The 57671-nt window shown below is 45.8% G+C and carries 33 protein-coding genes (2 of these 33 cut by a window edge); 16 read left to right on the forward strand and 17 right to left on the reverse strand.

Features of this window, described 5'->3' with window-relative positions:
- Both nadC and nadA read left to right on the forward strand, forming a co-directional pair.
- Positions 1-506 carry the 3' portion of a carboxylating nicotinate-nucleotide diphosphorylase gene (gene nadC, locus PQG45_RS08070; protein WP_316070663.1) on the forward strand. Its footprint begins 349 nt before the window's first position, so the window shows 506 of its 855 coding nt (coding positions 350-855); its start codon lies beyond the left edge, outside the window; its stop codon occupies positions 504-506.
- Positions 503-1489 carry a quinolinate synthase NadA gene (gene nadA, locus PQG45_RS08075; RefSeq protein ID WP_316070664.1) on the forward strand — a complete coding sequence of 329 codons (987 nt, stop codon included), beginning with the start codon at positions 503-505 and terminating at the stop codon, positions 1487-1489. Before nadC ends, nadA begins: the two co-directional genes overlap by 4 nt.
- 487 nt (positions 1490-1976) lie before the next feature.
- On the opposite strand, the gene PQG45_RS08080 is transcribed toward nadA, so the two are convergent.
- Together PQG45_RS08080 and PQG45_RS08085 are read right to left on the reverse strand one after the other, a co-directional pair.
- The gene (locus tag PQG45_RS08080; RefSeq protein ID WP_316070665.1) at positions 1977-2444 is read right to left on the reverse strand and encodes a RidA family protein; all 468 of its coding nucleotides are present in this window, start codon (positions 2442-2444) and stop codon (positions 1977-1979) included.
- Complete coding sequence (locus PQG45_RS08085) at positions 2444-5071, reverse strand: MGH1-like glycoside hydrolase domain-containing protein (protein ID WP_316070666.1); 2628 nt, start codon at positions 5069-5071, stop codon at positions 2444-2446. The genes PQG45_RS08080 and PQG45_RS08085 overlap by 1 nt, the downstream gene beginning before the upstream one ends.
- A gap of 149 nt (positions 5072-5220) precedes the next feature.
- Here PQG45_RS08085 and PQG45_RS08090 point away from each other — a divergent pair, with 149 nt between their 5' ends.
- The 6 genes from PQG45_RS08090 to PQG45_RS08115 all read left to right on the forward strand — a co-directional run bounded on the left by PQG45_RS08090 (position 5221) and on the right by PQG45_RS08115 (position 11627).
- Entirely contained in the window at positions 5221-6975 is a 1755-nt protein-coding gene (locus tag PQG45_RS08090) for a DUF885 domain-containing protein (protein WP_315577152.1), read from the forward strand.
- A gap of 108 nt (positions 6976-7083) precedes the next feature.
- The gene (locus PQG45_RS08095; protein ID WP_315577151.1) at positions 7084-8049 is read left to right on the forward strand and encodes a GSCFA domain-containing protein; all 966 of its coding nucleotides are present in this window, start codon (positions 7084-7086) and stop codon (positions 8047-8049) included.
- Between the two features lie 42 nt (positions 8050-8091).
- Entirely contained in the window at positions 8092-9162 is a 1071-nt protein-coding gene (locus tag PQG45_RS08100) for an Mrp/NBP35 family ATP-binding protein (protein ID WP_315577150.1), read from the forward strand.
- An 8-nt stretch (positions 9163-9170) separates the two neighbouring features.
- The gene (locus PQG45_RS08105) at positions 9171-9416 is read left to right on the forward strand and encodes a NifU family protein (protein WP_315577149.1); all 246 of its coding nucleotides are present in this window, start codon (positions 9171-9173) and stop codon (positions 9414-9416) included.
- Positions 9413-11104 (forward strand): D-alanine--D-alanine ligase family protein, encoded by a 1692-nt coding sequence (locus PQG45_RS08110; RefSeq protein ID WP_315577148.1) that lies wholly within the window; start codon positions 9413-9415, stop codon positions 11102-11104. The genes PQG45_RS08105 and PQG45_RS08110 overlap by 4 nt, the downstream gene beginning before the upstream one ends.
- 1 nt (position 11105) lies before the next feature.
- The gene (locus PQG45_RS08115) at positions 11106-11627 is read left to right on the forward strand and encodes a YfiT family bacillithiol transferase (protein ID WP_315577147.1); all 522 of its coding nucleotides are present in this window, start codon (positions 11106-11108) and stop codon (positions 11625-11627) included.
- Between the two features lie 668 nt (positions 11628-12295).
- Here the strand turns inward: PQG45_RS08115 and PQG45_RS08120 are convergent.
- From PQG45_RS08120 to PQG45_RS08130, 3 genes are read right to left on the reverse strand one after another with little or no spacing between them, the layout of a single operon-like run.
- A complete protein-coding gene (locus tag PQG45_RS08120) occupies positions 12296-12421 on the reverse strand; it encodes a hypothetical protein (protein WP_315577146.1) in 126 nt (41 codons plus the stop codon).
- Between the two features lies 1 nt (position 12422).
- The gene (locus PQG45_RS08125; protein ID WP_315577145.1) at positions 12423-12869 is read right to left on the reverse strand and encodes a SixA phosphatase family protein; all 447 of its coding nucleotides are present in this window, start codon (positions 12867-12869) and stop codon (positions 12423-12425) included.
- Positions 12866-13354, reverse strand: coding sequence for a gamma carbonic anhydrase family protein (locus PQG45_RS08130; protein WP_315577144.1), 489 nt, complete (start codon positions 13352-13354; stop codon positions 12866-12868). The genes PQG45_RS08125 and PQG45_RS08130 overlap by 4 nt, the downstream gene beginning before the upstream one ends.
- 46 nt (positions 13355-13400) lie before the next feature.
- Between PQG45_RS08130 and PQG45_RS08135 the strand changes: the two genes are divergently transcribed.
- Both PQG45_RS08135 and udk read left to right on the forward strand, forming a co-directional pair.
- Positions 13401-13928 (forward strand): class I SAM-dependent methyltransferase, encoded by a 528-nt coding sequence (locus PQG45_RS08135; protein WP_315577143.1) that lies wholly within the window; start codon positions 13401-13403, stop codon positions 13926-13928.
- 42 nt (positions 13929-13970) lie between these two features.
- Complete coding sequence (gene udk / locus PQG45_RS08140; RefSeq protein WP_315577142.1) at positions 13971-14594, forward strand: uridine kinase; 624 nt, start codon at positions 13971-13973, stop codon at positions 14592-14594.
- A 308-nt stretch (positions 14595-14902) separates the two neighbouring features.
- Here the strand turns inward: udk and PQG45_RS08145 are convergent, their stop codons facing one another.
- From PQG45_RS08145 to nadB, 4 genes are all read right to left on the reverse strand, one after another.
- Positions 14903-32509, reverse strand: coding sequence for a beta strand repeat-containing protein (locus PQG45_RS08145; protein WP_316070667.1), 17607 nt, complete (start codon positions 32507-32509; stop codon positions 14903-14905).
- A gap of 4 nt (positions 32510-32513) precedes the next feature.
- Positions 32514-35936, reverse strand: a complete 3423-nt coding sequence (locus PQG45_RS08150; protein WP_316070668.1) for a hypothetical protein — start codon at positions 35934-35936, stop codon at positions 32514-32516.
- 12 nt (positions 35937-35948) lie between these two features.
- Positions 35949-36668, reverse strand: a complete 720-nt coding sequence (locus PQG45_RS08155; protein ID WP_315577134.1) for a hypothetical protein — start codon at positions 36666-36668, stop codon at positions 35949-35951.
- 177 nt (positions 36669-36845) lie between these two features.
- The gene (gene nadB / locus PQG45_RS08160; RefSeq protein WP_316070669.1) at positions 36846-38423 is read right to left on the reverse strand and encodes an L-aspartate oxidase; all 1578 of its coding nucleotides are present in this window, start codon (positions 38421-38423) and stop codon (positions 36846-36848) included.
- A gap of 117 nt (positions 38424-38540) precedes the next feature.
- Between nadB and PQG45_RS08165 the strand changes: the two genes are divergently transcribed.
- The gene (locus PQG45_RS08165) at positions 38541-39482 is read left to right on the forward strand and encodes a hypothetical protein (protein ID WP_315577132.1); all 942 of its coding nucleotides are present in this window, start codon (positions 38541-38543) and stop codon (positions 39480-39482) included.
- Between the two features lie 388 nt (positions 39483-39870).
- Here the strand turns inward: PQG45_RS08165 and PQG45_RS08170 are convergent, their stop codons facing one another.
- Entirely contained in the window at positions 39871-44346 is a 4476-nt protein-coding gene (locus tag PQG45_RS08170; protein ID WP_316070670.1) for a translocation/assembly module TamB domain-containing protein, read from the reverse strand.
- Positions 44347-44377: 31 nt separating this feature from the next.
- Between PQG45_RS08170 and tsaD the strand changes: the two genes are divergently transcribed.
- On the forward strand, positions 44378-45376 hold the full coding sequence (gene tsaD, locus PQG45_RS08175) for a tRNA (adenosine(37)-N6)-threonylcarbamoyltransferase complex transferase subunit TsaD (protein WP_315577130.1): 999 nt from the start codon (positions 44378-44380) through the stop codon (positions 45374-45376).
- A gap of 131 nt (positions 45377-45507) precedes the next feature.
- Here the strand turns inward: tsaD and PQG45_RS08180 are convergent, their stop codons facing one another.
- The 6 genes from PQG45_RS08180 to PQG45_RS08205 are packed head-to-tail and all read right to left on the reverse strand — an operon-like array spanning position 45508 to position 51801.
- A complete protein-coding gene (locus PQG45_RS08180) occupies positions 45508-45984 on the reverse strand; it encodes a hypothetical protein (RefSeq protein ID WP_316070671.1) in 477 nt (158 codons plus the stop codon).
- Between the two features lies 1 nt (position 45985).
- On the reverse strand, positions 45986-47266 hold the full coding sequence (locus tag PQG45_RS08185; RefSeq protein ID WP_315577128.1) for an adenylosuccinate synthase: 1281 nt from the start codon (positions 47264-47266) through the stop codon (positions 45986-45988).
- A gap of 24 nt (positions 47267-47290) precedes the next feature.
- Positions 47291-47776, reverse strand: coding sequence for a Fur family transcriptional regulator (locus PQG45_RS08190; protein WP_315577127.1), 486 nt, complete (start codon positions 47774-47776; stop codon positions 47291-47293).
- Positions 47777-47826: 50 nt separating this feature from the next.
- Entirely contained in the window at positions 47827-50076 is a 2250-nt protein-coding gene (locus PQG45_RS08195; protein WP_315577126.1) for a RelA/SpoT family protein, read from the reverse strand.
- 4 nt (positions 50077-50080) lie between these two features.
- Positions 50081-50560: a 2-C-methyl-D-erythritol 2,4-cyclodiphosphate synthase gene (gene ispF / locus PQG45_RS08200; protein WP_315577125.1), complete on the reverse strand. Its 480-nt coding sequence runs from the start codon at positions 50558-50560 to the stop codon at positions 50081-50083.
- Between the two features lie 2 nt (positions 50561-50562).
- Complete coding sequence (locus PQG45_RS08205; RefSeq protein WP_316070672.1) at positions 50563-51801, reverse strand: M16 family metallopeptidase; 1239 nt, start codon at positions 51799-51801, stop codon at positions 50563-50565.
- 92 nt (positions 51802-51893) lie between these two features.
- On the opposite strand from PQG45_RS08205, the gene PQG45_RS08210 reads away from it, so the two are divergent.
- On the forward strand, positions 51894-53006 hold the full coding sequence (locus PQG45_RS08210) for a tetratricopeptide repeat protein (protein ID WP_316070673.1): 1113 nt from the start codon (positions 51894-51896) through the stop codon (positions 53004-53006).
- Here PQG45_RS08210 and PQG45_RS08215 read toward each other — a convergent pair.
- Entirely contained in the window at positions 52993-53934 is a 942-nt protein-coding gene (locus PQG45_RS08215) for an NAD-dependent epimerase/dehydratase family protein (RefSeq protein WP_316070674.1), read from the reverse strand. The genes PQG45_RS08210 and PQG45_RS08215 overlap by 14 nt on opposite strands.
- A gap of 55 nt (positions 53935-53989) precedes the next feature.
- On the opposite strand from PQG45_RS08215, the gene PQG45_RS08220 reads away from it, so the two are divergent.
- The 3 genes in view from PQG45_RS08220 to PQG45_RS08230 are tightly spaced (at most 30 nt apart) and all read left to right on the forward strand, a layout consistent with a single transcriptional unit that may run on beyond the window.
- Positions 53990-55087 carry a glycosyltransferase gene (locus PQG45_RS08220; protein ID WP_316070675.1) on the forward strand — a complete coding sequence of 366 codons (1098 nt, stop codon included), beginning with the start codon at positions 53990-53992 and terminating at the stop codon, positions 55085-55087.
- A 30-nt stretch (positions 55088-55117) separates the two neighbouring features.
- Positions 55118-56602 (forward strand): lipopolysaccharide biosynthesis protein, encoded by a 1485-nt coding sequence (locus tag PQG45_RS08225; protein WP_316070676.1) that lies wholly within the window; start codon positions 55118-55120, stop codon positions 56600-56602.
- Positions 56599-57671 carry the 5' portion of a glycosyltransferase family 4 protein gene (locus PQG45_RS08230; protein WP_316070677.1) on the forward strand. It continues 145 nt past the right edge of the window, so only the first 1073 of its 1218 coding nucleotides appear in the window; the start codon lies at positions 56599-56601; its stop codon lies beyond the right edge, outside the window. The genes PQG45_RS08225 and PQG45_RS08230 overlap by 4 nt, the downstream gene beginning before the upstream one ends.

A 57671-nucleotide genomic window follows, 5' to 3' on the forward strand; every position in this document is an offset into this window, starting at 1 on the left:
CCCGTTCTTTGGTCAATATATTAGAAGGTACGCGGGCCAAATTGTTGGATACGCGGAAGACGACGCCCAACTTCCGTTTGGCGGAAAAATGGGCCTGCAAGATTGGTGGCGCTGTGAATCACCGCTATGGTTTGTTCGACATGATCCTCATCAAAGACAATCACGTCGACTTTGCGGGTGGAATCCAAGCGGCTTTGGAAAAAGCATTTACTTACAATGCGTCTTTGCCTACGCCACTTTCCATTGAAATCGAGGTACGTAACGAAGATGAATTAGACCAAGTACTGGCCATCGGCGGCGTTCAGCGAATCATGTTGGACAATTTCAGCCCCGAACGCCTCCGCGCTGCCATCCGGAAAATAGACGGTCGGTTCGTAACCGAAGCCTCCGGTGGAATCAATGAAAAAACACTCCGCGCCTATGGCGAAACGGGAGTAGATTACATATCCGTAGGTGCCTTAACGCACCAAGTGAAAAGTTTAGACCTTAGCCTCAAAGCGAAATGAATTTAATCGACGAAGCCAAATCCGTAGGGTATATCGCCCGCTCGACTCCCAAAGGTGTTGAGTTAATTACCGAAATCCAGCGCCTGAAAAAGGAGAAAAACGCCGTGATTTTAGCCCATTATTATGTGGATGGTGAAATCCAGGAATTGGCCGACTACGTGGGTGATTCACTCGGATTGTCCCAAGCCGCTGAAAAAACGGAGGCCGATTTAATCGTCTTCTGTGGCGTACATTTCATGGGTGAAACGGCTAAAATCCTAAACCCTTCGAAAAAAGTGGTGGTTCCGGATTTCAATGCGGGATGCTCGTTGGCAGACTCCGTACCTGCATCCGAATTTGCGGCCTTAAAAGCAGCACATCCTGACGCAATTGTTGTTTCGTACATCAACTGCTCGGCCGAAATCAAGGCCATGACCGACATCATTTGCACCTCATCCAATGCCGTTCAAATCGTCGAGTCCATCCCAGCTGATCGTGAAATCATCTTTGCACCGGATGCGAATTTGGGTCGCTATGTGGCACACAAAACCGGTCGGGACCTGATTCTTTGGGAAGGCGCCTGCATGGTGCACATTGATATTTCGTTGGAGAAATTAGCGGCATTGAAAAAGGAATACCCAGACGCTTTGTTGATCGCCCACCCAGAATGCAAGGAAATCATCTTGAAAGAAGCGGATTTCGTAGGATCGACAACGGCGCTATTGAAATACGTGGAAACCTCACCAAACTACACGTTCATCGTGGCAACCGAGGCAGGCATCATGCACAAAATGAAGCAAGCTGTACCGCATAAGCATTTGATTCCGGCACCGGCCAACGAGCAAAACACCTGCGCTTGTTCTGAATGTCCCTACATGAAAATGAATACTCTGGAGAAGTTGTACAATGCCTTGTACTACGAATTACCTGAAATCAATTTGGAAGAATCCATCCGCGTGCCGGCGTATAAGGCGCTGAAAAGGATGTTGGAAATTAGTCAATAGAACTTGGACTTTAGACGTTAGACGTTGGAACCTTTGGCAATCCTTTTAGGTTTGCGAAGCCTCTTTGGCAATCCTTTCAGGTTTGCCAAAGGTTGAGGCGCGTTTTCGCGCCGAGTATCTCGATGGGTTAATTCGAAGCAGATAAGTAACCCAACTGAAAAATCGATGCTTCGCATCTCAAACTTTGGCAAACCTGAAAGGATTGCCAAAGAATCTGCTTCGCACTTTATAATCTGAATTTTATAAGCCCAGACTTCAGCCTGGGGAATCGGCGCAAAAGCGCCTCAAACTTTGGCAAACCTAAAAGGATTGCCAAAGAATCTGCTTTGCACTTTATAATCAGAATTTTATAAGCACAGACTTCAGTCTGGGGAATCGGCGCAAAAAGCGCCTCAAACTTTGGCAAACCTAAAAGGATTGCCAAAGAGAAAAAGACTAGCGACTAGTGACTAGCGACTGCTAGACAGTTAAACGTGATACATCACGTTTAACTGTCTAGCTCAAACATCGCCTCAATCTCCACCGGGATATTATCCGGCAAAGTCCCCATGCCCACTGCGGAACGAACACCGATGCCATTTTCCTCGCCCCAAACTTTGGCAAATAATTCCGAACAGCCATTAATCACATAGGGGTGACGCAAAAAATCCTCCGTCGCATTGACCATCCCCAAGACCTTGATAACGCGTTTCACGCGATTCAAGGAGCCTAATTGTGCTTTCAACGTCGCTAAAATCGTCAAGCCCACTTGTTGGGCAGCGAGTTTCCCCGCCTCGATGTCCATCTCCGCGCCGATCCGACCGATAATCAGCGATGCATCTGGCAGCACAGGACCATGGCCCGAAACATAATAGAATTCCCCTACCTGCAAACCGGGTTTGTAAACCCCTAAAGGTTTCGGTGCAGGTGGTAAAACAAGGCCCAAGGCCGCTAAACGTTCTTCGGGTGTTTGCATTATTTCTTATGTAATTGTAGGATAATTTCAGAGATTAATCCGGTCCAACCGGTTTGATGATTCGCCCCTAATCCTTTGCCGGTATCGCCGTCAAAGTATTCAAAGAACAAATGGGAATCGTCATGTAATTTTTCATGCCCATCGTACATCGGCACGACGCCTTTTTCGTTTGGCACAAACATGGCCAATAAACGACGCGAAACGCCCTCTGCAGCATCTTTGATGTTCATCATTTCGCCCGAATTCGTTGGGAATTCCACCTCGTAATCCGCTCCATAATAATCGGAGAACTTACTCAAGGAATCCAAAATCAAGTAATTCATCGGGAACCAAATCGGGCCACGCCAGTTGGAGTTCCCCCCAAACATACTGCCCGTCGACTCCGCCGGCGTATAATCGACTTGCAAGGTTCCTCCCTCATAGGCAAATTTATAGGGATGTTCCTTGTGGTATTTCGACAAAGAACGGATACCAAAATCCGACAAAAATTCCGTCTCATCAAACATCCGCTTCATAATCATCTTCATCCGGTGACCACGCAAGATCGAAAGCAATCGACTCTCCCCTTTGCCCGGCTCATACCAGCGCGAAATCAAACTCGCCAAATCCGGTCGGTTGTTCAACACCCATTCCACCCGACGTTTGAAGGCTGGTAATTTCTCCAACATATCCGAGGTCAATACCTCAACTGCAAATAGCGGAATCAAGCCCACCATCGAACGCACTTTTAATAATTCGGCAGACCCATCTTCCTTATGCAACATGTCATAATAGAACTGGTCATCTTCATCCCAAAGGTTCAATTTATCGCCACCGATCGACTGCATGGCACCCGCGATGTGCAAGAAGTGCTCAAAGAATTTGGAAGCCATATCCTGATAAACCGGGTTTTCCAAAGCAATCTCGCAGGCAATGCGCAACATATTCAAACTGTACATGGCCATCCAACCTGTACCATCCGCCTGCTCCAAATGTCCTCCGGTAGGCAATTGTGCCGAACGGTCAAACACCCCAATATTATCCATGCCCAAGAAACCACCTCCAAAGATGTTATTACCACCCTCATCCTTCAAATTCACCCACCAGGTGAAATTCAGCAATAATTTATGGAAGATACGCTCCAAGAAAACGACATCCCCTTTGCCCCCATTCATCTCCTTGTCGATTTCATAAACCTTCCAAGTCGCCCAAGCATGAACAGGAGGATTCACATCCGAGAATGACCATTCATAAGCTGGAATTTGCCCATTCGGGTGCATGTAATATTCACGCAGAATAACAGCTAATTGGCGTTTGGCAAAATCCGGATCCAGACGTGCCAAGGGCAAAGTATGAAAGGCCAAATCCCACGCCGCAAACCAAGGATATTCCCATTTATCCGGCATGGAAAGGATATTCGCGGCGTACATGTGCCGCCAGGTATTGTTCCGACCGAGTTTCCGTGAGGCATCCGGTTTTGGCATGGCCGGATCCCCTTTGATCCATTCGAAGACATTGTAATAGTACCATTGTTTGGTCCATAACATGCCCGCATAGGCCTGACGCTGCAAATTACGCAAGCTAGCGTCCGTAATATCTTTCTGTAAATCCGCGTAAAAATCATCCGCATCTTTCAAGCGCGCAGCATAGATCTCATCGAAATCCGCGAAGGGTTCACGCAAGGTCAGCGTAGTTAAACGCAAACGAAATACCTTCTTCCCACCTGCCGGAATCTTCGCCGAATAGCGAACAGACGCTTTGGTACCGATGTGATTCGGATTGACGGCGTGCTTATTTTTATTGACAACGTAATCGTTGATGCCATCCTTCGTGAAATGCGACAGATTTGCAGAACCATGCAAACGCTCAAAATTGGTCTCATTATCGCAGAATAAAAACTCATCCGCATCCTCCGCATATAATTTGAATCGGCCTACGACGCGGTGATCCACCTCGATGAAGGAATGTCCGACACCCGTCAACATCGGTTTATAATTATACTTCTCGTAACCCCAGCACCAGGTATTCCGGTACCAAATGGTAGGCAACACGGTAATCGGCGCCGCGACTTTCGAACGGTTTTCCACCGTTACTTGAATTAATATATCTTGTTCATCTCCTTTTGCATATTCCATGGAGATGTCGAAAAATTCGTTATTATCGAATATTCCCGTGTCCATCAACTCATATTCCGGCTCTAAACGCGAGCGTTTTTTGCTTTCATCGATGAGTTTTTGATAGGGGTAAGTTTGCTGTGGATACTTGTACAGCATTTTTTGGTAGGAGTGCGTTGGCGTGGAATCTTGGTAATAATACAATTCCTTCACGTCCTCCCCATGATTCGATTCATTGCCCGTTAGGCCAAAAAAACGTTCTTTTAAGATATGATCGCGGTGGTTCCAAAAGGCAAACGCGAAACAAACGTGCTGTTTATTGTCGGAAATCCCCCCGATCCCCTCTTCACCCCAACGATAGGCTTTCGAACGTGCCATGTCGTGTGAAATCGTATCCCAGGCATTTCCGCTAGCTGAATAATCTTCCCGAACCGTTCCCCACTGACGCTCTGTCAAGTAAGGACCCCACTTTTTCCACCCCTTATTGTCGTTACGAAGACTTAGTCGTTCGCGTTCAGCTCCCTTGTTTGACATAAATTGATAAATGCTTAGGTGTTGATATGTAAGTAAACAACAAATATAGAATTTTTGGCGAAATTACCTTTTGTAGAAAAAGGACAATCGATCGTGGCATGCAGCTGTTGTTCCGCTTTCTTTTTATATTCGAATTCTAAATCAACATAATGAAAAAACTGACTTACCTATTATGCTTGTTGGCCTTCGTTTCCTGTAAATCAGGCGATGCCAAAAAAGAACTTAGCACACTTGTGGATACTTACTACGAGGAGCAATTGAAACTCAACCCCGTTGCGGCGACGGCCAATGGCGACAATCGTTACAACGATCAATTGAATATTGATTTCACAGATGCGCATCGTGCCAAAATCAAGGCACTTTTGGAGAAAACGCAAACGAGTTTAGGCGAAATCGATCGGGAGAAATTAGATGCGAATGACCAAATCACCTTTGATATCTTGAAGCGTGACATCGAATTGGGCTTAGAGGGCTTGACATTCCAAGACAATTTAATGCCCTTAAACCAATTTTATGGCTTTCACTTGACCTTTGCGCAGTTGGGCAGCGGTTCCGTGATGCAACCCTTTGCCACGAAAAAGGATTATGAAAATTGGGAAAAACGCATGCACATCGGGGCCGCTTACATGGATTCGAGCATCGTTTATTTCAAAAAAGGCGTTGCAGCAAACATTGTTTTGCCAAAGGCTTTGGTTCAAAAAATCATTCCGCAATTGCAATCGTTCAACGTGTCTGACATCAAGCAAAGCACATTTTACGGTCCATTGAATAATTTTCCAAAGGATTTCACGGCGGCCGACAAAGCGAAATTCACGCAAGAATACACGCAAATAATCCAGTCGGAGATCATGCCTGCCTACGCACGTTTGGCACAATACCTTCAAACGGAATACTTACCAAAATCCCGTACGACCACGGGTATTTCAGCGATTCCGAATGGTGCGAAATATTATCAATACTTGATTCGCGTTTTGACGACCACGGATAAACCTGCGGAGGAAATTTACCAAACCGGTCTATCCGAAGTGAAGCGCATTCGGACGGAAATGGAAAAAATCAAAGATGGCGTTAGTTTCAAGGGGGACTTGAAGGCATTTTTTGAATTCATGCGGACGGACAAGCAGTTTATGCCCTATAAAAAACCTGCTGAGGTGCTTGCCGCATTTGAAACCATTCACAAAAAGATGGAACCAGCGTTGAAGACGATGTTTGGTAGAGTTCCCAAAACACCTTTTGAGGTTCGTCAAACCGAAGCATTCCGTGCGGCATCTGCATCCGCGGAATATTTCCAAGGATCCGAAGATGGAACCCGACCAGGTATATTCTATGTACCTATTTTGGATGCGACTAAATTCAATAGTACTTCCGGGATGGAAAGTTTATTCTTGCATGAGGCGATTCCAGGGCATCATTACCAAGTAAGTCTCCAACAAGAGAATAGTGCCATGCCAAAGTTCCGTCGTTTCGGAGGCAACTCGGCCTATGCAGAAGGTTGGGCGCTATACACAGAAAGTTTAGGAAAAGAGTTAGGACTATACACAGATCCATACCAATACATGGGAGCTTTGGGCGATGAAATGCACCGAGCAATTCGCTTAGTGGTGGATGCGGGCATGCACTCGAAAAACATGACACGCGAGGAAGCCATCAAGTACATGATGGACAACGAACCCCTTGGCGAAGAAGGAACCGTTGCCGAAATCGAACGCTACATGGCGATTCCAGCGCAGGCACTTTCGTATAAAATCGGAGCCTTAAAAATTCGCGAGATTCGTGAGCGCCTAAGCAAGGAATTGGGACCGAAATTCAAACTTTCCGACTTTCACGATGAAATCCTGAAAGATGGCAACATGCCACTGGATGTGATGGAAAACAAGATGAATCGCTGGGCGAAGGGATTGTAATAGCCCCAAACCCCAGACTAAAGTCTGGGGATATAAATGTAAAACCCCAGGCTGAAACCTGGGACAACATATTTTTATAACCCCAGGCTTCAGTCTGGGGATTTACCCATGATCAACCTTACCACCAACTTCTCCATTCTTCGCACCGCGTACCTGATTCGCCCGAACAGCCAAATCCTATGCATCGGATCTTGTTTTGCGGAAAATATGGGACAGCGATTGGCCGACTTGCCTTTAGAAGTATCCAACCAGGCGTTGGGGACATTATTTCATCCCTTGAGCATTTTGCGGGGCTTGAGCCTGCAGCCTATCCTATCGACCGACTTATATAAACAAGGAAAACTATATGTCCATCCTGATTTTCATTCGCAATTCATGGGTGAGAATGAAGCGGACTTTTTGGCCCAACTGACTGACATCAAAACAAAAACGCTTCAGTTTTTATCCAAAAGTCAGTTCCTAATTATTACGTGGGGAACGGCATTTTATTATGAAGATCAAATTTTAGGGAGGGCAATTGCCAATTGTCACAAACAAGCCGCTGTACGATTCATCAAAAAACAAAGTACGGTGGAGGAGATTTGTTTGGCCTATGAAAACTTTATCAAAGAAAATCCGACTCAAAAAATCATTTTAAGTGTTTCCCCGGTTCGGCATACCCGCGACGGGATACCTGAAAATACGGTTTCAAAAGCGACCTTGCGTCTTGCGGCAGATATTTTGGTTAGAAAATATCCCAATCAGGTGATGTATTTTCCTGCCTTTGAGATCATGATGGATGAATTACGCGACTATCGTTTTTACCAAGCTGATATGATTCATCCGACAGAGCAGGCCATCAATTACATCTATGAACGATTTAAGTTGGCACATTTCGAAGATGACCTTTTAGATATCGCGAAAAAATGGAAAGAAATCATCGCTACTGTTAATCACAAACCGCATCCTTTGCAATACGCGCAGCATCGTGATATTTTATTAAGACTTCGAAATGAAATTAACAAGGATCAATCGGGTGTGGATAAGTCCAAATTATTGGCAAAAATAGACCAACAAATATTGGCCTTATCTTAAGACAAAGCCCTATATTTGAGGTTTGAAAGGAAAGAACGTATTATGGGAGAATTGAGTGTAACAAAAGAAATCATCTTAGGCGCGTTGAGCACCGTACAGGAACCGGATTTGAAAAAGGATTTGGTGACCTTGGGGATGATTAAAGATATCGAATTGGGCGTAGGCGAAGTTCGCTTCACGGTTGTTTTAACGACGCCGGCCTGCCCGTTGAAGGAGAAAATCAGACAAGATTGTGAGGGCGCCATTCATAAATTAGTGCATCCAGACCTAAAAGTTGTCATCAACATGACCGCGGAGGTAACGTCTATCCAACAACAAGATCCCTTAATTCCAGGTGTTAAGAATGTCATTGCGGTGGCTTCTGGCAAGGGAGGGGTGGGTAAATCGACCGTTACGGCGAATTTAGCCATGGCTTTGAAGAAAGCAGGCGCCAAAGTGGGTATTTTGGATGCCGACATTTCGGGCCCTTCGATTCCGGTGATGTTTGGCGCGGAAGACATGCAACCTTTGGTGCAAGAAATCAATGGCAAAAATCGCATTCAACCCATCAACCAATACGGCATTAAATTGATTTCGATGGGCTTTTTAGCCCCTACGGAAAGCCCTGTGCCTTGGCGCGGGCCGATGATGACGCAGGCTTTGCGTCAATTTTTCGGGGATACGAATTGGGAAGAATTGGATTATTTATTAATCGATTTACCTCCAGGAACATCCGACATCCACTTGACTTTGGTGCAATTAATCAAGTTGACCGGTGCAGTCATCGTCACTACACCACAAAAAGTGGCCTTATCAGATGCGACCAAAGGCTTGCAATTTTTCAAGCAAAATGGGATCAATGTGCCTATTTTGGGATTAGTCGAAAACATGTCATATTTCACACCGGCGGAGTTGCCCGACAATAAATACTATTTGTTTGGCAAAGATGGTGGCAAGGAATTAGCGACAAAATATAAAGTTCCATTTTTAGGCGAGGTACCCTTAGTACAGGGAATTCGGGAAGCGGGCGATGCGGGAAAACCGATTGCGGCGGAAGAAGGACCGACGGCAGAGGCATTTGGACAAATTGCGGCTAATTTGGCGCAGCAAATCGCGATTAACAACGCACAATAGACAGCTACATGGAAAATCACCCACTCTATTCCAGAATCCAAACGGCCTTAGATAGCATTAGACCCTATTTAGTGGCAGATGGCGGAAACGTAGAGATTGTTGAAATCACGACCGAAAATGTGTTGAAATTAGCGCTGGTAGGCAATTGCCAATCATGTAATATGTCGGCCATGACCTTTCGTGCCGGCGTCGAAGAAGCGATTCGTCGCGACGTACCTGAAATTACAGCAGTAGAAGAAATCAAAGTAGGATGATGCGCATAGGAATATTTTTTGGTGGCCAGGCGCGAGAGCGTGAAATCAGTTTTGCCGGTGGTAAAACGGCGATGGCACATATCAACAAGGCTTTATTCAGCCCCATTCCGGTCTTTGTAGACGGTTTAGGAAATTTCATTCTGATCAAGGAAGAACTAATTTTCCAGGAATCTATCCGAAATTTCTTTCCACCAGCGGCTTACCAAACAGCACCCTTTTCGGTTTATACCGAATCATTAATGGATTTGAGCGATTACGATGCGATGATTGCATCCATTGGAACGAAAATTAGCCCAGCAGAATTTTCTGCACATTTTGACTTTGCATTCATCGCCATGCATGGTCCGGGCGCGGAAGATGGCAGCATTCAAGGCTTGTTGGAATGGTTCAATATCCCCTATTCGGGACCGAGTTTATTAGGTTCGTCGATTGGAATTGATAAAATCAAACAAAACGATTGGCTTAAAAAGAGCGTCGGTTTGAATAAAAAATACTTCGTATTGCAGCGCGCTGATTACGAGGCATTCGGTCGGGAGACCTTGTTTGAGCAAGTAAAAAAGGCCATTGGAATTCCCTTTGTTGCCAAAGCGCCCCATCAAGGATCATCGATTGGATTAGCCTTTGTGAAGGAAGATTCGTTGGAAGTATTTGATCAAGCGATTAAAAAATGCTTGTTCATTCAGGAGATATACAGAGAGCATTGGATTACGTATTCGGAAGACCAACAAGTGGAGGTACTTCAGAAAATGGTCAATTTAGACGAGGGCATTGGATTTCCCGTGCGCTTTAATCATCAAGTATACGCTCACCCAGCTGAATTATTGAGCGCGTTGCGCGAATACTTTACACATACGGTGACGAAGGCTTGTATTCATTCGATGCATTCGGAAGATGCGGTCTTGTTGGAAGCCTTTGTCAATGGAAATGAATTCAGTTGCGGGGTCATTCAAACGCCCAAAGGTGAATCGGTAGCCCTTCCTCCAACGGAAATTGTCATTGACGAATCGGTGGAAGTATTTGATTTCAATGCCAAATACAAGTCAAAATTAACGCGCAAGCGCATTCCGATGGATGCTTCTTTGCAACATCTTCAAGAAATTCAAGTGCAGGTGAAGCAGGCCTTTGATGATTTGGGATTCGGAGTTTGTACGCGGATAGATGGATTTTTGACATCCGAAGGCGTGGTTGTTTTACATGACCCCAATACGATTCCGGGCATGTCGCCGAGTTCCTTGATCTTTAAGCAGACCGCGGAAATTGGCCTAACAGTCACTGATTCGATTACCTATTTTATTCGTCAATCGATTCGTGAGCGAATGCGTAATGGCAAAAATTACCATGCATTCCGGAAGCTTTTGGAAGGTTTGGATCAAGCCATTGCAGAGGTTTTGGCGGAGAAAGTAGCGCAAGAGCCACAGGTAATTACGATCGATCCAGCAGATTTAGAAAACAGTTTTGAAGCTGCCAAACAAGCAGCCGCACGTTTAGCCGCCTTAGGAAATCAACCCTATCAAGTCGTTGTTCCGATGGAATTGGAAGAAGGCGAAGTTGAATATGTGTTACATGTAGCCCAATTAGCCAAAGAAAGTGGAAAAGAAATGATGGAAAGCATGCACCAAGGAGTCCATCCACTCATTGCACATACACGTCAGGCAGGATCCGAAATTACAGCGTTTTATACACGATAATATGGAAGCGTTAAATCCCTTACAATATCCCATTGGGAAGTTTTCAGCACCCGAAGTCATTACGCCAGCTTTGCGTGAAGAATGGATTTCGATCATCTCGGACCTTCCCGGCCAATTGGCTGATTTACTGGCCAACGTGGATGAAAGCTTGTTGGAAAAACCCTACCGCCCAGGAAGCTGGTCGGCAAGAAAAGTGATCCATCACCTATACGACAGCCACATCAACAGCTACATTCGATTTAAGATGGCATTGACGGAAGACAATCCGACGATTAAACCTTACGATGAAAACACCTGGGCAGAGATGCCAGATGGCAACGAGGCACCGATTGAATGGTCGATTGAGGGTGTTAAATACATTCACTTGCGCTGGGTTTTCTTAATGAAAACCATGCAAGAATCGGATTGGTCGAAGACATATTTTCATCCGGAACGTGGGATAACGTATCGTTTGGATAAAGTTTTAGGCATTTATGCCTGGCATTGCGTGCATCATTTGAAGCATGTTGAGTCGGTTTTATGAGTTAAGAGTGAAGAGTTGAGAGTGAAGAGGTAAGAGGTAAGAGGTTTTGTCTTTGGCAAACCTTTCAGGATTGCCAAAGTTTGAGACGTATGAAATGCGGCGATTGCATCATTAATGATAACCCTAGGCTTTAGCCTAGGGACGACCAAAAGCCTTACATCAACTTTTTGATTTCTCTGAAACCCCTAGGTTAAAACCCGGGGTTATGAAAGATGGGAACCTACCCCCACACTAAAATCCTTCGGACTAACAATTTGCAACTAGTGACTAGCGACTGATGACTAATCTACTTCTTTTTAACCCTAGGCTTTAGCCTAGGGAATCAGCCGAAGGCTGAAATAATAACGCGAATTAGTTAAAACCCGGGGTTATGAAAGATGGGAACCTACCCCCACACTAAAATCCTTCGGACTTCGGACTAACAATTTGCAACTAGTGACTAGCGACTGATGACTAATCTACTTCTTTTTAACCCTAGGCTTTAGCCTAGGGAATCAGCCGAAGGCTGAAATAATAACGCGAATTAGTTAAAATCCCCAGGTTAAAACCCGGGGTTATGAACGTTGGGAACCTACCCCCCTCACTAAAATCCTCCGGACTTCGGACTAACAATTTGCGACTAGCGACTGACGACTAGCGACTGACGACTAGCGACTGATGACTAGCGACTAGCGACTGATGACCTTCTTCTTATTCCACGGCGCCGTTGTATTACTCGCCATATCGATCGCCAAAGCAATCATCAAAAGGGTGAACAAGATAATCACCCAACGAAATATTTTCTGATTATTCATATTAAAACCGTGCTTTAACTGTGGCGCTGCCTTGTGTAACTTCCTCCCAAGCGTCGAGCGTGGGCCACTGCAAATGTACAAAATTGGCCGTATCCATTTGAATTTGTTCGCCAGATAAATAGGAAGCGACATAGGAAATGGATGGATTATGTGCGACGAGGTACACGCAGGCCGAGGGGCTTTTGCCTAATTTTTCCAAATAAGCAGGGCCTGAGGCATGATACCAATCATTAGAAATCTCAGCGGGTTTATCCGTTAAAATTTGATAGGTTTCTAAGGTTCTAATCGCATCGGAAACATACCAAATCCCATCTGGCAACGGATAATCTAAAAGTGTTTTCGCTAGATTTCTCGCCTCTCTGATTCCTCTTTCCGACAAATGTCGGGCTTCATCCGGAATCGTATAGGGTCCCGCGTGCGCGTGTCGGATGAGGATTAATTCGATCATGATTTGATGAGTGGATATTCGCCAGCGGCATGTTTGGCACCCATCTTAATGTAGTGATCGGCGCCGTGTTTCAGGGCTTCGATTTGCTCGGGACTTAAGGTTTTGACCACTTTGGCAGGACTACCCAAGACCAAGGAATAATCGGGAATTTCCATGCCGGCAGTGACCAAGGCGTGGGCGCCGATTAAACAACATTTACCCACTTTGGCCCGATTCAACACGGTGGCATGCATGCCGATCAAGGATCCCTCCCCGATTTCCGCACCATGCACAATGGCCGAATGGCCGACGGTCACCCGCGGACCAATGATTGTTTTATCACCTTCGTCGGCGTGTAGAACCGCATTGTCTTGAATGTTACAACCCTCGCCCAAATGGATTTCCTCCACGTCAGCACGAACAACGGCACCATACCAAATCGTTACATCTTTTTCGATAGTGACGCGTCCCATGACGCTGGCGGTAGGTGCGATAAATAAGGCCATAGCATTCTTTTTTTGTCAAAGATAAACAGAATTGATAATTTGCTGCATGGAAAAAAGTTTATTCGAAGTTGCGGGTTGGTCGGAGGAAGATTGCATCCTTTCATTGGGTTGTGGCGCCGCTTGGTGGGAAATTAAACAGATGGCCGAAAATGCGGCAGGCGAAATGCTTTTATTGGACCCAAATAAAGATGTGTTGAACTGGCCTGATGTCGAAGAAGGATTATCTTACTTTGAAAATCATTATCAAACCCGTGTCGCAACGCCCATCCACATCATCCATGCGGAAGCTTCCGCGATTCCTTTGGCAGCTGCCACCGTGGACCAAGTTTGGCTGTTAAATTCCTTGCATGAGATGGATGACCTGGAGGCTATTTTGGCAGAAATAGACCGCGTATTGAAGTTGGATGGTTGTGTCATCATGGAAGAGATTCTTACAGGGGGAATTCACGACGGATGCGGAAAACGCCTGTTTAAATTGAATGAATTAATCGAATTATTTCGGGGTGTCGATATGCGCGTCGACTTTCAGAGTTCCAAAGACCACGAGGCAGATTACGTAAAATTCGTTCGTTGAGGCTTGATTCCTAGCGATGCTTTTCGCAAATTTGCAGCTTATATGAGCAACATCGACAAACCATTTATCATCGGAATTACGGGAGGGAGTGCTTCGGGCAAAACGCTTTTTTTAAAGCGCTTGATGGAACAATTCCCGGAGGATGAAATCTGTCTCTTATCGCAAGACAATTACTATCGTCCGATAGAGCATCAGACCAAAGATCATAATGGTATCGAGAATTTCGATTTGCCGGGTGCCATTGATGACGAGGCTTTTGCGGCCGATGTCGAAAAATTACGCTCGGGCGAAGTGGTTAGTCGGCCGGAATACACCTTCAACAATTCCACGAAAGTACCTGATCTTTTGCATTTTCATCCGCGCAAAATTTTGGTTGTAGAAGGAATTTTTGTTTTTCATTTTCCAGAAGTTGCCAAATTATTGGATTTGAAAATCTTCATCGATGCCAAGGATAAGGTGAAACTGAAGCGCCGCATCAAACGTGACAACGAGGAACGTGGTTATGATTTACAAGACGTGATGTACCGGTGGAAATACCATGTAAAACCCACTTACGAGGCTTACATTCGCCCACACAAACGATCGTGTGACATTGTAATTCCCAACAATGATCATTTTGAAAGAGGTTTGGAAGTTATTGTGCATTTCTTGAAAGCTCAGGTGTAGGGGGGTAGACGCTGCCGGGGTCTGCGACCCCGGCAGCGTCACTCCGCTAACGAGCCAAAGTCCACTTTAGTATCTCCCCCACTTCGATTATCAATAACCCGATAATTCGACCTTTACAGAATCCCAGAATACTTTTTATTTTACGAAACTGCCGAGTTTATCCAAGAACTTGATAAACTGCCTGCACCCTTTTTGGATTAAAAACATCCTGATAATCGTGCTAACGCACATACTTTTTCATACAATAGAACGTTGCGGCGGTGACGCTGCCGGGGTCGCAGACCCCGGCAGCGTCTACCCTCCCCCCCTTATCGCGTATAATCCGGCACGATTTCATTGCTGCCCAACTGCACCGAAAAGTGCACAGAACTATCCGCATCATTCACAAACTTGATTTGCTCAAGCATCGGTAAGGTCAAACGCGTATTGATAAACAACTTGCCCGCCGTACCAGGGAATCCCGTAAAATTGATTTGACCGTATTGATTAATTCCGCCCGCCGAACGTAAGACCCCATTGATGGTCACATAGCGCGAAGAACTCGTTTGGAGCAATCCAGTATCCTCCACATTCGGGCGTTGACCTGCGGCAGGAATACTGAAATCGCCCTCCCAACCATTGACCGTCAACAACTTTCCAGCGGTAAAAGTCCCCGGAAGTGAGAATGTCACCCGATGAACACCCGGCGCAAAAAGCAAACGGGAATGATCAGAAATATGTACCACACCCGTCGTTTCGGTAAATCCAGCTGTACTCAGCGTCCCGCCATTGAAATAAAATGCGCTGGTATTTGGCAGAACTTCATTTGCGCCCAACGCTAAAAGACCTGATGTCACTTTCGTAAAACCTGAATAGGTATTATTCCCGCTCAAGGTCAGTACCCCATCCCCTATCTTCTCGACCATTCCAGCACCTGAAATAACCCCCGACACCTTCACATTCCCCAAGGCGGCTGCTTTCCCCGACTTAAATAGGAAGCCGGCCGTAGAAACTGAACCCGAAATCCGTAACTCATCCGCATCCGCAGACACCACAGCTGCTGAACCCAATGTCACAGGACCCGTCCAGGTATTAATTCCTGACGGACTTGCTAATGCCCCGTCACCTGAAACCATCGATCCGTTAATTGTCAAAGGCTCTACCACCACCGTCACGCCACCGCGCAATTGCAAACTCGCCCCCGACGTAACCGTCGTTCCAGTAGCCGTAGACCCCAATGCATTCGAAGATTCCACAAATAGCTTACCCACCGAAACCGTCGTTAATCCGGAATAACTATTATTTCCGCGCAATAAGAGCGAACCAGCTCCATCTTTGATCAAAGTCCCCTCCCCCGAAATAACACCCGAAACATCATGAGCCGCTACACCTCCAAAGGTCAAGCCAATCGAATTCGCAATAAAACCTGAGATGCCGAGTATCCCTGCATCCGAATTCATACGCACCGCCGGCGTTCCTAAGGTAATCGCCCCAGCATATGTATTTGTACCGGTCATATTCCGCAAGGCTCCCAAACCTCCACCCGTTCCATTCAAAGTCAATGGCTCCGTGGCAGAGGTAATTCCGCCGTCCAACTGTAAGCTAGAACCATCCGAAACCACTGTTCCCGACGAAGTAGCCCCTAATCCGTTCGCATGTTTCAAGCGAATGATACCCTGCGAAATCGTCGTTAAACCGGTGTAGGTATTTGCACTACTTAATTCCAAAATACCCGTCAAACCACTTTTCACAAGTGCCAAACTTCCCTCCAGCAAACCACTGAAGTTGGTCGTCAAACTCGGGTTGTTATAACTCAATGTCAATGTACTTCCATTCCGGATCGTTCCCGCACCCGCAATCGAACCCACCGTCTCGCTAAATCCGCCTAAATCCCAAATGGCACCGGATGCCACCGATACATCCGCAAAATCCCAAATACTGGTCGCGGTCGTTAATTTCAAAGTACCTGCATTTACTTGCACGGATGGCGTCTGCGCTAAAACACCGCCAGAACTAAAACCACCATAACTGTAATTTCGCAATAGGAATGTACCCGAACCGTTCTTAACAAAGCCGCCTGATTTTAAAAGGCTCGTCGACGTCTGCCCCAAATTCTGCCCACTCGCATCCGGCAAGGCATCCGTTTCAACCGTCAAAATTCCTGGAAACGCATTCGCATAATTACTCGCAAAGGCATTATTTCCTGCCTGCGAGGTGATGTTGGCATTCGCCGTAATTCCCAAGGGTCCGATCAACGAAATATTTCCACCATTTCCTCCACCCGAATTCGTAAAAGTCGAAGCATTATTACCCCCAGTTGCCGTCAAAGGTCCATTTAACATGATGCCTCCTACCGCTTTCAAGGTGATATTGCCGGCATTTCCGGCACGGGATGCTGATACGTTTCCTGATAAATTTCCAGCAGATGTATTGATTGAACCCGTCGCAGATACCGTCACATCCCCCGTTAAGGATTCAAAATAGGCTTCGATGCCCGGATAAGCCACAGCAGCCGTTGTTGAACCCAAGGTCATGCCGGCAAACACATTCACGGTTCCGCGCGCCGTCATCGTTAACTTCCGAGCAACAGCTGATGCATTGGATGCCGTAAGCGCCCCGGTGACAATGATCGCTCCCGACTGCGTTCCTGATCCATTCGAAGTCAGAATAGAAACATCGCCGGTCGCTAATTTCGTTTGGACCTCCGTCACATTTAAAATGGCATTATCCGTATTAGGAGTGAACGTATAAACACCGCCAACCAAGGCACTCCACACACCATTACTCGGCGTTGCCGTACTCAATATGACATTGCTGTAACTCGTTGGGTTGACCACCATGTTGTCCCCCGGCACAATTTCAAAAGTTCCATCCGTCAACATATTCGCGTAATGATTCGTAGGCGTCGGACTCTCAAACAAGATTTGGTCAAGCACATAGGTACTCACGGAAGACGTGAATTTCACTCGCCCTACCGTACCCGCAGTCATATTTGTATAATCACCCTGCCAGCCTTGGATGCTCAAACGCTTGAAATCAAAGAGTTGGCTAATACTCGAAAACACAATATTGTGCGCGCTTGTCGTCCCCAAATCCAACACCGAGTTATTCGTCAAATAAAGCGTTCCTAGCGTATTGGAATAATTATTAGTCACCAAAGTTCCTCCATTGAAATAGAAGGCACTCGCCACCGGAACCGCTTGGGCAATTCCCAAATGAATGCTTCCTGCCGTCAAACGCGTTAAACCCGTATAGTTATTCGCCGCATTCAGCGTCAATCGATTGGAACTTATTTTCTCCAAAGACCCCACGCCCGATATCACACCAGAAACGACCATATTACCCACACCCGACGAAGAACCTAATGTCAAAATATTCGTATTCGAAATAGTTGCTAAACTCAAATCACTTTCCGCATTGATGTACACGGAAGAGCCTCCCGTGGTGATGGGTCCCGACCAGCTATTTGCCCCATTGATTGATCGAAGGGCACCTGTTCCCGTTGCCGTCGCCCCACTTAATGACAGCGATTCGCCACTGACCGTAATTCCGCCATCCAAGACCAAACTCGTTCCTGAATTTACCGTGATTAAGCCACCGGCTACACCCAGGGCATTATTATGTTGGAGAACCAATGTCCCCGCCGAAACCGTCATCGTCCCCGCAAAGGTATTATCGCCGCTCAAGTTCACAGGGCCAGCACCACTTTTCACGAGATTAGCAGTACCCGAAATACGACCGGAATACGTTTGAGCAATCGCCCCATCCAGCGTCAACGTACCCGTGGAAATCAGCGCGCCTGAATGTAGTAAACTTGCTCCTGCTCCGCCAATCGACAGATTCCCGCCCATCGTCGTGGTCCCTTGCATCGTAAAATTCCCGGCATCTACTCGAATGGATGTAGCAGCAATTCCCGAAGTAATATTTCCTTGCCAAACATTATCTCCGCTTTTACTGATGAGTGCTCCCAAAGAACTAATTCCTGTTCCCGTGATCGTTACATTTTCAGCTACTTGAATTCCGCCTTGCAGTTGAAGCACTGCACCCGATGCTACCGTCGTCGTTCCAATGGCATCACCCAAGGCCGTATTGTTCGTTGCCAAAATCCCGCCCGCATTCAATAAGGTTGCCCCCGAATAAGTATTCGCGTTTGAAAGGGTTAATATGCCGGACCCGTTTTTGGTCAATGCCAAAATCCCTGAACCATTTTCTAAAATTCCACTATAAATACTTGCCAAATTATTCGCTCCTACCGTCAATAAACTCGTGGTTGCACCTCCATTGCGGATGATTCCCGAACCTGCGATGTGATGAACTGTCTCACTAAAATCCTTCATTTCAAAAGTACCCGAAGCATTCACCGTCAAAATACTGGTATTCGTAATTGACTCAGATGCACCTAAGCGCAAAGTACCCGCATTCACGGTCGTATTTCCGGTGTAGGTATTTGCACCTTTGAGCACGAAAATTCCGGTGCCCTCTTTGGTCAAATTCAGTCCATTGAATACGCCGGCCGACTGCCCATCGTTTACCCCACCACCGGTGGTTGGCGTCGTGTTTTCCGTTTGAACGATCACCGAACCCGCAACACCATTATAAACTCCTCCACTTGCTGACGTTCCCCCATTATTGGACACATTCGCCAGCATCGTAATTCCGGTAAGACCCTTTAACAACACAGCCCCACCATTTCCACCATAGGTCGCGGAGGTATTATTACCCCCAATCGCCGAAATGGCACTCGCGATGCGTAAGTTTTCCGTCGCATCCAAACTAATAGCCCCGGCCGCCGAGATGGCCGTTCCAGATGAACTAGAAAGGGTATTCGTTGCCAAAGTACCCAACACACTGATGTTTTTATCCGCCCGGAAAATCAGGTTGGTCCCCTTTCCTGTCACACCCACAGGACTGTAATTCAAATTTTTATTGATCCAAATATTCGCTCCTGCATTGACGGTTTGTGTATTGGATACTGTTGGTGTACCCAATGCCGGCATGTCCACATCAAATAATACAGAACCGTATTGCGTACCCGTTGGGCTTGCCGTATTAATCACCACGGAATTCGTAGCGAGTAAGCCTCTCAATTCCGTCGCATTGATAATCGCATTGTCATCCGAAGGCGTAAACGTATAGACACCAGATGCCAGCACAAAGGCGCCATTCGTGCGCACTTCATCCGAAATTCGAATATTGCTATGACCGGTCACATTCGTAATATCCGCCAAAGGAACTAATTCACCCGTCGCTAATTGTGTCGTATAATGGGTACTTGGACCTGCCGCATTATAGAATCGAATTTGATCCAATTTCTCCCGAATCAAGAACGGCGAATTCCCCCAAAAAATCTGTCCATCCGTACCACTGGTTCCGGAGCCGTAAGCCCCTAACCAACCGTTGATGCGTAATTTCCGGAAGTTGAAATCCCCCATGGCATTGAAGGTCAACACATGAGCACCTAATCCCAATGTTATTTGCGAGTGATTCGTCACATGCAAGGTTCCAATCGTTTCGGAGAAACCGTTTGTTTGGAATTCACCCCCTTCCAAGTACATGACACCCGTGTTTGGAATCGCTTGATTTATGGCCAAACGTAAAATTCCTACACCTACTTTCGTAATTCCGGTATACGTATTTTGCGCACCAAATTCGACGGTACTCAATCCCGTTTTATCAAATATACCTGTACCCGAAATGATTCCATTGAAGCGTAAAGTCGTGGCACTCGTTGGCAAACCTACATTCAAAATTGTCCCCGCATTCACGACATTTCCTCCAATGACCAAATCGGTTTCCGGAAGAATCGAGTTTGTCGTTCCACTCAAATTAATCGTTCCATTCCAAGCATTCGCTCCTCCTTGTGAAACCAAAGTCGCCACACCGGAAGCAGATCCCGTTAAGTTCAACACTTCACTCGCAACCGTCAAGCTACCAGGTAAAATCAATTTAGCTAAAGGAGCAATGGTTGTCGCCCCTGCACCTAAACCAAGCGCCTGATTGTGTTGAAGGGTTAGATTTCCTACTTCAATCGATACGGCTCCGGTAAACGTATTCGCATTCGAAAGCGTAATATTTCCTACTCCGCGTTTCGTCAAGGAACCCGCCCCACTGAAAATTCCGGATATAGTGGTCTCCGAAATCCCATTCACAATTTGGCCTGCCGCTGCATTGATATTGCCCGCAATATTCAATTGGGAAGTACCCGTTCCTACATATGTCAAAACACCCGTGGGCACGCTGATATCTCCGTTCAAATTCAGGCCCGTAGATTCGACTTTGATCGTCGAAGCAGTGCCGACCGTCACCGTTCCGCCAATGGTTACCACCCCCGTTTGAACTTGTAAGGCACCGCTGGAAGAAATTCCTGATCCAGCAATCGTGAAGTTTTCAATTCCAAAATTCAATGGACCTTTTAACTGAGCAACGGCACCTGAAAGTACCGAGGTACCACCGGCATTCGAACCAAAAGCATTTACTTGGGAAGCAATCCAGGTTCCTGCCCCAACGGTGGTTGCACCGGAATAGGTATTGGCGTATGTTGGCTCAAAAGTACCCGTTCCCAGTTTGGTGAGGGATAAAATGCCATCACCATCTTCGATCAAACCGCTAAAGCTTGTATTGATATTATTTGACCCAAAGGTCAACAAAGATGTACCCGACAAAGAGCTACGAATCGTACCCGCACCACTCAATCCCGCGATCGTCTCGCTCCAGCCGCCCATATCAAAAGAAGCTCCAGAGGCAATGGTCATCGCGCTGGTATTAGGTAGGGATTCAGATGCCCCCAAAATAATCATCCCGGCGTTGAGCGTGGTCGCTGCCGTATAAGCATTGGCCCCTTTTAATGGCAGGGTACCCAAGCCATTTTTAATCAAAGATGCCCCTGTTATGACGCCGCTTATCTGACCTTCATTGTCGGGCAAAGTGGTCATCGTATTTTGCAAGGTAACATTTCCACCTACCCCGACATTCGTGGTACCATAGGACGAAGTCCCACCGGCAGCAGCTAAATTACCAGCTATGGATAAGCCGGCAGCCTGCAAACCTAATGCACCTCCGGCTCCACCAAAACCTGCCGCGCTTGTACTCGTATTCGCTCCTCCAGCGCTTGAAACTGAACCTGTGGACGCCACATAAATAGTTCCTCCAGCGACCATATTGATCGAAGGACTTGCAATAATTGTATTCGACGCCACGTTGATTGAAGATGGGCTTACACTCAAAGCAGCATTGATTCGAATGTTTTGTCCCGCCGTAAAACTGACACTCGGCGCACGATTCGTCGTAGCTGCCGTTGACCCCAAGGACATATTTTTATTGACATGAATATCGCGACTGGCCGTCACCGTAAAGGCACGAACGACCGCATTATTATTCGTCACGGCAATCGGCTCATCAAACAAAATAGCCCCCGCTTGACTACCATTCGCAAAAGCAGAATTAATCACCACGTTCGTGGCACCTAAATTCGTTTGTAACTCGGCATAATTGATATTCGCATTATCATCGTTGGCCGTAAAGGTATTCGTAGACCCCGCTAGCGCCCACGCCCCATTGAATGTTGGCTCATTGGAAACCCGAATATTCACTTGCCCAGATAGCACATTGGCCGCCCCGGTTGGGATAATTTCACCATCCGACAACTGCAAAGGCGCATATTTGGCATTGTTATTTGATTCATCGATGAAGCGTATCTGATCCAATTTATCGCGTACCAAGAAATTGGAATTTTGCATAAATATCTGGCCGGCTGTCCCAGGCGTGCCCCCATTATAAACACCTTCCCATCCGCGGATGTTGAGCATTCTAAAATAGAATGTCCCTAAGGTAGTTACTTGCAAAATATGCGGAGTGCTCGCCCCTAAACGGATACCGGAATTGGCCGTTATATTCAATGTTCCCAGCGTTTCATTGAATCCATTGACGTTTAATTCACCACCATTCAAGGTGAATATATTACTTGGAATCGCGTTAGAAACCCCTAGTTTCAAAGAGCCACCATTGACTTGGGTATAGCCTGAATAGGTATTTAAGCCTTGTAGGGTTAATTCATTCGTACCTGTTTTTTCCAAGGCACCCGTACCCGAAATAATGCCGCTGAAGAGGACATTGGCCGCTCCCGTTCCGGTCGTCCGACCGACTGTTAAACTCGTAATGTTGTTCAGGATATTTCCGGAAATTTCCAATCCGGATTCGGCATTGATGTAAACCAATGAACCTCCCAGGGTCACATTTCCTGACCATGTGCTTGCCCCATTGATACTCCGCAAGGCTCCATTTCCGGTCGCAGAAGACCCACTTAAACTCAAGGTTTCACCCAATACAGAAAGTCCACCATCCAAAGTCAAATTCGCACCCGCACTGATCGTAATCCCGGCAGCATTTGTGCCCAGCGCCGTGGCATGTTTGATAATCAAATTACCCGCAGAAACGGAAACGGCACCGCTGTAGGTATTGGCTCCACTTAATTCCAAAAATCCTACGTCCGATTTCGTTATACCCCCCGCTCCGGATAAAATACCCGCAAATTTCAAACTGGTCCCTTGCACGGCAGTCGTCAAGGTTTGATTCAAGGTCACATCACCGGTCTGGTTCCAGGTACCCGAAGCGATGACCATCCGACTCGTGGCCGCGGTACTGATGGGACCTGCCCAGGATACATCCCCACTTACCAAACGTAAAGCTCCAGCGGAAGAAATTCCCGTTCCTGAAATTGTTAATGCTTCATTGCCGACGGTCAAATTTCCTTGCACATCCAGTTCCGCGCCGTTGGCAATAACCGTACCCTGCGTATCAGTACCTAAGGCACTCGCATTTGTCAGGATAATTTTACCCGTCGAAATCGTTGTCAAACCCGAATACGTATTGGCAGTACTTAATGTCCAATTCCCCGTGCCTTGTTTGCTTATGTTGACCGTTCCAGTTCCATCACTAATCGTACCACTGAATGCGGTAGATGATAAATCAATACCGGTATTTAAAACTGAACTTGCAACGCCATAACTCCGAATATTTCCAGCGCCTGCGATACTACCGACGGTTTCGGTATAATCACCCAATTCCAATACATTGGCCGTGGTCGAAAGCGTCACCGCACTTAAATCCGGAATTACATTCGCCGCTCCCAATCGAAGCGATGATCCTTGAGCCAAAACCGTCGTTCCGGAATAATCATTTAACCCAGTAAAGAGGTATTTTCCTGTTCCATATAACGTAACATTGGCACCGCTAATCTTACCGAGTTGGCCATCATTTACATCCCCCACGGTTAAGTTGGCGGCATTCGTACTCAATAAAATATTCATCGAGGTTCCCACATAGCTACCATTGGAATAAGCTCCTCCCCCAGCAGCGGATAAATCCCCCAGCAAACTCAAACCTCCCGTGCCGGTGATTGAAATACCCCCTCCATTACCGCCTCGACCGGCCGTGGAAGGGTAGGTATTCGTTACCCCACGCGCACTAATCGACAATCCACTTCCTAATTTCACATATCCAGCTGCGGTCATCGTAATATTACCACTGGCTTTCGGTGTACCGGCGAAGGAAATGGTCGCTGGCGTTGTCGATACAGACGCATTCAAATTGATATTTCCGGTACTATTGAGCACCAAGCCGATTCCTTCCAAGGTACTTGGACTCGGAGATCCCAAATTTATCGCTTGATTGATCTGCAAATCATTACCCGCATTAATGGTGAGATTTCGGACCGCAGTTGTGTTAAAGGTTGGATTCACGGCATCATCCACGATGACAATCCCCGTTTGTGAGGCGCCGGCTAAATTGGAATTAATCACAACCGATTTATCAGCGGCGAATTTTCCGGCCAACAAATTCAAGTCCCCAGAGTTTATATTCGCATTTTCATCGTTTGGATTGAAGGTGTTGACATTGCCGACTAAGGTCCAAACCCCATTGATCGTAGGTTCAGTTGAAATGCGCACATTGGCTTTCCCGGTAAAAGCATTGGCCCCACCGTTTGGAACGACCTCACCACTATTCAAATGCAAAGGCGCATATTTATTGGTCGGATTGGCCGGATCATAGAATCGAATTTGGTCCTTTTTTTCCTGGTTTAAGGTCGAACTATTCCCAAAGAAAATTTGACCCGCAGTTCCACTTGCACCTGCGCTGTAATCTCCTTCCCAACCGTAAATTTTCAACATTCTAAAATAGAAGTCACCCAGCGTGTTTACCCGCAAGGTATGTGGCGTAGCGGCTCCTAATAAAATGGATGAATTAGCGCTGATGTTTAAGTTGGCAAGCGTTTGATCAAAGCCATTGGTCTGCAACTCACCCCCATTCAAGTTGAGCGTATTCGTATTTTTGATTGCATTCGTTACCCCTAATTTCAAAACCCCACCGCTTATTTTCGTTAGCCCCGTATAGGTATTTGCGGCATTAAGCGTCAGCATACCCGAACCCGTTTTTTCCATAGCGGCTATGCCCGAAATAACCCCATTGATGACCAAATTTCCAGTCGTTGCCGCTGTCCGCCCGACGGTCCATTGCGTTGCCGCATTGCTTATATTTCCGGTAACAGTCAAGTCAGATTCATTATTCCAATTAATGCTCGAGCCGCTCAGGGTCATATCCCCCGACCAGGAACTAGCTCCGTTTTTGGTCAACAAAGATCCATTGGCCGTGATCGCATTGCTCGACATGGTGAGGGTTTCCCCTGTGACATTCAAGGCGCCATCGAGGGTAAGATTGGCCGTTGAACCCAAGATCGTCCCTGTCAAATTTGACCCCAAACCTAATTCATTTTTAATGATGGTTTGACCCGCATTTAGGGTCGTAAGACCATTGTAAGAATTAGCACCATTCAAGGTTAAAATTCCTGCTTCGTTCTTCGTCAACGAGGCATTGCCTGTGGCGATTTCCCCGTTGATTGTTAGATTACCGATCGTATACAGGGTCAAATTCGTATTTGTTCCTTGGATTGCTGGACCGCTCGTTGGAGTAATTGTTAAGCTAGATACATAAGCATCAACAAAAAAGGAAGATGCATTGCCCAAATTGATTGTTCCATTCCACCGACAATCACCTCTCGCACTTAGAGCACCCGTGGCAGGAGCGGAATACAAGGTGATGGGTTCTCCTGTGACAGTGGAATACCACAGTTGCAATTGGCCCCCATTAACAATTGTTTCACCGACTGTTGAACCTAAAGTTGCCCCAAATCGTATCTGTAAAGCGCCACCGCTAATGTTTGTCGTGCCGCTGTAGGTAAGTACACGATTCTCTAAGAATGCTGTGCCAACTCCGGATTTGGTTAGATTCAGTCGGCCATTCCCATCCTCAATCAATCCTCCAAATCTATTCCCACCCCCGTGTGCAATGGTCAACGTCACTTCATCCGGAGAACTATTGGTCACTTTCCCTACACTCCCACCAAGACCATAGAGGGTCAAATTATATCCATGTAAATCGAGAACAGCATTTTGATCGTAAATTATTACTGTACTCGTAACAGGAATGGCCGCAGGTGCATTCAATACAATACTACCTGCTGTAAGATGGGTATACCCCGTGAATGTATTGGCACTCGCCAAACTTAGAACACCCGTTCCGCGTTTATCTAACTCGGCTCCTTGAATAATTCCACTCACCTGCCCATCATTCACTCCTCCACCCGAGGTAATCACCCCATTATTTGTACTCAATTTAATTGTGGCCCCACCATAAACATTAGTCCCAATACTACCGTTGCTGGCCTGTATATCATTGCGAAGGCTCAAACCATCGGTTCCCACAAGCGAGATATTTCCACCGCGCCCCGACATCGCACTTATATTGTAGCCATCGCCACCCTGAGAAATTAAAGTACCCGAATAATCAAGATTACTTCCACTACTACTAACAGTTATACTTCCACCAGTTCCACCCGTGTACCCATTTCCTCCTTGACTTATCAAACTACCGCCTAGCTTGATTCGATTCACGGCATTTAAGGTTAGGGCGCCTCCCTGACCACCAAAGGTGTTGGCCCCCAAACTCGGAAAGGCTCCACCACTCGCATTGATCACACTTCCTGAGGCCAATTCGATCCCTCCTCCGACGGTATAAATCTGTTCCCCTCCAGGACCAGCTGGATTAATCGTATAAAAATAACCTCGACTTGTACCCTTTGTCAACACTTGGCCTGACCCACTCATAAGTAAATCTCCGCCAATCACCATACTAATAAAGCATGGTGCAGCCGTAGAATTAGGCCCAGTATAGATATCGCCACTTAAATCCAAAACACCGCCAATGCGAACGCTTCCTCCCGCATTTACAAAAAATTGATAACCCGTATAATCAGGATAACTTAAACTCTTTAATCTGAATGAATTATTAAATAATACATCTCCTCCACAATTCAAGGTAAACAATAACGCACTTGAACCACCCACATTCTTATCCACACTCACTCCCACATCAAATACCACACTCCCCACCTGTGTACCCGCAGCGCGGGCCGTCTTGATCTCTACCGAATAATTGCGTAAGTAATTTTGAAGATCGGTGACATTAATATTGGCATTGTCGGCACTCGTGGTAAACGTGTATACACCCCCCACATTCGCCCAAGATCCATTGCTGGTCGCCACACTCGTAATACGAATATTACTGTGCGCAGTCACCAAGGTAATGTTCGCTCCAGCGACTAACTCACCCGTCGATAATTGTAAACAATAATGCGTCGCTGGTCCTACCGAATTGTAAAAATGCGTCTGATCCAAACGCTCCCGGGTTAACCCAGCACTCGTGCCCACATACACCTTGCCCGCCGTTCCGCTACTGCCAGGCGTGCCATAAACGCCCTGCCAACCTTTGATCGTTAGCAGCTTAAAATCATAAACGCCAGCCCCACTAAAACGCAGCGCATGAACACCCACACCTAAACTAATACTCGAGGCAGCATATAAACTTAGCTCCCCAAGCGTCTGGCTATATCCCCCCGTTGATAAATCTCCTCCATTAAACATGACAGCACTTGTGTTGGCTATCCGCTCATCGGCTCCCAATAATAAACTTCCACTCACCAGTTCCGTTTGGCCTGTATACAAAGCCTCGCCCACCAATTCCACACTGCTACCCACCACCCCATAAATCTTTAAACCACAACTACTCGCGGCTATCGCTGGACTACCCGTTAAACTCAGCTTGCCAGCCGCACTTCCCATCCCCGAATTTCCTGTCAAACTCACCGTCCCACTCCACACATTACTCCCACTCACATTCCGAAAGCCACCCACAACTCCATTCCCATAACCCGCTAAACTCAAAGGCTCTCCCAATACACGAATACCACCGATAAGCTCCAATACGCCACTGCCAATCACCTCAACCCCACTGCTGTTAGCTCCCAAAGCACCACTCGAGCCTACCCGTAAAGTCCCATTGCCACTCACACGCGTTAAGCCACTGTATACATTATCCGCTAATAAATAAACACTCCCTGTCCCATCATGCGTGATCGCTCCACTGCCCAAACTCAGCACACCTCCCACACTCAAAATACCAGCTCCCCCAAACAACATACTCGCATCGCTGCCCGTAAAGACATTGGCAGCCGTTAAGTTTAGCGTGCCTGCAGTCACATGCACACGTACGCCCGTGCCCACGGTAATAGCGCCCGCATAAGCATTCACCCCACTTAAATTCCGTAAAGCACCTAGGCTACTGCGACCAATGCCCAATAAACTCAAAGGCTCTGCTCCCACACTAATCCCGCCATATAATTCCAAACTCGCGCCACTAGTAACCTCCGTGCCCGATGACACTGCCCCCAAGCCACTCGAATTTCCAATACTCAACACACCCGCTAATACCTGCGTTAATCCACTGTACGTATTCACACCACTCACCGACCACGTTCCCGTACCAGCCTTTGCAATACGCAATACCCCCAAACCATCCTCCAGTATACCCGCGTAACTCGTACTCGTATTATCGGATCCGACCGTTAATAACACCTCGCCAGTCACACTGCTACTCACCTTACCACTGCCCGCTAAACTTCCCACGCTCTCACTCACACCACCCATATCCAACTCCGTGCCAGCTGCCAAACTCAAGGCACTTAAATTCGGAATACTCTGAGCTTGTAATAAATAAATCTTACCAGCACTCATCGTTGTCGAGCCCGTATACGCATTCGCGCCTGCTAAACCCAGCACCCCAACGCCCAACTTAGTCACATTCACCCCCTTCAACACACCCCCCACCAAACCATCATTCACGCCGCCGCCTGAGGTCAATACCCCAGTGCCATCACTTAAACTAATATGACCGCCCACGCCGCCAGCGCCCCTCGACCCACATCCAGCCTTCACATCACTGCGTAAACTCAAACCACCAAAACCCCTGATACTGATGTTCCCCCCCGTACCCGCCGTATAACTCGCATTATAACCATTACCCCCCTGACTACTCAACACGCCGCTATAATCAACCCAACTCGAACTGCTACTCACACTCAAAACACCACCGGTTCCTCCTCGATACCCATTACCTCCCATGCTCTGAACCGTTCCACGAAGTAAAATGCTATTCACACTACTCAAACTAATCGCACCCCCGGTTCCTCCTGTCGTGTTATAACTCGTGCTAACATATCCATTCCCACCTCCAGCATTCAACACACTACCTGACTCTAAGCTTATTGCTCCACTCACCACATAACTCTGCAAACCCCCAACACCACCATTGGCATTATTCATACCCGCATACATATTATTAATCCCCTTACTCAATACCTGACCCGATCCACTCACAACCAAATCTCCCCCAACAACCATGCTCACACTACCAGGGGAAGGGTAAGTAGTATATCCATCCCCATTGCTATAGCCACTCACATCCAATACGCCACCCACACGTACATTGCCCCCCGCAGTCACCACCACGTTATAGCCCGTATTGTAGCTATAACTCGGATTGCGAAGACTTAGCGTACTGTTGAACTGTACCTCTCCGCCACTCGTAACCGTAAAGACAAGGGCAGCAGCACTCGCTGAACTCCTATCCACACTCACTCCCACATCAAACACAACACTCCCCACCTGTGTACCCGCAGCGCGGGCCGTCTTGATCTCTACCGAATAATTGCGTAAGTAATTTTGAAGATCGGTGACATTAATATTGGCATTGTCGGCACTCGTGGTAAACGTGTATACACCCCCCACATTCGCCCAAGATCCATTGCTGGTCGCCACACTCGTAATACGAATATTACTGTGCGCAGTCACCAAGGTAATGTTCGCTCCAGCGACTAACTCACCCGTCGATAATTGTAAACAATAATGCGTCGCTGGTCCTACCGAATTGTAAAAATGCGTCTGATCCAAACGCTCCCGGGTTAACCCAGCACTCGTGCCCACATACACCTTGCCCGCCGTTCCGCTACTGCCAGGCGTGCCATAAACGCCCTGCCAACCTTTGATCGTTAGCAGCTTAAAATCATAAACGCCAGCCCCACTAAAACGCAGCGCATGAACACCCACACCTAAACTAATACTCGAGGCAGCATATAAACTTAGCTCCCCAAGCGTCTGGCTATATCCCCCCGTTGATAAATCTCCTCCATTAAACATGACAGCACTTGTGTTGGCTATCCGCTCATCGGCTCCCAATAATAAACTTCCACTCACCAGTTCCGTTTGGCCTGTATACAAAGCCTCGCCCACCAATTCCACACTGCTACCCACCACCCCATAAATCTTTAAACCAAAACTACTCGCGGCTATCGCTGGACTACCCGTTAAACTCAGCTTGCCAGCCGCACTTCCCATCCCCGAATTTCCTGTCAAACTCACCGTCCCACTCCACACATTACTCCCACTCACATTCCGAAAGCCACCCACAACTCCATTCCCATAACCCGCTAAACTCAAAGGCTCTCCCAATACACGAATACCACCGATAAGCTCCAATACGCCACTGCCAATCACCTCAACCCCACTGCTGTTAGCTCCCAAAGCACCACTCGAGCCTACCCGTAAAGTCCCATTGCCACTCACACGCGTTAAGCCACTGTATACATTATCCGCTAATAAATAAACACTCCCTGTCCCATCATGCGTGATCGCTCCACTGCCCAAACTCAGCACACCTCCCACACTCAAAATACCAGCTCCCCCAAACAACATACTCGCATCGCTGCCCGTAAAGACATTGGCAGCCGTTAAGTTTAGCGTGCCTGCAGTCACATGCACACGTACGCCCGTGCCCACGGTAATAGCGCCCGCATAAGCATTCACCCCACTTAAATTCCGTAAAGCACCTAGGCTACTGCGACCAATGCCCAATAAACTCAAAGGCTCTGCTCCCACACTAATCCCGCCATATAATTCCAAACTCGCGCCACTAGTAACCTCCGTGCCCGATGACACTGCCCCCAAGCCACTCGAATTTCCAATACTCAACACACCCGCTAATACCTGCGTTAATCCACTGTACGTATTCACACCACTCACCGACCACGTTCCCGTACCAGCCTTTGCAATACGCAATACCCCCAAACCATCCTCCAGTATACCCGCGTAACTCGTACTCGTATTATCGGATCCGACCGTTAATAACACCTCGCCAGTCACACTGCTACTCACCTTACCACTGCCCGCTAAACTTCCCACGCTCTCACTCACACCACCCATATCCAACTCCGTGCCAGCTGCCAAACTCAAGGCACTTAAATTCGGAATACTCTGAGCTTGTAATAAATAAATCTTACCAGCACTCATCGTTGTCGAGCCCGTATACGCATTCGCGCCTGCTAAACCCAGCACCCCAACGCCCAACTTAGTCACATTCACCCCCTTCAACACACCCCCCACCAAACCATCATTCACGCCGCCGCCTGAGGTCAATACCCCATTGCCATCACTTAAACTAATATGACCGCCCACGCCGCCAGCGCCAATCGACCCAAATCCAGCATTCACATCACTGCGTAAACTCAATCCTCCAAAACCACTGATACTGATGTTACCCCCCGTCCCCGCCGTATAACTCGCATTAGAACCCTTCCCCCCCTGACTACTCAACACGCCGCTATAATCAACCCAACTCGAACTGCTACTCACACTCAAAACACCACCGGTTCCTCCTCGATACCCATTACCTCCCATGCTCTGAACCGTTCCACGAAGTAAAATGCTATTCACACTACTCAAACTAATCGCACCCCCGGTTCCTCCTGTCGTGTTATAACTCGTGCTAACATATCCATTCCCACCTCCAGCATTCAACACACTACCTGACTCTAAGCTTATTGCTCCACTCACCACATAACTCTGCAAACCCCCAACACCACCATTGGCATTATTCATACCCGCATACATATTATTAATCCCCTTACTCAATACCTGACCCGATCCACTCACAACCAAATCTCCCCCAACAACCATGCTCACACTACCAGGGGAAGGGTAAGTAGTATATCCATCCCCATTGCTATAGCCACTCACATCCAATACGCCACCCACACGTACATTGCCCCCCGCAGTCACCACCACGTTATAGCCCGTATTGTAGCTATAACTCGGATTGCGAAGACTTAGCGTACTGTTGAACTGTACCTCTCCGCCACTGGTAATCGTAAAGACAAGGGCAGCAGCACTCGCTGAACTCCTATCCACACTCACTCCCACATCAAACACAACACTCCCCACCTGTGTACCCGCAGCGCGGGCCGTCTTGATCTCAACCGAATAATTGCGTAGGTATGTTTGAAGCGTGGTGTTATTAATCACCGCATTATCCGCGGTAGGGGCAAATGTGTACGTATTACCTGCTAAGGACCAAGAACCGTTTGCATTCGCAGCGGTAGAAATGACCACATTGCTATGCTGCGCTGTAGCCGCAAAAACCAAAAGCCATAGCAAGCCCGTCAGCCTAAAAACAGGCTTTCGAAAGAGCACAAAAAGCAATTGGAACAAACGCATACGCTTAATAATAATAGTCTATTTGAACCCGGTCATTCAAGATTAAACTCGCCGCACCATTATTCGTTGGATTGTAGGTTAAAGTTGTCCCACTGACAGATAGTGCTGTTTTTGATATACGGACTCCATTGATAAATAATCGAATGGTTGAATTGACATTGGGCGTTTGCGTTAAGGTAAATGTCGTTTGGCCAGGCGTAGCGATTGTATATTCATCGGAAACAAATCGCACCAAACTATAATCGGTATTGATAAGCGCCTGACTTACGGCAAATGTGCCATTTCCCTTCAACATCCCGGTTAAACTAATCGCACCCGTTCCGCCACGGGCAACCTGAATGGTTGAACCATTCCAAGTTCCGGCCGAAATATTATTCACGGCATTCGAAGTACCGTTTAAAGTCAAATTACCATTGACAATCAGCGTTGAACCCAAAGACGTAGGGCCGTTGGTACCCAACGAGCTAACAAAAAATCCATTCGTACCATTTAAATCATTGGTTGCGGTCGTTCCTGTAAAGGTCTTATCTCCGGCTATGAGTTGATTGGTGGTCAGGTCAACAAAGTTTTTGGTCGAGGAACCCGTTCCTCCATTCGCAACCGAAACAGTTCCCGAAAGCGATGAGACGGGAATGGAAGCCCAAGTAGCCGTCCCACTTCCGTTCGAGGTTAAAACAAAACCTGACGTACCATTCGTATTGGGATATAAAATTCCCCCGGCCGTTAAGGTTCCTGCAATGACCGTATTTCCAGTCGCAGCAGCTACAGTCATTTTTGATGCACCTACTGCCAAATCCCCTGAAAATGTTTTCGCACCAGCGACCGTTTGGGCCGTTGTCAAATCCACAAAATTCTGCGTGGCAGAACCTGTACCTCCTTTGGCAACCGATAAAGTTCCCGAAAATTTAGCGTCAGTGACAGCGCCGCTGGCCAATTTCACCGTCGTAATGGCATTATCTGAAATGACTGGCGCCGCGGCCGTCGTCCCTGTTCCTCCTAAATCTCCCGCCAAACGCAAAATTCCATTCGTCGTCGTTGTCGCATCGGCCGCAATGGGAATCACCACAGAACTATTCGTGCCCGAAAGGGTAATCGTAGAACCAGATAAAGATAAGGTCTGAACCTCCGTGGTCACCGAATTTGCCGGCGCCCACTGCGTCCCATCGTATTTTAAGACTTGCCCCGTGGTGGGAAGCGTCGAACTCACTGTTTTTCCTTGAATTTTAGCGACCAAAGGTGACGCTGCCGTTCCTCCTAAATCTCCTGCTAAACGCAAAATTCCATTCGTCGAAGACGTCGCATCCGCAGCAATCGGGAGCACCACCGAACTATTCGTTCCCGAGATTGTCAATGTCGAACCGACCAAACCCAAGGTCTGCGTTTCTGTCATGATCGAATTACTCGGCACATAATTTGTCCCATCGTATTTCAATACCTGTCCGGTCGTTGGAACGGTCGTCGAAACTGGAACTCCTTGAATTTTCACAACGGAAGGTGCGGTAGCAGTCCCTCCCAAATCGCCCGCTAATTGTACCATACCGGATGTCGAACTTGTCGCGTTTGGTAGCACAACCGAACTACTCGTTCCTGAAATACTCAACGTACTTCCTGATAAACTCAAGACCTGTGTCTCGGCCAAAATGGAGCTATTGGGCACATAAGAAGTCCCATCGTATTTTAACACCTGACCAATCGCCGGTGCCGTATTTGAAACGGGAATTCCCTGAATCTTGACAACATTGGGAGAGGTAGCTACGCCGCCTAAATCGCCGGCCAACTGCACCTTACCCGTTGCAGAAGATGTGGCATCCCCAACCGCAGGAAGCGTAACGGAACTATTCGTACCCGAAAGGGTGACCGTGGTCCCCGTTAAAGATAAAGTCTGTGCCTCCGCCAAAACCACCGCATCCGGAACCCATGCCGTGCCATTGTATTTCAATACTTGACCCAAAGTAGGTGCGGATGAACTCAACGTCGCTCCTTGTAATTTCGCAATGATCGGGGCTGCAGCAGTTCCACCTAAATCCCCAGCCAATTGAACCTTCCCTTTCGTTGTGGCATCGGCATCTGCTACTGTGGCATTGGCCATAGCTGTCTGAACAAAGGATGTCGTCGCCAACGAAGTTGAATTATTGCCCGGTGATTGCGTTACCCCCGTAGAACCGGAAGGCAAATAAGGAGTTCCCGTAAACGTAGGGGAATTGATATCCGCCTTCGCATTCAATGCGGCTTGAAAAGCAATCCCCGTGGTGGCAAGATCCACATAATCTTTTACCGCTTTTGTGGATGGATATTTGGTGTCTGATCCCGCATCGTTAGCTACATTGGTCGATTTATTCGCTAGGGATTCTTTCAATGACAATCCGGGCACCGTAGGCGCCGTGGCCGTTCCTGCCAAATCCCCAGCTAATTGAACCTTTCCCGTGGCCAAAGTCGTCGCATCTGGAGTGCCCGTCGTCACCACATTCGTCATGGCATTATCCACATAGGATTTAACCGCTAATTGCGTTGGATACAAGGAATTACTCGGTTGGGAGTTTCCTAAATCAATCGCGGCTGATTTATTTGCTGCAAGTTCATAGACGCTCGTAATCGATGACAAGGCATTCTGCGTCGTTGAAATTTGATTTTGCAAATAACCGATTTGACCCATAATACTCGAGGACGTATTTTGAATCTGACTCACATTCTGTTGCAAACGAGTTTCATGATCATTCAAGGTATTACTCATCGACAACAACGTCGAACTATTTTGGTCCACCTGATCCGAAAGTTTCGAAATCGTTTGATCAACGACAATAAAACGCAAATTATTCGCTACTTGATTCGCCTCAATCTTGGCCGCATTTTCTTGCCCACCCACAACGGCTAAGCCCACATCGCGTTTCAAAGGATCTAGATCCTTGGGCACCAAATACCCCACATCATTATTGAATTGACTTAAATTTCTAGGCGCATCGCGAACATTCTTGTAATCGACCGACTCCGCATACAATGCATAGGGGGTAAATGTCAATTGCTGATTACTGACGTCAATGTAATTTCCTGTCCCGGTAAAATTAACCGCGACCTTTAAGCGCTTCAATTTTTCATCCCAAACAATCGCATCGAATTGCGAATAACGCGCAATACCTGTCGAAGCATTTGTCCCCAAAGCGGCTGTTGAATTTCCTGTACCAATCGTTAGATTGATCAGACCAAATTCATCCGTGGTCGTTTGTTGAATTTCTTCATAATCTATGCCCGCTTGCGAAATCAAGGTAAAACGAACCCATACTTTCCCTTTAGCCAAAGGCTGCCCAGCTATGACCTGACCGGGAATCTCAATCGTATTCGGATCCAGAATAACCGCCTGGTAATTCAAGCCTTTTTGTTGGCCCAACGCTCCCAACGAAATCAATAGCAATAATAAATATAAATGCTTCATGTGATTTTCAGTTTAGCGATTCAAACTAATACCCATCGAAATCGTCATGGGTAATAAATCCAATTTCCCCGTAGGACTTTGAGGCGAAAACAAACTTGCCGTCCGCCTAACCTGAGCGAATGCTCGCACATTGGGATTAATTGCCTTCGACAATTCAATCTGGTAACCCGCAAATATTTTAAAGCTGTTAAACTGGCTATCTTCCGTCAAAGGATAATAACGGTTTGACAACAATTGATTTCCCGCGATAAGCTGTTGGCCCATCAGCACTCCGGCTACACCCAGATTCCAACCTTTGTAAAAAGTGTATTTGGGACCCAAAGAAGCAGAAAACCCGACAAAATCAGTTTGGTAAGAAAAAGCAATTTGTTGCACATCTCCGATGGCATTGAGCTGGTGATAGTTGGCGCCGATGGCATAATGAAAATAACTCAGCGATTTGGCGAGCTTAGGCCGATTACTAAAGTAAATGGCGGATTTTGAAAACTTCGAAATAAGTCTAACCGTGTCTAGCAACACATGTTCGTGGGCAAGTTCAACATGCAATCCAGAGGAAGGTTTCATCCAATCAATCTGAACACCTTTAGAATTTTCGAATTGATATTGCGTGATGGCCGAACCGATGGTCCATTTCCAGGATTGTGCCTGCGCGACAAAGGGCGCAACAACGAGGTATAGTATAACGAACCAAACACCACATAGGTGCTTCGTCGAAGCTTTATAATATTTCATCTATCAGAACTAGGATTGAATTAAAATCAATAGGACTTTAACTCATATGTAGCTAAGATAGAGATATTTGAAGAGTTTTAAAAAGTTTACCAAGAATTTGATAAAATAAGCATACGAATACGAGAAAAAAAACGTTTGCCACGAGGGCACAACCCTGCCGGGGTATACGGCCAGTTTTTACCGCAAGTCGATGTTGTAATGCAAGCCTTTGTTTTGGCGCTGCGCACGTGCATGCTTGATGATCAAATAGGCAACATTGATCATATTACGCAATTCACACAAAGGAACCGTAATGCGCGACTGCTTGTATAATTCCTCATGTTCTAAATAAATCAACTCCAAACGATCGTATGCGCGTTTCAGTCGGCGGTCCGTGCGAACAATCCCCACGTAATTCGACATGATGGATTCCAGTTCTTTGGCCATTTCTGTCACAAGAACCAACTCCTCTGGATTACGTGTTCCCGCATCATCCCAATCCGGAATACCCACCGGCAGGACCTGCGTGCCATATTGACTCACTGATTTCTCAAACGCATTGTGGGCATACACGATCGCCTCAAGTAATGAGTTCGATGCCAAACGATTCGCCCCATGCAAACCCGTATGCGAACATTCACCCGCTGCATAAAGATTTTCAATATTGGTTTGACCAAAATGATCAACAATAATTCCACCACATAAGTAATGTTGGGCAGGAACAACCGGAATCATATCCTTCGACATATCCAATCCCAATTCCTTCAAACAATGCGCATAAATCATCGGAAAATGCTGCAAAATTTCTTCTTTGGGAATATGGCGCGTGTCTAAATACACATGGTCGACCCCATGAATTTTCATCTCAGAATCAATCGCACGTGCCACAATATCCCGCGGTGCCAAAGACAAACGCGCATCGTATTTCTCCATGAAGGTAGACCCATCTTGGTTCTTTAAAATCCCACCATGCCCACGAACAGCTTCCGAAATCAGGAAAGAAGGTTTCTTGCCGGGATTATAAAGGGCCGTTGGGTGAAATTGAATAAACTCCATCCCCTGAACAAAACCTTTGGCTCGATACGCCATGGCAATTCCATCCCCGGTGGCAATGGTTGGATTGGTGGTCGATTGGTATACCTGACCGATTCCCCCGGTGGCGAGAAGCGTTGTCTTTCCCAAAAAGGTTTCTACCTGTTTGGTCTTTTTATTCAAGACATACACACCATAACATTGTTTGCCTGGGGTATCTTTCGTTACTTTTTCTCCTAAATGATGTTGGGTAATTAAATCAACCGCAAAATAATGGGTAAAGAAATCAACCGATTCAAAGGATTTTACTTTAGCTAAAAGCGCACGTTCAATCTCATTTCCTGTCGAATCCTTGTAATGTAAAATACGTTTATCGGAATGCCCACCTTCTTTAACTAAATCAAAAGAGCCGTCGGATTTACGATCAAAATCCGTCCCATAGGCAATCAATTCACGAAGACGTTCCGGTGCTTCCCGAACAACCATTTCGACAACCGTACGATCGCTGATGAAATCACCCGCTACCATGGTGTCCTCGATATGCTTTTCAAAGGAATCATCCGTATCCCAAACCGCTGCGATTCCGCCTTGTGCGTATTTGGTATTGGTTTCTTCGGCGATGGTCTTGGTGATCAGCGCAATCTTGATGGGAATATTTCGATCCGCAAAGTGCTGTGCAACTTTCACCGTATAGGATAAACCAGCTATCCCTGAACCAATCACAATAAAATCATACGTAGGCATCCTGTCTTCGATTTTCCTGCAAATTAACCAAAAAGCGCATTGGAAATGAAATGTAGATAATTTATTGTAGTTTTGCGCTTGAAAAAAATTAAACCCTTTAAAATCAACCTTATCTACATGGAATCTTCCAACAACACTTCTAAAATTGCGCTGATTGTTTTAGCAGTCTTAACTGCAGTTCTAGGCGTACTCTATTTCCGTTCGAATCAATTAAATAACGAACAAGCAACAACAATCGAAGAAAAAGCAACTGAATTAGCGAATACGCGTACATCATTGGATTCAATCTCGACTCAATTAGATGCCAAAATCGCTGAAATCAAGTCTTTAGGTGGACAAGTAGCTGATTTAGAAGCTTTGAAAGTTCAATTGGAGCAAGATAAATCATCCTTGAAACAATCGAATCATGCAACGATTGCATCTTACGAAGCGAAAATCAAAGAATACAATTTGGTCTTAACGCAAAAAGATGGCGAAATCGTAGAATTGAAGAAACAAAATGGCATTTTGACTGAAAGCAATCAAGTATTGACGACACAAAATACCAACCTAAACAACGAGAATACAGGTTTAAAAACGCAAAACAAGTCGTTGTCTGATACATTAAACGAAACTGCTGCGAAGAACAAAGAATTAGCGCGCAAGGTTAGCATAGCTGCCGCACTGAAAGCACAAAACTTACGCGTATTGGCTGTTAATGCGAAAGGAAAAGAAACAGAGCGTGCTCGTTTGAATGGCAAGAAAATTGAAAAATTGAAAGTTGTTTTCTCTTTGGCTAACAACCCAATCACGAAATTAGAGAACAAAACAATTTACGTTCGCGTGATCGATGGCGAAGGCGCTACACTTTCTGACGAGGCAATCGGATCAGGAAAAGTAAACGTGAATGGCAAAGAAGTTATTTACACGACGAAACAAGTAATCACATACACAAACGACAACCAAGAGGTTAGCGTTGTTTACCCACGTGGTGGCGTTGCTTACAAACCAGGTAGATACACCGTAGAATTAATCGCGGAAGGATTTACCGTGGGTGCGGGAACGTTTGAAGTGAAGTAAGAATTAAGAGTTTAGCGTGAAGAGGTAAGAGTTAAGGGTTGATGCAATCAATTCATAATTCTTACCTTTTTTTATGCTTTTCAAGTTTGCCACCAAACATCTTCTAGATTCAAGGGAGGTTATCACCTATAAGGTTTTAGAAAAATATCCCCCCAGCAGTAAGGTCTGCTTCGGATGAACGCTTGATAAAGTCTAGCGCTAAAACCATCAAAAACCAAAGCCAAAAGAAAGGGGCTAAAAAACAAAAATAGTGAAGGCCGAAACCAACACTATTTTCTACTTACACACTTTTCGAGATGGTGCCTGCCACTTAAAAACTCAACACTAAACTCTTACCTCTTACCTCTCCACTCTTAACTCTTAACTCTTACCTCTTAACTCTCCACGCTTACTTCTTCTCCCACCACCACTTCGAAAAGCTCTTCGTAAACAGAATACTCGACCCAATCGTCTGATTGATTTGATAAGAGTTTAAAGACCCCGCAAGGGAGGTTTGCACGTTGCGGTTATACGTCTTCAAACGCAAAGAACCATCCCGATTCATAAACCATTCCAGGGCCCAATCACCCAATAATAACTGTGGACTTGTTTGATTTCGCGCATCGGTAAATCCTCCACTCCGTGTGATACGAAGTCGGTCATTGACATTGTAAGAAGCCCGCAATTGCAAATTCGATAAAATATCTTGATTCAATACGCCACCGCCTAAATACACGTCCACGTTCAAATCCTTATCTATTTTTGACGCCAAATTACTCAACTGGTTTGAGAGCATTTCCGTGAAATTCCCCATCAAATTACTAATCGCTATACCCGAACCTCCGAACGGCGAAACCAATTGGCCAAATAACAATACGTTACTTACCTGACGGGTCAACTCCTGTTCATCCGTTTTGATCCGATTCGCAAAGGCCGTCACGGCACCATTCAAATGCACATCTTTGGGGTAATCTCGAATACCAATATCAAAAGTAATGTTAGGCGACAACAAACGATTCTGCAAATTGATCGTCACATCCACCGGGTATCTTCGCTTAAATTCCGGCATATTACTTTTGTTGGTCGTATCCAACAAAATCGGGAACAAGGAAGCATATTGCGTATAAATCGCCTTAATATCAACATTGGCCTCCAAGGGATCTCCCTTCCAGGAAATCTTAGATCCGCGCTGAATTGCAAACTTCTTATTGATCAAATTCTGAAGCGTAAATGTATAGTCTCCTTGATCAATCGCATAATCCCCATTCATCTTAAAATCACCTTTTTTATCCAAGGTCATCTTAATATTCCCCATACCGTACACGCGCATAATATCTCCCTTCTTGGCATCAAATTGCACCTCCCCATAAGCTTCTGGAGTCAAGGATAAATTAAGATCCATCGTGATACCATCTTGCTTCAATTGGTTCACCAAAGGCTTTTGCGTCAACTCGGCCTCAGCAGCTAAGGTATGACTATAAAATGCATAATCACCTTGATCCATTTCCTCGTATTCACGGTCTAACGGAATAAACAATCGAGTCCCGCGATCACTTTTTAAGTCGGCAGATATACCCAATTGATCCAAGGTCCCCCGTATGGCAAATGGCCCCGTGGCATAGCCCGTTCCATAATAAATGGACTTGGAGGTTCGCGCCGTATTCAACAGTTTGTAATGATTCAAATCTGCCTTTAAGTCTAATTCAAAAGGACTGATTTTCGGGAAAGCCAAACGGGCATTCATCCGAGCGGTGTTCCCTTCGGGATCCTTTAACAACCAGTTTTGACCCAAGATTTGCCGCGATTTAAACAAGACCGTATCCGCAAAAAGTATCCGCGTATTTAAGTAATCAAAAGTTGTTTTCCCATTCCGCACAATGATTTTACCGTCCAAAATAGGTTCCTGAAAACGACCACCTATGTGCAATTCACCGGAAGCATCCCCTCCCAAATCGGAGAATATCCCCTTCGCAAAGGGCTCCAAAATCTGTAGATTCGTCTTATTCAATTCGGCGCGAACATTCAATTTCTCCGACTCCTCAAAGGGACGATAGGTGCCACTCACCGACAATACGGATTCACCCAAACGATTTAAATGGTAATTCAAATCCATGAGTTGGGAAGTAGCATCATACGTTCCTACCCCCTGAAAATCGCCGATGTAAAACTTGTCTAAACGCAAGGAATCCAACAATAACCAAGAATCTAACCGCGTGTTTTGATACCAGTTTTGTAGACTAAACTCTGCATTCATTTCTCCTTGCACCTTCGTGGCAAAGAGCGGAGCTAAAGTCCCCAACTGAAACTTATTCACCTTCAATTTCAAGGTTTCCGTTGAGTCCAACGAGATACTTCCCTGCAAGGCGATTGATTGCTTTTTATTCGAAATCAACACATGTTCTGCACGCAAAACCTGCCCTTGAATCCGGACCCGATTTTCAGGATCAATTGACCAATCCTGCCCGAGAATACGCACATAGGAATCCTTGAACTTCAACGATAATCCATCTTTTTCAAACCTCCACAATCCACCCAAATGGGCCATATTCTCCTCCCCTTGTTGCTTGAAATCTAAGCCAAAATTAATGCGATCTTGATCCCACAAGGCGTCCAACTTGAAGTTTTCCGTAGGCGTTAAAAAGTTCAATTGCTGTTTGCGGGATTGAAAAATTAAGCTTGACGAAACCTCAGGACCACCCAAGTATTTCGAACTTTGGAAGGAGAAAACCGATTGGTAAAATTTATAACCGCCTAAAACAAGTGTATCTGGATAGGCCTCAAGACTTACTTGAAAACTACGCCCTTTGGTAATATTTCCTGAAAAAACAGTGTTGTGCGCAACGCCCAAAGACGGGTAAAAACGCTTGAGCAAAGGAGCCGCATCGTGGCAAACGATGGTAAAATCGGCACCATACCGACTGTCCGTATCATGCACCTTTTTGGCATAATAGGCATTCCGTTCGAGTTCATTTTTCTGAAAATACAATTGATACTCTTCCCACAATTGCCCTAATTCGGATTGCAGTCGGCTAGGCACAAAATCTCCATTCACTTCCACCGATACAAAAGGAGAATTTAATACGTAATGTCGCTTAGCACCTGCTCGGAAATCCGCATTGAAGGTCACCATATCCATGGCCAAATCCTCCATTTTGGGCTTTTGAATATAGACATCCTGGAAGAATCCTCGGCCGGTTAAATCATCCCACGTGTTTAACGCGAAATCAATCTCAAATCCTGATTTCAAGCGAATAGGCTCTTTAGTGAAATGTAATTGCGCCAAATCTGCTCGTTCGACTTTCCCATCCAATTGATACGTGGGTTTCGTTTGTCGGAGATTAATTTCCCCCGACATGTTCGCAACCAAATGTGAATCTTTCACAGCAACGGTCCCCTTGAACAATTGCTTCTGTAAATTCCCTTTTAAACTGACACGTTTGTAGGCATAGCGATTGAAGTTAATCTCCGAAATCATGCCATCGAAATCGACATTCGCCGACTGATTTGAAAAGCCGGTCCCTTTGATTTTAGCAGCCAAATCGATCGTACCTAAATATTCTTCCAGCACCAGCAGTTTCCCTAATTTAAACTTCCGCAAAGCTACCCGACCCTCATAACCCGAAAAGGCCATCGAATCCTTTAAGCGCATCGAAACATCCCCTTCCATGAAACCTAAACCCGTGTTCGCTTGACCTGATGTCCGAAAATTCATGTTCGTTCCGTTGAACTTACCGGAAAAAGAAACAGGCCCTAAAATACGCATTTTATCTGCGGCAGGTTTCGAGATAAATACGCCCAAATCTTGAGGAATAAACAGCGAATTACGCATCACGAAATCCATTTGGGTCTTTGGAATCTCGGGTAAACCCTTGAATGAAAAATCACCGCGAAGTACACTTTTGGTACCAAATCCCAATTGGAAATTCTTCAAGGCCAATTTTCTAACCGTTCCCGACAATTTTCCTTGAGCCAGATAGACACCTTTGTATGGATACATGGCTTCGATGAATCGGCCGACATCATTCGAATTCAACCGCGTTTTGACTAGGTTGGCCTGCATATTCGCCTTATCAAACCATTGCGTTAAATCTTCTACATGCTTGTAATTCACTAAAAACTGATTGGCTATGTATGAATCATTGACGCTCAAATCCAATCGATCGAAGCGCATTTGCTTATCGCAAATCATGAAAAGCGTATTCATTCGCTTGACTTGCAGACGAGTCGCTTCGTGTTGTGCCTTAAACCCAACGGTTTCCAATCCAATGGTATCCCCTTTGGAATAAAACTGTTTTACTTTGGAATTAATATGGCTGATCGCAAAATGGGATAAATCAAAATGGGTTGACGTCCCGGTAGAAGGAACCTGCTCATCGTCCAGCAAAAATTGTCCTTCCACAACCTCAGCTTCCCGAATGATGAACGTTGTGGAACCCTTCGATGGCCCCGGCGAAATTCGATTAACCCAAGCGATAATCTGATCAATGAAGTGATTTAGGTTCACTTGCCCTTTCTTTTTCTCCAGCACCAAATGCACCCTAGGGCGCAGCAAACGGGCATAATCCAGGGTCGGCTTATCGCCACCTAAAAAGAGATCGCTGATGCTGAAATTTACGTCGAGATGTTCGATGTAAATCATTTCCTTGCCCCAAGGATCCTGAACGCGAAGTCCTGAAATACTTAATTCATCAAAAAATTTAACTTGAATGCCTTTGAGATCAACCGGATAACCCAATTCACGCTGAATGATCGGCTTGAAATAATTGGCCAATAACATCTGATTGGTCGGTGCCCGCAGGAGCAAAATGAAGGTAAAAATGAGCAAAAAGATTCCTACCAACCCGTAAAGGACTGATTTGGCTAGGATCTTTAGGTATTTTACCATGTTTATTTTTTTTGCCTTATTTTTGCATCCAATGAACTTACTAGCCATCGAATCTTCGTGTGATGAAACCTCTGCCGCCGTCATGGTCGATGGAGTATTGCAATCAAACGTTATCTCCACCCAACTCATCCATACGGAATGGGGAGGCGTGGTTCCGGAGTTAGCTAGCAGAGAACATCAAAAAGCGATCATACCTGTCGTACAGGAAGCTCTGCAAAAAGCAAATATAAACAAAAATGACCTGAATGCCATTGCCTTTACACGGGGTCCTGGTTTATTGGGTGCACTGCTCGTGGGGACCTCTTTCGCGAAGGCTTTATCCTTGGCATTGAACATCCCTTTAATTGAGGTAAATCACATGCAAGCGCATGTTTTGGCCCATTTCATTGAAGAACCCAAACCACAATTCCCCTTCCTTTGCCTAACGGTTAGCGGGGGACATACCCAATTGGTCTGGGTCAAAGATGCACTCCACATGGAGGTCATCGGCGAAACACAAGATGATGCCGTTGGCGAAGCATTTGACAAAACCGCAAAGCTCATTGGCCTCCCTTATCCGGGTGGACCCTTGATTGATAAATTAGCGCAAACAGGTAACCCCGACCGCTTTCCATTTTCCCTAGGTGAAATGCCGGGATTGAATTTTTCTTTCTCGGGAATCAAGACGCAAATTCTCTATTTCCTTCAAAAAGAAACGCAGAAAAACCCCGCATTTGTCGAAGAGAACAAGGCTGATATCTGTGCGTCCGTTCAGAAAAGCCTCATCGATATGCTGTTACGAAAAGTGAAGAAGGCGATGAAAGAGAAAAACTGCAAGCAAATTGCCATCGCGGGTGGCGTTTCGGCCAACTCGGGCCTCCGCAGCCGACTGAAAGAAATGGGTGAAAAGGAACAATGGGATGTCTTTATCCCAGCATTTCAATATTGCACGGATAATGCCGGCATGATCGCCATGGCTGGCCAATTTAAATACGAAGCAAGTGAATTTACGGATCAGGATGTGACGCCTTTGGCGAGGTACTCGCTGTGAGTTCTTTGGCAAACCTTACAGGATTGCCAAAGTTTGAGGCGCTTTTGCGCCGATTCCCTAAGCTGAAGCCTAGGGCTAAAAAATAGGTTAATAACCCCAGGTTTCAACCTGGGGACCGAAGCGGAGCATCGCTACACCAAAGCCTTCAACGCATTCCAGAATTCCATCTTCAAGGCTTTCTCCGCATCTGTCAAGGTCGAAATCAAACGCGGGAAATAATACACTTTACTCGTGCCCAGCTGATGAATTTGATTCGCTTGCAAACCGGCAAGCGTTTGCTCTCCCAAGAATATATAACGGGTTGGCGCTGTTTTTGACACAAATTCCTCCAAGGAAACTTGAATTTGATCGGCATCTAAAATCGACCAATCCCCTTGCGGCAAAGTCAATGGCGGCGCCGAAAAGATCAATTGCAATCGGGATTTCTCTGCCTCCGTGATGGAACCAATGACTAACCAAGGTGTCTCAATGGAAGGAACTCCTACCTCAACCACCTCCTCTTCGGGCATAACAGGTGCTTGATCTAGCTGCTCCAATGGACGTTCCCACGTAACCCAATAGATCACCTCATTCTCATACAAAGCAGCTAAATCAATACCTTCTGTCATCTTAAGCTAATGAACCGCGCAACACACAAGCCTCACGATCCGGGCCTGTTGAAATAAAGTTGATCGGTAAATCTAAATGTGTCTCTAAAAATTTAATATACGCCGAAAGTTCAGCTGGCAATTCCTCAAAACGACGCATACCCTCTAACGAGCAATTCCATCCTTTTAGGGTTTCATAAACCGGCTTCACTTTGATATCCGTAATCTCAAATGGAATTTGATCCGTAATCGTACCATCTGGCATTTCATAACCTGTACAAACTTGAATCTCTTCAAAAATATTCAAGACATCCGCTTTCATCATAATCAATTGAGTCACTCCATTGATCATCATCGCATATTTCAAGGCTGGCAAATCGATCCATCCACAACGACGAGGACGTCCTGTCGTCGAACCAAACTCACGACCTTCTTGACGCATACGCTCTCCTACTTCATCCTCTAATTCCGTTGGGAACGGTCCCGAACCTACACGTGTTGCATAAGCCTTGAAAATACCGAATACCTCACCGATGTTCTTTGGCGCAACACCTAAACCTGTACAAGCTCCCGCCGTAATGGTATTCGATGAGGTTACGAATGGATACGAACCAAAATCAACGTCCAATAAAGAACCTTGCGCACCTTCAGCTAAAATCGTTTTACCCGCCTGAATCGCATGATTCACGGAATACTCCGAATCCACCAAATGGAATTCCTTCATGAAGGCAACCGCCTCAAAGAATTCTTTCTCAGCGGCAGCTAAATCATATTCAAATTTATATACATCCAAAATCGCCTTGTGACGATCCACCAAGGCATTGTATTTCGCAGAAAAATCTGGGGCAATCATATCACCCACGCGCAATCCTTGACGTGAAATTTTATCTGTGTACGTTGGCCCAATTCCCTTCAAGGTCGAGCCAATCTTCGCATCGCCCTTCGCTTTCTCATACGCAGCATCCAATAAACGGTGCGTAGGCAAAATGATCGATGCTTTCTTCGAAATCTCTAAATTCTTGCGTAAATCCAAATTGAAATGCGCCAACCCATCAATCTCCTTTTTGAAGATAATCGGATCTAACACGACTCCATTTCCAATAATATTCTGAACTTCTTGACGGAAAATTCCCGACGGGATTTGATGCAAAACGTGCTTAAAACCATCAAATTCAAGTGTATGGCCCGCATTAGGTCCACCTTGAAAACGCGCAACTACCTGGTAACGAGGTGCCAAAACATCCACAATCTTTCCTTTCCCCTCATCACCCCATTGTAAGCCTAATAATACATCAACTGCCATAATATGAATATAAATGATAAATAATTACTCGTGTGATTGAGCCTGGTATTGATCCCGCGACTCACAATTTTTCTTTGTACATGACCCATAAAAAATCAAGGAATGGTGCATGACATTGAACTCCAACATCTCACCAACCAAACTTTGAATCGTCTGCACACGCGGATCACAAAACTCAGTCACTTTGTGACAATCCGTACAGATCAAATGATCATGCTGCCGACGGCCATACGATTTCTCAAACTGCGCTTGATTACGCCCAAATTGGTGTTTGACGACCAAATCGCACTCCACTAACACGTCCAAGGTATTGTAAACCGTCGCGCGCGAAACCTGATATTTCTTGTTTTTCATGGAGATATATAACTCCTCCACGTCAAAGTGATCATCGCGCAAATAAATCTCTTCCAGAATAGCAAAACGCTCCGGCGTCTTCCGCAGACCCTTATTTTCTAAATAAGCTGTGAAAATCTTTTTAACCGAATCGAACTTCTCTATGGCTGCAGACATTATTGAAAAAAAACAACGTAAAATAAGCAAAAAAAACGGAAATATGCTACTTAATCTTCCCGCGCAACTTCAATAACTCCCGCGACCATTTCCAATTCAGATACCAAGTTTTCCAAATGCGACGTATCCTGAATCATCAAGGAAATCTTACCCTCAAATAAGCCATCTTTTACGCCGATCGACAAGGCGGTAATGTTCACCTTCAACTCATCCGATATAACACGTGTAACATCATTCACCAAACCAACTCGGTCGATTCCGCGAATGGTCAACTCCACCACAAAGGACATTTGAATCTGACTTGTCCACTGTGCCTTAATCACCCGATCGCCATGTCGAGACAATAATTCCGGCGAATTGGGACAAGTCGTCCGGTGAATTTTAATTCCTTCGTTGATCGTCACAAATCCAAACACCTCATCCCCGGAAATCGGGTTACAACATTTCGCCAAGGTATAATCTACCTTGTCCATGTCCTCGCCGATCAACAAGATATCCGACTCCTTGCGATTCTTTTCCACTTGCTGCATCTCCTTTTTAAAGGATTTGCTATCCACAATCGGTGCCTTGATGGACTTCTCCGCTTGCTTCCGCTCATGCATTTCCTTGTCGGACTTCCAGTGCTTCAACTGGTCAACTGAAATATAGGCCTTGCCAAATCGATAGAACAAATCATTGGCATCCTTCGCATTGAAATATGCCCGCAACTGATTCGTCAATTCCAAAGTTAAATTCGGATAACCCAAATGCTTTAAGCGCGCCTCCACAACGTCTCGCCCCTGAATCAGATAACCTTTATTGTCTTCTTTGATGCAATCCTTGATACGTGCTTTGGCCTTCGTGGTAGTCACAATCCGCAACCAATCTTCAGATGGCTTTTGCTTGGAGGATGTGAGGATCTCCAACTGATCTCCATTGCTTAACTTATGCGAAAGTGGCACCAATTTGCCACCTACTTTGGCTCCGATGCAATGTGAACCCACCTCCGAGTGAATCTCAAAGGCAAAATCCAAGGCCGTTGCACCCGCTTGCAAAACAACAAGTTTTCCTTTGGGAGTAAAGACAAATACCTCCTCGTGGTAAAGTGAGTTTTTAATATCGTCAACTAGCTCAACGGCTGATTGGCTCTTGTCATTCATTTCCAAGGCCTCCCGAACCTGGCTTAACCAAGATTCAAACGCCTGCGAAGTCCGCGTATCCGTTCCTTTGTACTTAAAGTGGGCCGCAACTCCCTTCTCCGCAATCTCGTCCATACGCTTCGTACGAATTTGCACCTCCACCCAGCGACCTTCTTTATCATTGCCAAAGGGCATACTCATCACCGTCGTATGCAGGGACTCGTAACCATTCGATTTAGGCGTGGAAACCCAGTCTTTTAAACGACTTGGATTAGGTCGGTAATGATCGGTGACGATACTATAAACCTCCCAACACTCCCCTTTTTCTCGCTCGACTGGCACATCCAATACTACCCGGATCGCAAATAAATCGTAGATTTTCTCAAACGGTGTGTTCGATTTCTTAATCTTATTGTAAATGGAATAAATGGATTTCGGTCGGCCCTTGATCGTATATTTCATCCCCCGTTCATCCAAGGATTTCTTGATCGGACGAATGAATTGATCCACAAAACTCTCGCGGTTTTGCTTATTCTCCATCAACTTATGAGCGATTTCCTTGTAAGCCTCCGTCTCCGTAAACTTCAAACCTAAATCCTCTAATTCCGTTTTAATGGCATTCAAACCCAAACGGTGGGCCAAAGGAGCATAAAGATAAATCGTCTCGGATGCGATCTTCAATTGCTTTTCCTTCGCCATGCTTTCGAGCGTCCGCATGTTATGCAAACGATCGGCTAGCTTGATCAAAATTACCCGAATATCATCCGAGAGCGTCAATAACATCTTCCGGAAATTTTCGGCTTGTTGGGACGTCCCATACTCAAACGTCCCCGCAATCTTCGTCAAGCCATCAATAATCTGTGCAATCTTAGGATTGAACATCTTTTCGATTTCCTGCAAAGTTGTATCCGTATCCTCCACCACATCATGCAACAAAGCCGCGATGATTGATGTAGGTCCTAAGCCGATTTCCTCCACACAGATTTGCGCAACTGCTAGGGGATGATAAATATACGGTTCCCCCGATTTACGACGCATTTCTTTATGTGCCTCGGCAGAAAGTAAAAATGCTTTCTTGATTTCTTTGGCATCATCGTCTTTTAAATACGGTTTCGCCGTACGCAAAAGCTTGCGATAACGCTTTAATATTTCCAGACGTTCTGCTTCTAAATCTATCTTCATGGCTTTATTTCGCTTGAATTAACGCTACGGCCATCGCCGAAATCCCTTCTTGTCTTCCTACAAAACCTAGACCTTCTGAAGTTGTCGCTTTGACCGAAATTTGATCGATGTCGAGTTCCATCACAATGGCTAAATTTTCCTTGATCGAAGGAATATGTGGGTTTAATTTCGGTTGGTCTAACACCACCGTCACGTCCACATTGCCCACTTCCCAGCCTTTTTCACGAATCATTTCGAGCACTTTTTTTAACAATAAGGTTGACGCAACGCCCTTCCACATCGGATCTTTATCCGAAAAGTGATAACCGATATTGCGCATGTTCGCAGCGCCCAAGAGCGCATCGCACAAGGCATGACAAACTAAGTCCGCATCCGAATGGCCTAGTGGCCCATAATCACTGGGAATTTCCACTCCGCCCAAAATAAACGGTCGGCCTTTTACCCAACGATGTACATCATACCCTTGTCCTACACGTATTTTCATGATTATCCTTGTTTTAGATAAAGCAATGTATTCTTTTTCCCTTGAACAAACAGTTTATTTGCCCATGCTTGTACTTCTTCTAACGAAACAGCTGCAATATGCGCTGCTTCCGTATTCACAAAATCCACATTCCCCGCATTCGCCGCCATCGCTAAATTCATTGCTCGATTCAATACCTCCACCTCCCCGAATACCAAGGACGCCTCCGCCTGATTTTTCACACGTTGCAAGCCCTCCGCATTAATGTCATTTTGAACAAAATCTTGTATGGCATCAAGCAAAAGCATTTCGGCGTGCGCGACATCTACCCCTTCGCAAACTTGACCCGAAACAACGAGTAAACCCGGATCCATGGAACCCGTCAAAGAAGCATGCAACGAATCAAAAATCCGCTGGTCTTGCACCAAGGCATTGTATAAATAGGATGACTCATTCCGCCCTAATAAATCGGAAAGTAAATCAATCGCGTGGTAACCTGAATCGTAACGTCCCACCACTGGGTAGGCAATATAAATTCGATTGGAAGGCACATCGGCCTTGATTTCCATTCGTCGGTCTTCATCCTGAACTGGCTCCACAGGCAAATTCCGCACCGGTTTCACGCCTCCTGCGATCGGCCCGAACCACTTTTCAGCGAGTGTTTTCACCTCCTCAAAATCCACCTTTCCCGCAACCACTAAAATGGCATTGCTCGGCACATAATGCTTTTGGAAAAATGCCTTCACATCTTCCAAGGTAGCCTCCTCAATGTGTTTAATTTCTTTACCGATTGTCGCCCAGCGATACGGATGTTGCTGGTAAATCAACGGACGAAATTTCAACCAAACATCGCCATACGGTTGATTCAAATAGCGTTGCTTGAATTCCTCGATGACGACTTTGCGCTGCACTTCCAAGGATTGAGGATTGAAGGCTAATGACAACATGCGATCAGACTCCAACCAAAACGCCGTCTCCAAATTTTGGTAAGGCAAGGAAATGTAATAATTCGTTAAATCTGGGGTTGTAAAGGCATTGTTTTCGCCACCCACCGACTGCAATGGCGCGTCATAATTGGGGATATTCACCGACCCGCCAAACATCAAATGCTCAAATAAATGGGCAAAACCCGTCCGTTCCGAATCCTCATCCCGAGAGCCTACATTGTAAATGACATCCATCACAGCAAGCGTTGTGCTGTGATCCTCATGTACAATCACATGTAGACCATTCGATAAGGTGAATTGTTGGTAGGATATCATGAGGCGGGTTCGAAAATTAAATAGAAACAAAAGTAAAAAATTAGGCCTAAAAACCACACCACTTTCCTACTTTTACAGACCAATATTTACTGATGCGCATCGTCTTATTTTTCTTCTTTTCAAGTCTTACGTTTTTGAGTCCGGCCCAACTCCTGCAGGATCCTTCTTCCAGAAGTCTTATCTCGCAGGGATTGAACCACTTATACCAATACAATTTCAAAGAATCGACGGAAAATTTCAACGCGATCAAAGCTACGCATCCCAAACATCCAGCCGGCTATTTATTATCGGCCATGCAGTATGAGCAGCAATTTTTCCCATTAAAAGATCATCCCGCACAAAGCAGAGCCTATTTGGCCTTCCTAGAATTGGCCTATAATTTAGCGCAAGAGGCATTTGACCGAAACAACAACGACCTAGACGCATCCTTTTTCTGCACGGCTTCCTTGGGATTTTTAGCGGCCTACGAGGCCGACAATCAAAACTTCATGAAGGCGGTTTCCTACGCACGAAAAGCCTATTCCTTTATGAAAATAGGGATTAAGAATACAGAACGCCAACCGGAGTTTTTGTATTCCTCGGGTATCTACAACTATTATCGCGTAGCGTATCCGGACCTCCACCCCATCATCAAACCCCTGATGTTCTTTTTCGAAGAAGGAAATAAACGAACTGGTTTGGCCATGCTCGAGGCGGGAACGCGCAAAACGATTTTTGTACGCAATGAGTCCTTATTCTATTATAGTTACGTGTTCAATAAATACGAAGGCACACCTCAAAAAGGCTTGCCTTACAACACACAATTGATTCAACAGTTTCCAAATAACCATTGGTACATCTTACAACGCGCTGAATTATTGACACTTGCGGGACAATACGAAGCGGCTGACCCCTATATCGACCAATTGGAAAAAATCAATTCCCCCTATTTCAAAGGAGCGGCACATGTATTCCGAGGCATACGCGAGGAATTTGGGAACAAAAAATATGCCTTAGCCGAAGCTTATTATGCCAAAGGGATCGCACATCCCTGGGAGGAACGTTTTACCAAAGACATTCATGGCCTTGCCTTGTTAGGAATAGCCCGACTTGAAAATCGGAAAGGTAATAAGTCGAAGGCCATCCACTTTGCAAAAAAAGCGGGGGAATTTGTCGAGTACAAAAACTCCATCGAGGAACAAAAAAGACTGCTTAATCTTCGCTAGCTAAAACCGCTTGCTCATAAGCAAAGGTTTTTTCAAAGGCCTCCGCGATGGGAGTCAATTCAAACGGAATATGTTTACGCAAAGCTGTTATATCCAAGGAAACTTGTTGGACGTCCGTTGGCATCGCCTCCATAAACTCCACCTGAAAATGGGGTAATCGGTTTTTAACCAAGGCAATAATTTCGAGCAATGACATCGTCTGACCCGAGCCAATGTTCAAGGTTTGATTACTAACACGAGCCTTGAATAAATCCATAATCGCGCGCGAAATGTCCTCCGCGAACAAGTAATCTTTGGCCTGTGAACCATCACCCCAAACGACTAAACTTTCCCCGCACAATGCCTTCCGAATGGCGATATTCATTACACCCTGCGTCGCTGACCGATGATGTAAACCAAAAGGATTCGACAAGCGTAAAATCAAATAATCGATCTGATATAAATTGGCATATAAACGAATGTAATGCTCGACGGCCAATTTAATAATACCATACGAGCTAATCGGTTGGCAGGCCTGCGACTCCTTTTTATGCGTCGGCAATTCATTTCCGTACACCGCACCACCCGAAGACAGATACAATAAATTCGAGCATTCATGTTGCTTCATCACCTCCATCAAACCGATGGTGGGCAATAAATTTGTCTCCACGTCGCGTTGAATATTTTGCGTCGAAAGGGCCGGAATGATGGAACTTGCAAAATGAAAAACATGCGTAAAACGATGTGTTTCAAACAAATGATTCAAGGTTTTTACATCGGAATAATCCCCTTCCACAAATAAAACATCGGGAAAATGAATCGAAGTTTCGGGAATTTTTTGAGTTAATACGACCAGTTCAGGTGCACCCTCACGCATGTGTTGCTGGACATAATCTAAGAGATTAAAGCCTAAAAATCCGGCACCGCCAACAACGAGAATTTTATCCATGCGCTTTTAATGTGAAGCAAAAATAGGGTAAATTCGTATAAAATATAGCCCTACCATGAATTTGCTGATTGCCCGATCGAATTTCCATTCTTATTCCGAGACCTTTATCGACGAGCAAATCAAGCAATTAGCCCCTTCGGAGGTGCTTTATGAGGGATGGTTGCCGAGTAGAACCTACAGCGGAAAGTCCACATACCCATTCCCATTATCGCTATTAATCGTTCGTGGTACCTTGCGGAATCTATTTCCAGTTTTTTTCAAAAAGATCTATCAGCATTTTTTAATCAAGTTCCTGCGCACGAATCAAATCGATGCATTTCTCGCGAATTACGGTCCTTTGGGCGCGAATATCTACGAGGCCTGTATCGCTGCGAATATCCCTTATTCGATTGTGTTTTTGGGATTTGATGCGAATGAGAAAAAGACGCTGACGCAATACCATGCTGCATACAAGGACATGTTGCCGCGAGCACAAGCGGTTATTGTAGTGGCACAATCCATGCGGGAAAATCTGGAAGCGATTGCAGGTCCTTTAAATAATTTACATTTCATTCCTTGCGGGGTGGATACAGCAAAGTTCAAACCGGCAGGTTCAAAATCGGATGCATTTACCTTCATTTCCGTGGCACGTTTTGCGGAAAAAAAAGGACCGATTCATAGCCTGCGTGCATTTACAAAGGTATTCCAACAAATTCCCAACGCGCGTTTATTGATGGTGGGCGACGGACCCATGTGGGAGGAAGCGAAAGCTTATGTGGCGGACAACCAGTTAGAAAATCACGTATTCTTTTTAGGTGCCAAATCCCAAGACGAATACTTGCCATTATTGCAGTCGGCGCATGTATTCATCCAACACTCCATCATCACAGCTGCAGGAGATTCCGAAGGAACACCTGTCGCGATTTTAGAAGCGGCTGCCTGTGGCCTGCCGACAGTTTCTACCCGACATGCGGGAATTCCGGATGCGGTAATTGAGCAAGAAACCGGTATTTTAACCGATGAACATGACATTGATGCCATGGCGGAAGCTTGTATTTACTTCGCGCAAAATCCCTCAGAAGCCCTAAATATGGGCGCTGCAGCCCGCAAACATGTATCTGAAAAATACGATGTGGTCAAGCTCAGTCAAAAAATCAAAAGTATTTTAAAATAAGTGTATTTTTGTCCCTTATTCGAATAATGCATGGGAATCGTCATACGGCAAAGTCTTAAAGCCTCCATCGTCACCTACTTGGGGACGGCGATCGGGACGTTCAATGTCATTTTCCTGTACAATCAATTTTTAAATCAGGATGAGGTAGGCCTAATCGCAGGTGCTTTGGTCAGCATTCCGTTGATTTTTGCGTCCTTTACCCAACTTGGAATTCCTCAACTAGCGGTTCGATTCTTTCCGCATTTCGATGATCCGGAAAATGGCCATAATGGCTTTTTTACCTTCTTATTGATTTCGCCGCTGTTTGGTTTGAGTCTATTTACCTTGGGGTACATCGGATTACGCGAAACGTTTCACAGCATATACGCGGATACATCACCGTTATTGCCGCGCTATTTTTATTACATCATTCCACTGACAGCCAGTTTTCTGTACATGGCTATTTTGGAAGCTTATGCCCGGGTGCATTTGCGGATTGTGGTTCCAGCGATTATTCGTGAATTGTTGTTACGCCTATCTAACTCAGCTTTGATCTTAGGCTTTGGCTTGGGCTATTTGAATTTAGACCAATTGGTCCTAGGCATCACACTTTCCTATGCGTTCGCGGTGATCGGATTGTTGATCTATATCAAACAATTAAGACGTTTCTATACGCGCTTCGACTTCTCTTTTCTGCGTAAACCCGTATTCAATGAAATGTTGCAATACGGCGGTTGGGTTATTTTAGCCGGCGCGAGTTTCACCTTGATTCAACACGTGGAGAAAATTATGTTGCCAGCCTATGCGGGTGGTTTGGGAACGACGGCCGTGTTTGACATCAATTCACGCATGGGCTTGATGATTGCCATCCCGCGGAATGTAATTGCGGCGATTAGTACGCCTATTTTGGCACAGGCTTGGAAGCGGGAGGATCATGCACAAATCGCCGACATCTATAAAAAATCATCGGCTAATCTGTTATTAGTTGGCTGTTTTCTATTCTTAGGCATCTGGTGTAACCTGGATTTCATCTACCAAATCATTCCTAATCACGAGGTCTATGAGGCCGGGAAGTGGGTGGTTTTGATGGTGGGGATCAGCAAGGTCATCGACATGGGAACCGGCTTAAACTCCGAGATTTTAATCAATTCCAAATACTACCGCTACGACCTCGTGTTTTACCTGATTTTAGCGATCGGAATTGTCGTGGGAAATTTGATTTTCATCCCGATGTATTCGTATAACGGTGCGGCGCTCGCTTCACTAATTGCCCTAGGCGGTTACAATGCCATCAAGTATTTTTTCCTTTGGAACAAAATGGGCATGCAGCCTTTTGATATCAAAACGCTTGGGATTATCCTGTGTAGCATCGTGATTGGCTACATCGTTTTGGCGATCCCCGTGTTTAGCGACAATTGGTTTTTGAATGTGGGGATACGTTCCACAGCAGTTACGGTGCTATTCTTTTTGGCTTGTTGGGCCTTCAATTTATCCCCCGACATTCGCCAATTGATTGAAAATAAATTAAAGAAATGAAGTTGATGTCTTTGGCGGGAGGTTTGCCGCATTATTACAATTTGGTATTGAATAAGCTCCAAAAGGAAATGGGGGTTGAGGTGTGTGTGGTCGTTCCATCTACCAAAGGAGCCACCTTAGGAGCAGGGGTATTCGAGAGCAAAGATGGCATCGAGTTCAAGGTTTTTTATCAAGAAGAATACACGACTTATTACGGCAAGAAATTCTTCAAAGGTTTGAAGGAATTAATCCTGCAGGAAAAACCGGATGTATTGATGGTCAACTGGCCTTACCAGGCAGCCTTTGTCTTTTACCCCGGTTGGTATAATTTCTTGCGCCGAAACAATGTCGCATTGGTTTCCAAAGAGATTCCTTTTCAGGTTCCACATTACGATCAGGCGATTTCCTATTATTTGAATGGTGGGGGTGTGACGGAGAACAATCAGGCGCACCAACAAAATAAATCGTTGTTGGCGCGTTTCAAATTCATGATTGTACGCGAGACCCGTCGGCTTTTTAGCAATTTGGTGGATGCGCATATAAACTATTTGGATGAGGCGGTGGCGATGCATGCGTCCTATGGTGTACCTGCGGAGAAGGTTTTCGTGACGGCAAATTCGCCGGATACGGATGTGATTTTTGAACACGTTGAAGCCTTGAAAGATGTCAAATCGAATTCCTTTCGTTTGTTACACATTGGTCGGCTGGTCAAATGGAAGCAAGTAGACGTGTTAATCGAAGCAGCGATTGCTTTGCAAAAGAAGTACCCCCAGACAGAACTCAGCATCGTAGGTGATGGACCTGAGTTAGAGGCCTTAAAAGCGCAAGCAACCGGCTACGATTTTATTAAATTTCACGGAGGCATTTATGACATGCGTGAATTAGGCCAAATAACATGTGAGTCGGGCATTTATGTCTTGGCCGGCATGGGCGGTTTATCCATCAATGAGGCGATGTGTTTCGCCAAACCGGTCGTTTGTTCTGTAGCAGATGGCACAGAAAAACGATTGGTCCGCGAAGGATATAATGGACACTTTTTCGAGTCTGGTTCGGTGGATAGTTTAGTAAGCGTCATCGAAAAACTCTTTGC

This window comes from Aquirufa regiilacus (genome assembly GCF_032470275.1).
Lineage (GTDB): Bacteria > Bacteroidota > Bacteroidia > Cytophagales > Spirosomataceae > Aquirufa > Aquirufa regiilacus.

Excerpts from the sequence above, each read along its gene's own strand:
- nadA (WP_316070664.1), top strand. The coding sequence starts at position 503 with ATGAATTTAATCGACGAAGCCAAATCCGTAGGGTATATCGCCCGCTCG.
- PQG45_RS08080 (WP_316070665.1), bottom strand. The coding sequence starts at position 2,444 with ATGCAAACACCCGAAGAACGTTTAGCGGCCTTGGGCCTTGTTTTACCA.
- PQG45_RS08085 (WP_316070666.1), bottom strand. The coding sequence starts at position 5,071 with ATGTCAAACAAGGGAGCTGAACGCGAACGACTAAGTCTTCGTAACGAC.
- PQG45_RS08090 (WP_315577152.1), top strand. The coding sequence starts at position 5,221 with ATGAAAAAACTGACTTACCTATTATGCTTGTTGGCCTTCGTTTCCTGT.
- PQG45_RS08095 (WP_315577151.1), top strand. The coding sequence starts at position 7,084 with ATGATCAACCTTACCACCAACTTCTCCATTCTTCGCACCGCGTACCTG.
- PQG45_RS08100 (WP_315577150.1), top strand. The coding sequence starts at position 8,092 with ATGGGAGAATTGAGTGTAACAAAAGAAATCATCTTAGGCGCGTTGAGC.
- PQG45_RS08105 (WP_315577149.1), top strand. The coding sequence starts at position 9,171 with ATGGAAAATCACCCACTCTATTCCAGAATCCAAACGGCCTTAGATAGC.
- PQG45_RS08110 (WP_315577148.1), top strand. The coding sequence starts at position 9,413 with ATGATGCGCATAGGAATATTTTTTGGTGGCCAGGCGCGAGAGCGTGAA.
- PQG45_RS08115 (WP_315577147.1), top strand. The coding sequence starts at position 11,106 with ATGGAAGCGTTAAATCCCTTACAATATCCCATTGGGAAGTTTTCAGCA.
- PQG45_RS08120 (WP_315577146.1), bottom strand. The coding sequence starts at position 12,421 with ATGAATAATCAGAAAATATTTCGTTGGGTGATTATCTTGTTCACCCTT.
- PQG45_RS08125 (WP_315577145.1), bottom strand. The coding sequence starts at position 12,869 with ATGATCGAATTAATCCTCATCCGACACGCGCACGCGGGACCCTATACG.
- PQG45_RS08130 (WP_315577144.1), bottom strand. The coding sequence starts at position 13,354 with ATGGCCTTATTTATCGCACCTACCGCCAGCGTCATGGGACGCGTCACT.
- PQG45_RS08135 (WP_315577143.1), top strand. The coding sequence starts at position 13,401 with ATGGAAAAAAGTTTATTCGAAGTTGCGGGTTGGTCGGAGGAAGATTGC.
- udk (WP_315577142.1), top strand. The coding sequence starts at position 13,971 with ATGAGCAACATCGACAAACCATTTATCATCGGAATTACGGGAGGGAGT.
- PQG45_RS08145 (WP_316070667.1), bottom strand. The coding sequence starts at position 32,509 with ATGCGTTTGTTCCAATTGCTTTTTGTGCTCTTTCGAAAGCCTGTTTTT.
- PQG45_RS08150 (WP_316070668.1), bottom strand. The coding sequence starts at position 35,936 with ATGAAGCATTTATATTTATTATTGCTATTGATTTCGTTGGGAGCGTTG.
- PQG45_RS08155 (WP_315577134.1), bottom strand. The coding sequence starts at position 36,668 with ATGAAATATTATAAAGCTTCGACGAAGCACCTATGTGGTGTTTGGTTC.
- nadB (WP_316070669.1), bottom strand. The coding sequence starts at position 38,423 with ATGCCTACGTATGATTTTATTGTGATTGGTTCAGGGATAGCTGGTTTA.
- PQG45_RS08165 (WP_315577132.1), top strand. The coding sequence starts at position 38,541 with ATGGAATCTTCCAACAACACTTCTAAAATTGCGCTGATTGTTTTAGCA.
- PQG45_RS08170 (WP_316070670.1), bottom strand. The coding sequence starts at position 44,346 with ATGGTAAAATACCTAAAGATCCTAGCCAAATCAGTCCTTTACGGGTTG.
- tsaD (WP_315577130.1), top strand. The coding sequence starts at position 44,378 with ATGAACTTACTAGCCATCGAATCTTCGTGTGATGAAACCTCTGCCGCC.
- PQG45_RS08180 (WP_316070671.1), bottom strand. The coding sequence starts at position 45,984 with ATGACAGAAGGTATTGATTTAGCTGCTTTGTATGAGAATGAGGTGATC.
- PQG45_RS08185 (WP_315577128.1), bottom strand. The coding sequence starts at position 47,266 with ATGGCAGTTGATGTATTATTAGGCTTACAATGGGGTGATGAGGGGAAA.
- PQG45_RS08190 (WP_315577127.1), bottom strand. The coding sequence starts at position 47,776 with ATGTCTGCAGCCATAGAGAAGTTCGATTCGGTTAAAAAGATTTTCACA.
- PQG45_RS08195 (WP_315577126.1), bottom strand. The coding sequence starts at position 50,076 with ATGAAGATAGATTTAGAAGCAGAACGTCTGGAAATATTAAAGCGTTAT.
- ispF (WP_315577125.1), bottom strand. The coding sequence starts at position 50,560 with ATGAAAATACGTGTAGGACAAGGGTATGATGTACATCGTTGGGTAAAA.
- PQG45_RS08205 (WP_316070672.1), bottom strand. The coding sequence starts at position 51,801 with ATGATATCCTACCAACAATTCACCTTATCGAATGGTCTACATGTGATT.
- PQG45_RS08210 (WP_316070673.1), top strand. The coding sequence starts at position 51,894 with ATGCGCATCGTCTTATTTTTCTTCTTTTCAAGTCTTACGTTTTTGAGT.
- PQG45_RS08215 (WP_316070674.1), bottom strand. The coding sequence starts at position 53,934 with ATGGATAAAATTCTCGTTGTTGGCGGTGCCGGATTTTTAGGCTTTAAT.
- PQG45_RS08220 (WP_316070675.1), top strand. The coding sequence starts at position 53,990 with ATGAATTTGCTGATTGCCCGATCGAATTTCCATTCTTATTCCGAGACC.
- PQG45_RS08225 (WP_316070676.1), top strand. The coding sequence starts at position 55,118 with ATGGGAATCGTCATACGGCAAAGTCTTAAAGCCTCCATCGTCACCTAC.